This is a genomic window from Enterococcus sp. PLH-Efm8 (assembly GCF_053011625.1).
This window is the reverse complement of sequence record NZ_CP172569.1, coordinates 172,033-227,750: the sequence shown is the minus strand read 5'-3', so window position 1 is coordinate 227,750 and position 55,718 is coordinate 172,033. Positions and strand designations below refer to the sequence as shown.

Annotated in this window: 55 protein-coding genes and 20 pseudogenes (2 of these 75 only partly in view); 51 read left to right on the top strand and 24 right to left on the bottom strand. The window is 36.0% G+C overall.

The window, feature by feature from the left end:
* Positions 1–1,970: the 3' portion of an alpha-galactosidase gene (locus tag ACIFUW_RS15155; RefSeq protein ID WP_002314387.1), read on the top strand. 280 nt of this gene lie to the left of the window's left edge; only the last 1,970 of its 2,250 coding nucleotides appear in the window; the start codon falls outside the window, past its left edge; its stop codon occupies positions 1,968–1,970.
* A gap of 2 nt (positions 1,971–1,972) precedes the next feature.
* Positions 1,973–3,148: an MFS transporter gene (locus ACIFUW_RS15150; protein ID WP_002336205.1), complete on the top strand. Its 1,176-nt coding sequence runs from the start codon at positions 1,973–1,975 to the stop codon at positions 3,146–3,148.
* Between the two features lie 2 nt (positions 3,149–3,150).
* On the opposite strand, the pseudogene ACIFUW_RS15145 reads toward ACIFUW_RS15150, so the two are convergent.
* A pseudogene (locus ACIFUW_RS15145) lies at positions 3,151–4,059 on the bottom strand (IS982-like element ISEfm1 family transposase).
* Between the two features lie 233 nt (positions 4,060–4,292).
* On the opposite strand from ACIFUW_RS15145, the gene ACIFUW_RS15140 reads away from it, so the two are divergent.
* The 6 genes and pseudogenes from ACIFUW_RS15140 to ACIFUW_RS15115 form a co-directional block, all read left to right on the top strand.
* Complete coding sequence (locus ACIFUW_RS15140) at positions 4,293–4,556, top strand: type II toxin-antitoxin system Phd/YefM family antitoxin (RefSeq protein WP_002297422.1); 264 nt, start codon at positions 4,293–4,295, stop codon at positions 4,554–4,556.
* The gene (locus ACIFUW_RS15135; protein ID WP_002314366.1) at positions 4,556–4,828 is read left to right on the top strand and encodes a Txe/YoeB family addiction module toxin; all 273 of its coding nucleotides are present in this window, start codon (positions 4,556–4,558) and stop codon (positions 4,826–4,828) included. Before ACIFUW_RS15140 ends, ACIFUW_RS15135 begins: the two co-directional genes overlap by 1 nt.
* 76 nt (positions 4,829–4,904) lie before the next feature.
* Entirely contained in the window at positions 4,905–5,234 is a 330-nt protein-coding gene (locus ACIFUW_RS15130; RefSeq protein ID WP_002292678.1) for an AbrB/MazE/SpoVT family DNA-binding domain-containing protein, read from the top strand.
* A complete protein-coding gene (locus tag ACIFUW_RS15125) occupies positions 5,224–5,511 on the top strand; it encodes a type II toxin-antitoxin system RelE/ParE family toxin (RefSeq protein WP_076713767.1) in 288 nt (95 codons plus the stop codon). The genes ACIFUW_RS15130 and ACIFUW_RS15125 overlap by 11 nt, the downstream gene beginning before the upstream one ends.
* 284 nt (positions 5,512–5,795) lie before the next feature.
* Entirely contained in the window at positions 5,796–6,653 is an 858-nt protein-coding gene (locus ACIFUW_RS15120) for a ParA family protein (RefSeq protein WP_002292680.1), read from the top strand.
* Positions 6,654–6,845 (top strand): annotated as a pseudogene (locus ACIFUW_RS15115) (hypothetical protein); the annotation flags it as partial.
* A 55-nt stretch (positions 6,846–6,900) separates the two neighbouring features.
* Here the strand turns inward: ACIFUW_RS15115 and ACIFUW_RS15110 are convergent.
* Positions 6,901–7,581 carry an IS6-like element IS1216 family transposase gene (locus tag ACIFUW_RS15110; protein ID WP_002331383.1) on the bottom strand — a complete coding sequence of 227 codons (681 nt, stop codon included), beginning with the start codon at positions 7,579–7,581 and terminating at the stop codon, positions 6,901–6,903.
* 75 nt (positions 7,582–7,656) lie between these two features.
* A pseudogene (locus ACIFUW_RS15105) lies at positions 7,657–8,300 on the bottom strand (helix-turn-helix domain-containing protein); the annotation flags it as partial.
* A gap of 274 nt (positions 8,301–8,574) precedes the next feature.
* On the opposite strand from ACIFUW_RS15105, the gene ACIFUW_RS15100 reads away from it, so the two are divergent.
* Complete coding sequence (locus ACIFUW_RS15100) at positions 8,575–9,117, top strand: hypothetical protein (RefSeq protein ID WP_002298088.1); 543 nt, start codon at positions 8,575–8,577, stop codon at positions 9,115–9,117.
* Between the two features lie 155 nt (positions 9,118–9,272).
* Complete coding sequence (locus tag ACIFUW_RS15095; protein WP_010729386.1) at positions 9,273–9,722, top strand: TlpA disulfide reductase family protein; 450 nt, start codon at positions 9,273–9,275, stop codon at positions 9,720–9,722.
* 29 nt (positions 9,723–9,751) lie between these two features.
* Here ACIFUW_RS15095 and ACIFUW_RS15090 read toward each other — a convergent pair.
* A protein-coding gene (locus tag ACIFUW_RS15090; protein WP_087121905.1) for an IS3-like element ISEfa8 family transposase occupies positions 9,752–10,914 on the bottom strand; the annotation gives its coding sequence in 2 pieces (ribosomal slippage) (positions 9,752–10,638 and positions 10,638–10,914; 1,164 coding nt in all).
* Between the two features lie 69 nt (positions 10,915–10,983).
* Here ACIFUW_RS15090 and ACIFUW_RS15085 point away from each other — a divergent pair.
* The 5 genes from ACIFUW_RS15085 to ACIFUW_RS15065 all read left to right on the top strand — a co-directional run bounded on the left by ACIFUW_RS15085 (position 10,984) and on the right by ACIFUW_RS15065 (position 15,026).
* Entirely contained in the window at positions 10,984–11,145 is a 162-nt protein-coding gene (locus ACIFUW_RS15085; RefSeq protein WP_077836608.1) for a 4Fe-4S binding protein, read from the top strand.
* An 18-nt stretch (positions 11,146–11,163) separates the two neighbouring features.
* The gene (locus ACIFUW_RS15080; protein WP_002301194.1) at positions 11,164–12,441 is read left to right on the top strand and encodes an ABC transporter permease; all 1,278 of its coding nucleotides are present in this window, start codon (positions 11,164–11,166) and stop codon (positions 12,439–12,441) included.
* A gap of 9 nt (positions 12,442–12,450) precedes the next feature.
* The gene (locus ACIFUW_RS15075) at positions 12,451–13,107 is read left to right on the top strand and encodes an ABC transporter ATP-binding protein (protein ID WP_002298083.1); all 657 of its coding nucleotides are present in this window, start codon (positions 12,451–12,453) and stop codon (positions 13,105–13,107) included.
* Entirely contained in the window at positions 13,107–14,483 is a 1,377-nt protein-coding gene (locus tag ACIFUW_RS15070) for an ABC transporter permease (RefSeq protein WP_002301195.1), read from the top strand. Before ACIFUW_RS15075 ends, ACIFUW_RS15070 begins: the two co-directional genes overlap by 1 nt.
* A gap of 129 nt (positions 14,484–14,612) precedes the next feature.
* Complete coding sequence (locus tag ACIFUW_RS15065; protein ID WP_002341926.1) at positions 14,613–15,026, top strand: transposase; 414 nt, start codon at positions 14,613–14,615, stop codon at positions 15,024–15,026.
* A 24-nt stretch (positions 15,027–15,050) separates the two neighbouring features.
* Here ACIFUW_RS15065 and ACIFUW_RS15060 read toward each other — a convergent pair.
* Positions 15,051–16,391: pseudogene (locus ACIFUW_RS15060) on the bottom strand (IS1182-like element ISEfa7 family transposase); the annotation flags it as partial.
* 651 nt (positions 16,392–17,042) lie between these two features.
* Here ACIFUW_RS15060 and ACIFUW_RS15055 point away from each other — a divergent pair.
* Positions 17,043–18,014, top strand: coding sequence for a radical SAM protein (locus ACIFUW_RS15055; RefSeq protein WP_002302275.1), 972 nt, complete (start codon positions 17,043–17,045; stop codon positions 18,012–18,014).
* Here ACIFUW_RS15055 and ACIFUW_RS15050 read toward each other — a convergent pair.
* The 5 genes and pseudogenes from ACIFUW_RS15050 to ACIFUW_RS15030 all read right to left on the bottom strand — a co-directional run.
* Positions 17,994–18,080: pseudogene (locus tag ACIFUW_RS15050) on the bottom strand (peptidylprolyl isomerase); the annotation flags it as partial. The gene ACIFUW_RS15055 and the pseudogene ACIFUW_RS15050 overlap by 21 nt on opposite strands.
* A gap of 11 nt (positions 18,081–18,091) precedes the next feature.
* Entirely contained in the window at positions 18,092–18,328 is a 237-nt protein-coding gene (locus ACIFUW_RS15045; protein WP_002322470.1) for a peptidylprolyl isomerase, read from the bottom strand.
* Positions 18,297–18,428: a peptidylprolyl isomerase gene (locus ACIFUW_RS15040; protein ID WP_077828694.1), complete on the bottom strand. Its 132-nt coding sequence runs from the start codon at positions 18,426–18,428 to the stop codon at positions 18,297–18,299. Before ACIFUW_RS15040 ends, ACIFUW_RS15045 begins: the two co-directional genes overlap by 32 nt.
* A 75-nt stretch (positions 18,429–18,503) precedes the next feature.
* On the bottom strand, positions 18,504–18,887 hold the full coding sequence (locus ACIFUW_RS15035; protein WP_002330694.1) for a hypothetical protein: 384 nt from the start codon (positions 18,885–18,887) through the stop codon (positions 18,504–18,506).
* Between the two features lie 32 nt (positions 18,888–18,919).
* Complete coding sequence (locus ACIFUW_RS15030; RefSeq protein ID WP_002302270.1) at positions 18,920–19,705, bottom strand: PHP domain-containing protein; 786 nt, start codon at positions 19,703–19,705, stop codon at positions 18,920–18,922.
* Positions 19,706–19,882: 177 nt separating this feature from the next.
* On the opposite strand from ACIFUW_RS15030, the gene ACIFUW_RS15025 reads away from it, so the two are divergent.
* Genes ACIFUW_RS15025 through ACIFUW_RS15005 form a run of 5 tightly spaced genes read left to right on the top strand, consistent with a single transcriptional unit; the run spans position 19,883 to position 24,474 of the window.
* Positions 19,883–20,983 (top strand): ABC transporter substrate-binding protein, encoded by a 1,101-nt coding sequence (locus tag ACIFUW_RS15025; RefSeq protein ID WP_002302268.1) that lies wholly within the window; start codon positions 19,883–19,885, stop codon positions 20,981–20,983.
* The gene (locus tag ACIFUW_RS15020) at positions 20,973–21,797 is read left to right on the top strand and encodes an alkaline phosphatase family protein (RefSeq protein WP_002302267.1); all 825 of its coding nucleotides are present in this window, start codon (positions 20,973–20,975) and stop codon (positions 21,795–21,797) included. The genes ACIFUW_RS15025 and ACIFUW_RS15020 overlap by 11 nt, the downstream gene beginning before the upstream one ends.
* Positions 21,794–22,609 carry an ABC transporter permease gene (locus ACIFUW_RS15015; RefSeq protein ID WP_002330693.1) on the top strand — a complete coding sequence of 272 codons (816 nt, stop codon included), beginning with the start codon at positions 21,794–21,796 and terminating at the stop codon, positions 22,607–22,609. Before ACIFUW_RS15020 ends, ACIFUW_RS15015 begins: the two co-directional genes overlap by 4 nt.
* Entirely contained in the window at positions 22,606–23,436 is an 831-nt protein-coding gene (locus ACIFUW_RS15010) for an ABC transporter permease (protein WP_002313180.1), read from the top strand. The genes ACIFUW_RS15015 and ACIFUW_RS15010 overlap by 4 nt, the downstream gene beginning before the upstream one ends.
* Positions 23,437–23,442: 6 nt before the next feature.
* Entirely contained in the window at positions 23,443–24,474 is a 1,032-nt protein-coding gene (locus ACIFUW_RS15005; protein ID WP_002302261.1) for an ABC transporter ATP-binding protein, read from the top strand.
* A gap of 86 nt (positions 24,475–24,560) precedes the next feature.
* On the opposite strand, the pseudogene ACIFUW_RS15000 reads toward ACIFUW_RS15005, so the two are convergent.
* Positions 24,561–25,854 (bottom strand): annotated as a pseudogene (locus ACIFUW_RS15000) (ISL3 family transposase); the annotation flags it as partial.
* A 226-nt stretch (positions 25,855–26,080) separates the two neighbouring features.
* On the opposite strand from ACIFUW_RS15000, the gene ACIFUW_RS14995 reads away from it, so the two are divergent.
* Complete coding sequence (locus ACIFUW_RS14995) at positions 26,081–26,266, top strand: HAD hydrolase-like protein (RefSeq protein WP_016922460.1); 186 nt, start codon at positions 26,081–26,083, stop codon at positions 26,264–26,266.
* Positions 26,267–26,290: 24 nt separating this feature from the next.
* Positions 26,291–27,010, top strand: a pseudogene (locus ACIFUW_RS14990) (aminotransferase class V-fold PLP-dependent enzyme); the annotation flags it as partial.
* Here ACIFUW_RS14990 and ACIFUW_RS14985 read toward each other — a convergent pair.
* A pseudogene (locus tag ACIFUW_RS14985) lies at positions 27,008–27,528 on the bottom strand (transposase family protein); the annotation flags it as partial. The pseudogenes ACIFUW_RS14990 and ACIFUW_RS14985 overlap by 3 nt on opposite strands.
* 287 nt (positions 27,529–27,815) lie before the next feature.
* Here ACIFUW_RS14985 and ACIFUW_RS14980 point away from each other — a divergent pair.
* Together ACIFUW_RS14980 and ACIFUW_RS14975 are read left to right on the top strand one after the other, a co-directional pair.
* The gene (locus tag ACIFUW_RS14980) at positions 27,816–28,469 is read left to right on the top strand and encodes a response regulator transcription factor (protein WP_002285815.1); all 654 of its coding nucleotides are present in this window, start codon (positions 27,816–27,818) and stop codon (positions 28,467–28,469) included.
* Complete coding sequence (locus tag ACIFUW_RS14975; RefSeq protein ID WP_002300494.1) at positions 28,466–29,785, top strand: sensor histidine kinase; 1,320 nt, start codon at positions 28,466–28,468, stop codon at positions 29,783–29,785. The genes ACIFUW_RS14980 and ACIFUW_RS14975 overlap by 4 nt, the downstream gene beginning before the upstream one ends.
* A gap of 101 nt (positions 29,786–29,886) precedes the next feature.
* On the opposite strand, the gene ACIFUW_RS14970 is transcribed toward ACIFUW_RS14975, so the two are convergent.
* On the bottom strand, positions 29,887–30,567 hold the full coding sequence (locus tag ACIFUW_RS14970; RefSeq protein ID WP_001015311.1) for an IS6-like element IS1216 family transposase: 681 nt from the start codon (positions 30,565–30,567) through the stop codon (positions 29,887–29,889).
* Positions 30,568–30,677: 110 nt separating this feature from the next.
* On the opposite strand from ACIFUW_RS14970, the gene ACIFUW_RS14965 reads away from it, so the two are divergent.
* From ACIFUW_RS14965 to ACIFUW_RS14930, 8 genes and pseudogenes are all read left to right on the top strand, one after another.
* Positions 30,678–30,911, top strand: a complete 234-nt coding sequence (locus ACIFUW_RS14965) for a transposase (RefSeq protein WP_182482945.1) — start codon at positions 30,678–30,680, stop codon at positions 30,909–30,911.
* A 37-nt stretch (positions 30,912–30,948) separates the two neighbouring features.
* A complete protein-coding gene (locus ACIFUW_RS14960; RefSeq protein ID WP_001015311.1) occupies positions 30,949–31,629 on the top strand; it encodes an IS6-like element IS1216 family transposase in 681 nt (226 codons plus the stop codon).
* A 55-nt stretch (positions 31,630–31,684) separates the two neighbouring features.
* Positions 31,685–32,365: pseudogene (locus tag ACIFUW_RS14955) on the top strand (hypothetical protein); the annotation flags it as partial.
* Positions 32,366–32,408: 43 nt separating this feature from the next.
* On the top strand, positions 32,409–32,678 hold the full coding sequence (locus tag ACIFUW_RS14950) for a hypothetical protein (RefSeq protein WP_002305788.1): 270 nt from the start codon (positions 32,409–32,411) through the stop codon (positions 32,676–32,678).
* A gap of 231 nt (positions 32,679–32,909) precedes the next feature.
* Positions 32,910–33,206, top strand: a complete 297-nt coding sequence (locus tag ACIFUW_RS14945; protein WP_002296377.1) for a hypothetical protein — start codon at positions 32,910–32,912, stop codon at positions 33,204–33,206.
* A gap of 1 nt (position 33,207) precedes the next feature.
* Positions 33,208–33,630 carry a hypothetical protein gene (locus ACIFUW_RS14940; RefSeq protein ID WP_010729773.1) on the top strand — a complete coding sequence of 141 codons (423 nt, stop codon included), beginning with the start codon at positions 33,208–33,210 and terminating at the stop codon, positions 33,628–33,630.
* An 18-nt stretch (positions 33,631–33,648) separates the two neighbouring features.
* The gene (mobP2, locus tag ACIFUW_RS14935) at positions 33,649–35,241 is read left to right on the top strand and encodes a MobP2 family relaxase (protein WP_002296379.1); all 1,593 of its coding nucleotides are present in this window, start codon (positions 33,649–33,651) and stop codon (positions 35,239–35,241) included.
* A gap of 20 nt (positions 35,242–35,261) precedes the next feature.
* A pseudogene (locus ACIFUW_RS14930) lies at positions 35,262–35,591 on the top strand (hypothetical protein); the annotation flags it as partial.
* Between the two features lie 151 nt (positions 35,592–35,742).
* Here ACIFUW_RS14930 and ACIFUW_RS14925 read toward each other — a convergent pair.
* A protein-coding gene (locus ACIFUW_RS14925) for an IS3 family transposase (RefSeq protein ID WP_086968564.1) occupies positions 35,743–36,884 on the bottom strand; the annotation gives its coding sequence in 2 pieces (ribosomal slippage) (positions 35,743–36,656 and positions 36,656–36,884; 1,143 coding nt in all).
* A 247-nt stretch (positions 36,885–37,131) separates the two neighbouring features.
* Here ACIFUW_RS14925 and ACIFUW_RS14920 point away from each other — a divergent pair.
* A complete protein-coding gene (locus tag ACIFUW_RS14920) occupies positions 37,132–37,326 on the top strand; it encodes a hypothetical protein (protein WP_002322479.1) in 195 nt (64 codons plus the stop codon).
* A gap of 135 nt (positions 37,327–37,461) precedes the next feature.
* Here ACIFUW_RS14920 and ACIFUW_RS14915 read toward each other — a convergent pair whose 3' ends face one another.
* Positions 37,462–38,712, bottom strand: coding sequence for an IS110 family transposase (locus tag ACIFUW_RS14915; RefSeq protein WP_060808286.1), 1,251 nt, complete (start codon positions 38,710–38,712; stop codon positions 37,462–37,464).
* A 409-nt stretch (positions 38,713–39,121) separates the two neighbouring features.
* Between ACIFUW_RS14915 and ACIFUW_RS14910 the strand changes: the two are divergent.
* The 3 genes and pseudogenes from ACIFUW_RS14910 to ACIFUW_RS14900 all read left to right on the top strand — a co-directional run.
* A pseudogene (locus ACIFUW_RS14910) lies at positions 39,122–40,329 on the top strand (ArdC-like ssDNA-binding domain-containing protein); the annotation flags it as partial.
* A 75-nt stretch (positions 40,330–40,404) separates the two neighbouring features.
* Positions 40,405–41,085: an IS6-like element IS1216 family transposase gene (locus ACIFUW_RS14905; RefSeq protein WP_001015311.1), complete on the top strand. Its 681-nt coding sequence runs from the start codon at positions 40,405–40,407 to the stop codon at positions 41,083–41,085.
* 93 nt (positions 41,086–41,178) lie between these two features.
* A complete protein-coding gene (locus ACIFUW_RS14900) occupies positions 41,179–41,646 on the top strand; it encodes a hypothetical protein (protein WP_233143248.1) in 468 nt (155 codons plus the stop codon).
* Positions 41,647–42,205: 559 nt separating this feature from the next.
* On the opposite strand, the gene ACIFUW_RS14895 is transcribed toward ACIFUW_RS14900, so the two are convergent.
* On the bottom strand, positions 42,206–42,583 hold the full coding sequence (locus tag ACIFUW_RS14895; RefSeq protein WP_002305129.1) for a type II toxin-antitoxin system HicB family antitoxin: 378 nt from the start codon (positions 42,581–42,583) through the stop codon (positions 42,206–42,208).
* A 45-nt stretch (positions 42,584–42,628) separates the two neighbouring features.
* Positions 42,629–42,817 (bottom strand): type II toxin-antitoxin system HicA family toxin, encoded by a 189-nt coding sequence (locus ACIFUW_RS14890; RefSeq protein WP_002305130.1) that lies wholly within the window; start codon positions 42,815–42,817, stop codon positions 42,629–42,631.
* Between the two features lie 191 nt (positions 42,818–43,008).
* Between ACIFUW_RS14890 and ACIFUW_RS14885 the strand changes: the two genes are divergently transcribed.
* The 8 genes and pseudogenes from ACIFUW_RS14885 (at position 43,009) to ACIFUW_RS14850 (ending at position 48,315) form a co-directional block, all read left to right on the top strand.
* Positions 43,009–43,530 (top strand): helix-turn-helix domain-containing protein, encoded by a 522-nt coding sequence (locus ACIFUW_RS14885; RefSeq protein ID WP_002311883.1) that lies wholly within the window; start codon positions 43,009–43,011, stop codon positions 43,528–43,530.
* A 194-nt stretch (positions 43,531–43,724) separates the two neighbouring features.
* Positions 43,725–44,621, top strand: coding sequence for a helix-turn-helix domain-containing protein (locus ACIFUW_RS14880; protein WP_002305840.1), 897 nt, complete (start codon positions 43,725–43,727; stop codon positions 44,619–44,621).
* A gap of 48 nt (positions 44,622–44,669) precedes the next feature.
* A pseudogene (locus ACIFUW_RS14875) lies at positions 44,670–45,044 on the top strand (helix-turn-helix domain-containing protein); the annotation flags it as partial.
* Between the two features lie 198 nt (positions 45,045–45,242).
* Positions 45,243–45,455, top strand: a pseudogene (locus ACIFUW_RS14870) (helix-turn-helix domain-containing protein); the annotation flags it as partial.
* Between the two features lie 168 nt (positions 45,456–45,623).
* Positions 45,624–46,037 (top strand): annotated as a pseudogene (locus tag ACIFUW_RS14865) (helix-turn-helix domain-containing protein); the annotation flags it as partial.
* A 28-nt stretch (positions 46,038–46,065) separates the two neighbouring features.
* A complete protein-coding gene (locus ACIFUW_RS14860) occupies positions 46,066–46,848 on the top strand; it encodes a helix-turn-helix domain-containing protein (protein ID WP_002305134.1) in 783 nt (260 codons plus the stop codon).
* Between the two features lie 39 nt (positions 46,849–46,887).
* Positions 46,888–47,499, top strand: coding sequence for a recombinase family protein (locus ACIFUW_RS14855; RefSeq protein ID WP_002305817.1), 612 nt, complete (start codon positions 46,888–46,890; stop codon positions 47,497–47,499).
* Positions 47,500–47,634: 135 nt separating this feature from the next.
* Entirely contained in the window at positions 47,635–48,315 is a 681-nt protein-coding gene (locus ACIFUW_RS14850) for an IS6-like element IS1216 family transposase (protein ID WP_001015311.1), read from the top strand.
* A 56-nt stretch (positions 48,316–48,371) separates the two neighbouring features.
* Here the strand turns inward: ACIFUW_RS14850 and ACIFUW_RS14845 are convergent.
* From ACIFUW_RS14845 to ACIFUW_RS14830, 4 genes and pseudogenes are all read right to left on the bottom strand, one after another.
* Positions 48,372–48,617, bottom strand: a pseudogene (locus ACIFUW_RS14845) (hypothetical protein); the annotation flags it as partial.
* A gap of 15 nt (positions 48,618–48,632) precedes the next feature.
* Positions 48,633–48,884 carry a hypothetical protein gene (locus ACIFUW_RS14840; RefSeq protein WP_002287517.1) on the bottom strand — a complete coding sequence of 84 codons (252 nt, stop codon included), beginning with the start codon at positions 48,882–48,884 and terminating at the stop codon, positions 48,633–48,635.
* Positions 48,884–49,090: a hypothetical protein gene (locus tag ACIFUW_RS14835; protein WP_002324499.1), complete on the bottom strand. Its 207-nt coding sequence runs from the start codon at positions 49,088–49,090 to the stop codon at positions 48,884–48,886. Before ACIFUW_RS14835 ends, ACIFUW_RS14840 begins: the two co-directional genes overlap by 1 nt.
* Positions 49,091–49,537: 447 nt before the next feature.
* Positions 49,538–49,797, bottom strand: a pseudogene (locus ACIFUW_RS14830) (hypothetical protein).
* Between the two features lie 154 nt (positions 49,798–49,951).
* Here ACIFUW_RS14830 and ACIFUW_RS14825 point away from each other — a divergent pair.
* On the top strand, positions 49,952–50,074 hold the full coding sequence (locus ACIFUW_RS14825; protein ID WP_002295624.1) for a putative holin-like toxin: 123 nt from the start codon (positions 49,952–49,954) through the stop codon (positions 50,072–50,074).
* A 158-nt stretch (positions 50,075–50,232) separates the two neighbouring features.
* Here ACIFUW_RS14825 and ACIFUW_RS14820 read toward each other — a convergent pair whose 3' ends face one another.
* From ACIFUW_RS14820 to ACIFUW_RS14810, 3 genes and pseudogenes are all read right to left on the bottom strand, one after another.
* Positions 50,233–50,466: a hypothetical protein gene (locus tag ACIFUW_RS14820; protein ID WP_002303482.1), complete on the bottom strand. Its 234-nt coding sequence runs from the start codon at positions 50,464–50,466 to the stop codon at positions 50,233–50,235.
* A gap of 44 nt (positions 50,467–50,510) precedes the next feature.
* Positions 50,511–50,996 (bottom strand): annotated as a pseudogene (gene ssb, locus ACIFUW_RS14815) (single-stranded DNA-binding protein).
* Positions 50,997–50,998: 2 nt separating this feature from the next.
* Positions 50,999–51,733: pseudogene (locus ACIFUW_RS14810) on the bottom strand (nucleotidyl transferase AbiEii/AbiGii toxin family protein); the annotation flags it as partial.
* Between the two features lie 76 nt (positions 51,734–51,809).
* On the opposite strand from ACIFUW_RS14810, the gene ACIFUW_RS14805 reads away from it, so the two are divergent.
* The 5 genes and pseudogenes from ACIFUW_RS14805 to ACIFUW_RS14785 all read left to right on the top strand — a co-directional run.
* Positions 51,810–52,490: an IS6-like element IS1216 family transposase gene (locus ACIFUW_RS14805; protein WP_001015311.1), complete on the top strand. Its 681-nt coding sequence runs from the start codon at positions 51,810–51,812 to the stop codon at positions 52,488–52,490.
* A 50-nt stretch (positions 52,491–52,540) separates the two neighbouring features.
* Positions 52,541–53,335, top strand: a pseudogene (locus ACIFUW_RS14800) (toprim domain-containing protein); the annotation flags it as partial.
* Between the two features lie 10 nt (positions 53,336–53,345).
* A pseudogene (gene topB / locus ACIFUW_RS14795) lies at positions 53,346–55,455 on the top strand (DNA topoisomerase III).
* 15 nt (positions 55,456–55,470) lie between these two features.
* Positions 55,471–55,620 carry a hypothetical protein gene (locus ACIFUW_RS14790; RefSeq protein ID WP_002295632.1) on the top strand — a complete coding sequence of 50 codons (150 nt, stop codon included), beginning with the start codon at positions 55,471–55,473 and terminating at the stop codon, positions 55,618–55,620.
* Between the two features lie 80 nt (positions 55,621–55,700).
* Positions 55,701–55,718, top strand: the start of a protein-coding gene (locus tag ACIFUW_RS14785; RefSeq protein WP_002299811.1) for a type IV toxin-antitoxin system AbiEi family antitoxin domain-containing protein. It continues 579 nt past the right edge of the window; the window shows 18 of its 597 coding nt (coding positions 1–18); its start codon is at positions 55,701–55,703; its stop codon lies beyond the right edge, outside the window.

Genomic DNA, 55,718 nt, shown 5'->3' with positions numbered 1-55,718 from the left:
CTATTTCATTACTACAGAAAAATGGCTCTCGCTTATCAGATTTTGTCTATCAAGGGTACGAAGTGGAAGAAGGAAAACCTAAACTAGAAGGTTTACCTGCTACCTATGTTGATAATAATGATGAAAGCAAAACATTGAAAGTTTATATTTTAGATTCAGTTACAAATGTTCAAGTAGAATTATTATATACAATTTATAGAGATTATCCTGTTATTACTCGTAGCGCGCGAGTTATGAATAAAGGAAAAGATATTCAAATAATCGAGAATATTAGCAGTTTATCATTGGATTTACCCGATGCAAATTATGAATGGCAACAATTATCTGGTGCTTGGGGTAGAGAAAGAACTATTAAGTCGCGTACTTTACAACAAGGAATTCAATCAATCGAATCTACTCGAGGTATTTCAAGCCATCAGCATAACCCATTTGTTACTTTAAAAAGAAAAAATACTGATGAAAATCAAGGAGAAGCTATTGGTGCAGCACTAGTTTACTCAGGAAACTTCTTAATTCAAGCAGAAGTAGATACATGGGATGTTACTAGACTACAAGTTGGCATCAATCCATTTGGATTTAATTGGAAACTCAATCCAGGAGAAATATTTACAGCACCAGAAGCGATTCTGGTTTATTCAAGTAAGGGTTTAAATGCCATGAGTCAAACTTTTCATCAACTATTTAGAAAACGCTTAGCTCGTGGTAAGTGGCGAGAAAAAGACCGTCCTGTCTTAATTAATAATTGGGAAGCAACATATTTTGATTTTGACGAAGAAAAGTTGGTAAATATTGCTAAAAAAGCATTTGATGTTGGTATTGAATTATTTGTATTAGATGATGGCTGGTTTGGAGAAAGAGAAAACGATTGTGCAGGATTAGGAGATTGGCATGTAAATCCTAAAAGACTACCTAGAGGAATCGGCAGCCTTTCAGAAAAAATTCGTAGTTTTGGTATGAAATTTGGTTTATGGTTTGAACCTGAAATGGTGAATAAGGATAGTGAGTTATATCGCACACATCCGAATTGGATTATTTCTACACCTAATCGAAAACCTAATCATGGTAGGAACCAATATGTATTAAATTTTGGGTTAGATGAGGTTGTTGAAAATATTTTCGATCAAATGTGTAAAATCATTGATGAATCAAACTTAGATTACATTAAGTGGGATATGAATCGTCCATTGACTGATGTATTTGACAGTCACTTGTCAGCAGATCAACAAGGAGAAGTATTCCACAGATATGTACTAGGCGTATATCGCTTATATGAAAAACTTATAACAAAATATCCTAACATACTATTTGAGTCTTGTTCATCAGGTGGTGGGCGCTTTGATCCTGGAATGCTTCACTATGCACCTCAAGCTTGGGCTAGTGATGATTCAGATGCAATTGAAAGGTTAAAAATTCAATATGGAACTAGTATGCTGTATCCTCTTTCGTCTATTGGTGCTCATGTATCAATTGTTCCAAATCATCAAACAAACCGTATAACACCTATAAAAACTAGAGGAAATGTAGCTTTTTTTGGTGCATTTGGATATGAGCTTGACTTAAATGAATTAAGTGAAGGCGATTTGAGGATTGTAAAAGAACAAATTGCCTTTTATAAAAAATATAGAACCATAATTCATAATGGTACTTTTTATAGACTATTATCACCATTCGATGATGATAATCAAACCGCGTGGATGGTTGTTAGTCATGATAAGAAAACGGCTATTGTTGCTCATTATAAAACATTAAATGAGGTAAATGCTCCTTACCGCCGACTGAAATTAAAAGGGTTAGATAATGACGGACTTTATAATGTAGGACAAAATAGTTTGCGATCTGGAATGGAATTGATGAGAGCAGGACTAGTCTGTTCAGATGCATCTAGTGGACAAATAAATGATCAGAATCGACGCCCAGAAACATTTGATTTTGATTCCAAGATTTGGGTTATAACACAGGAGGAAAAGTAGAGATGAATAACCAAAAAAGCTTACTTCAAAAAGGAGCAATCTTAAGTATTTCACTAATGTTAACAAGCTCTCAAGCAATTAATGGTGTTATTCCACAAATGAAACAGTCTTTGGGGATATCACAAAGTCAAAGTGAACTTTTAGGAACTGCACCAAGTATAACTGTTATTTTGTTTATCTTATTATCTAGTTACTTTGCCAAAAGAATAGGAATGAAAAAGACAATAATTTTAGGTTTATTATTAGCTGGTATAGGAGGAATTATTCCAGTATTTACAGCTACCTTCCAAACCGTTCTTATTAGTCGAGTAATATTAGGTGCCGGTTTAGGAGTATATAATTCATTGGCTGTGACATATATCAGCTCTTTATACTCTGGCAATACTAGAGCAACGCTATTAGGTATTAGAAATTCAATGGAAGCTTTAGGTCAGACAATCCTTATTTTTCTTGCTGGAGTTTTAGTGAACATTAATTGGACGGCTTCGTTTTTAGTCTATGCAATTGCGTTTCCTGTAGCTCTCTTATTCGCGCTAAAAGTTCCTGAAATTAGAGATGAAAATAGTGACATACCTGAAAATCATGTAAAAGAAAAGATGAATCCAATGGTTTTTGCCCTAGTTCTATTTGCAATCTTACTCGTAATGAATAGTATTGCTATTTCTGTACGATTTGCATCAATTGCAACTGAAATTAAAGGGGTAAACTTTAATGCTAGTAACTATTTAGCTCTAATGCCTATCTTAGGAATACTAGCAGGATTTATGTTTGGACCAATAAATAAGTGGATAGGAAAAGGAACCCTATACTTGGGAATTATATTCTTTATAATTTCAAATTTGTTAATTGCTGTGTCAAACGGTAATATGACGTTCCTGCTAACGGGTTTATTTTTATCAAGTATAACAGGATCATGGTGCTTCCCATTTATCTTTAGTAACTTAGATAAAGTCACTACAAAGAATACAATTAATTTTGCTACTTCATTGATTTTTATTGGCTGTAATATTGGTAATTTTATAGCTCCTATTGCTATGCAATTAGCACAATTTCTAACAAGAAGTACAAATTTGACTGCTCCATTTTTTGTATTCGCAGGAATATTTATTGTGATCCTATTTGTAACATTTTTTGCGACAAATAAAAAAAATACTAGAGTAACCCGTGGTGCTAGTTAATTTTAATATCCTAAAGAATATCTCAAAGTTCCTTCAAAACGTCGTTGTGCTCGACTTAATAGAACACTGTAAGCCAGTAATATGCTTTCAAATCTACTCTCTAGCCCTTTAACAGAACGTGAGTTGAAATTTTGACAACCTAATTTTTCTAAGGAAGAAAAAACAGTCTCAACTGTTTTTCTTTGTTTTCCAAGTAAGCTGTGGTCTAGTTTTTCTGATTTATCCATGTTTTTACGTGGCGGAACGGATATAGTAATGCCCATAAGGGCAAGCTTTTCATGGATTTTATGGCTAATATATCCTTTGTCCCCTAGGATATTGGGAAGATTCGCTTCTTCCGATAAAGTCTCTAACACTTTCACGTCATGGACACCTGGATTCGTGATTGAGTAAGTAATCGGAAAGCCAGTCTTAGTAACGATCATATGAATTTTAAGACCATAAAAATAAGATTTTTTTGTTGAGTTATAGCCAACTTTGGCTATTTGATTCAATAGTTTTGCTTGTCTATTTCTAACTGGTTTACATAATGGACTAGGAAAACTATCTATAATTCCGACTAGTTCACCTTTGGTGAGCTTCTTGATGAAAAAGTATCGAATAATCTTGATAGTGTAAGCTAAGTTTGAACTTAAGCGAGTGAATCGACTCCTACTAGGAAAGTCACCATTAGGAAATAAGACGGAACAAACCGCTCTATACGTGGCTCTTTGGCTAGTATAGCCATTAATTATGCCCCATATAACACAAGCAATAATCACTGTATCGCGTTACTTCAGTTGATCAGTATTTCTTCGGTTTTTAATCTTATCTGGTACACAATTGTGGTATATGTTAGAAACAGTTCTCATAATTTCCTTGAATGTTATAAAAGTATCTGTATAATGTTCAGTATATTTTGATGAACGCATATGTAGTCCTCATTTCTTGGGAGTTTTGAGACTACTCTATGCGTTTTTTTGTTGATTTACCAACATGTTTAGACATTTTCCTCTAGGAAAAAATTAACTAGCACCACGGGTATAAAGGAAACGGATAACACTTTACAATGCTGTTTTGGTACTCCAATTTAAACAAAACAATCGAATTTACGTACTTAATTAAGTACGTTAGAATGGAGATATAAATTAGAGGGGGAGTAGATATGGCAAAAACAGTCTTAAATCCTAGCTCAGCACGGAAAAATTTTTATAAGTTGTTGAAAGATGTAAATGAGAATCATACGGAAATTGAAATCATTAGTGAGCGCAGTGAAAATAATGCGGTGCTTATTGGTTTGGATGATTGGAAAGCAATCAAAGAAACGCTATTACTTGAGCAAATAGGCACTTTGGGTGTTGTTCGTAAGCGAGAAAAAGATGATAGTGGATTTACTAATGTTGATGAAATTGATTGGGATAACTTATAATGAATAACTATTCTGTGATGATTAAAAACTCGGCTAAAGCTGATTTAAAGAAAATCAAACAGTCTAATTTGAAACCTCAATTTGAGAAGGTTATTCAGACTTTAAAGGAAGATCCCTATCTCCCTACCCAATCATTTGAGAAGTTAAAACCTACACATGAAGGTAGGTATTCTAGAAGATTGAATAGACAACACCGGGTTGTTTATAAGGTAGATGAAGATGAACACGTGGTTGAAATTTATTCAGCAAGGACGCATTACGAGTCACAGTAATTACTTGTAAATACATTATCTCGTGGTATAATGTATTTACTAAGTAATTACATACTGTTAGAAATGAGGGATTTAAATGATTACAAAAACAAGAAAACAAGGCAATTCAATCATGTTGACAGTACCTAAAGATTTTAATGTTCCTAATGGAGTCGAAGTTGAAGCAAAGTTGGTAGAGAATGGTATTCTTTATGAATTTGTTGAACCACAAAAAGAATTTTATGATTTTAGCGAAGATATTTTGTCTGATATAATTGCAGAAGGCTACGATAAAGATGAGATTCTTGTAGAATTTAAGAATAGAAAAAACAAAATGCATTCTTCCTTTAGAGATATTGCTGAAGATACACTTACTAATTCTAAAGTAATGACTAAAGAGGAGTTGGCAACAGAAATTGGCTTATGAAATCGTTCCTTCAAAACATGTCATTAAGTATTTAAAAAAGCTAAAAGAGAAGCCATTGAAAGAAAAATTTTTGAATTTAATTTATGATGAAATTGCGATTGATCCATATAAGGGTGAACAAAAAACTGGGGATTTATCAGGTATTTGGTCTAGTGGGTTTAAATATGCGGGCACAACATATAGAGTAGCTTACGAGATTATAGAAAACAAGATTATTCCAGTATTGTTATGTGGAACGCATGAAAAATTTTATGAACAGTTGAAAAAATTAATCTAGTGATTTGTTGTCGTTCTTAAGAAGGACGGCTTCTTTTTTATCGAAAATCTGATTCGTCTACATGACTAAAGTCGCGAGTATTCTCTGCTTCTCGATAAATTAAATAACGTCATTACTTTGAGGAAAGCTATAAATCAATATATTTCAGCTTTTCCTTATTTATGTACTACCTTTTCCTTATTAATTATAAGGTAGTACATATATATCTTTTTTTGGTAGTAACTAAAAATAAATATGTTATAATAGTATCAAATGAATATTGCTAAAAGAAAAGAGGTAGGAACGTGGTAGCGAAGAAATATGTAATCGGTAATTTTAAAGGTGGCGTAGGTAAAAGTACGTGCGCGCAAATGTTAGGGTTTGAATCAGCAGTTAATGAAGGAAAAAGAACCTTGATAATTGACTTGGATATGCAAGGAAATACTTCTGATGTGATGAACTTAACGCATATGAACTTCACTAACGAAGAAGGAGGCGGAGAAGGTGAACCGATTGTTTACGAAAATACTGTGACTGACGTGTTGATAAACAATCTTCCACCTAAAGAGGCTGTCTATAAAGTAATCAATAACCTCTATATACTTCCAGCAGACATGTCCTTTGAAATGTATGATGATTGGATCAAAGACCAATATAATGATTCATTATCCCAATTCAAATATATGAAAGAAAAGCTAGAACCATTATTTGATGAGTTTGACGTCATCTATTTAGATGTCCCACCTTCTATTTCTGTATATAGTAAATCCGCGATGTACATTGCGGACTGGGCAATCGTCGTCTTACAGACCCAAGTAAAATCGATGAGAAATGCGATGCAATATCTTGAGTATATGGACTTTTTTGTGAAAGAATTTGATACAAATTTATATGTTGCTGGTGTTATTCCTTTCATGTTGGAAAGCGGTGACGCAGTAGATCAGGAAATGTATAAACAAGCCCAAGAGATTTATGGGGAACATTTGATTAAAAATGTTGTACTCAAAAATGCGCGCTTAAAACGATACGACGGATCAGGTATTACGATGGAGAAGACAAAGAAAGGTCTCTTAAAACAATGGGATCGCAAAAGCCACGAATTATTTATCAGTATTTTGAAAGAATTGGAAGAACACGAGAATTGGTATGCGGAGGTGGAGTAATTGGCTGACATCAAAGGACTTGATATTTTTGGGAACAATAAAGGACTCGCCAAAATAAAAAAAGAAGCAGAAGCAAAGAAAAAGCAGCAAGCAATTACACCATCTGAAAATAAGCAATTAGAAGTGCACCAAGTTCAAGAAATAAAAACTTCCTCCAATGTTGAAAGACAGAGTAGAGGAAGAACAAAAAAAGGGTTCTGTTGCAAAGTTTTAAATAAAGAATAAAATCCCTTACGGTATCTATGATTTAAGCTGGGATTCCCAATAATACCTTGATTTCAGTACAGACCGAAAACCCGAAGAGAGTGCCTTCTTTTCGGGTTTTCTTATATAATCCTCGAATGGCTTCCATGCCTTTAATCGTGGTAGAGGCAGTGCGTAAACTTCGATAGAATTTATTGCGTCTCTTTACTGGACGATGGTCTTGTTCAATCAAATTATTCAGGTATTTAATGGTACGATGTTCTGTCCCTTGATAAAAGCCGTATTCTTTTAGTTTCTTAAAGGCACTTGTAATAGAGGGGGCTTTATCTGTGACTACAACCTTCGGTTCATCAAACTGCTTCACTAACCGCTTAAGAAAAGCATAGGCTGCTTGTGTGTCCCGTTTTTTACGTAACCAAATATCCAAGGTTAAACCATCTGCATCGATGGCTCGATACAAATAATGCCATTTTCCTTTAATTTTGATGTACGTTTCATCCATTTTCCATGAATAAAAGGATTTTTTATTTTTCTTTTTCCAAATTTGATAGAGTAGTTTGCCATATTCTTGCACCCAACGATAAATCGTCGTATGAGAAACGTTAATGCCACGATCATATAAGATTTCTTGAACTTCACGATAGCTAAGGTTATAACGAAGATAGTAGCCCACGGCTACAATAATCACATCCTGCTGAAATTGCTTTCCTTTAAAATGACTCATCGTCATTCCTCCTGCTATCTTTTTCTATTATTCTACCTTATCTGATAGTAGATTTAAAACTTTGCAACAGAACCCTTCCAATGGCTGTTCTTGTGTAAAGGTCCGATCTAATACATTCGCTGTTTTCGCTTCATTACAAGCTGTTCGTTGCCCTTTAAAATGAGCGATCGTATAGGTAGATGTCAATCCGCGGCGTTTCATGATTCGACCGATCCGGCGCCGACTGAATTGAAGCCCACACTTTGCTAAACACTTCTTCAATTTTCGGGTACCGTAAGCCTTTCGGTTTCGAATAAACTCTTCCTGAACGATCTCTTCTAAGTCGGACTCATTTTCGATCGGTTTCGCTTGATAATAGTAGGTTTGACGAGAAATATTTAGAATTTTGCACATCGCTGATATGGAATATTTATGCTTGTTGGCATCAATTACTTGTCTTTTCGTCCGAATATCAGCGCCGCTTGCTTTAAAATATCATTCTCCATTTCGAGTTGCTTATTTTTCTTTCTTAGTGCGATCAATTCTGCTTGTTCTGGTGTTAAGTTGTCTCTTTCTTTGAATGAGCCCGTTGATTGTGCTTGCTTCATCCATTTATCGAAAGAAGAAGGCGTAAGCTCATACTCTCGAATAATTTCTGCGCGAGGCTTACCAGCGAGATAGAGATCGACGATTTGTTGTTTGAATTCTTTTGAATAGGTTCTTCGTTGACGTCTTGACATGAAAAATCCTCCAGTGTGTTTTTTATTATTCTACACACCTTATTTTTTCTGTCTAGTCTAGTGTAGCCGATTCAAATTGATGAAGCAGATCCCAAAGGGCTGCTTCATCAATTTTTTCGTAAGTGTCCGTACACTTACTGTGCTTGCTCATATATTAATCGATCATATACTAATCGTGTAAGAACAACTTTAAGCATAATACTTATATTGTTATACCATAGTTTGGAAAAATAAAAAATTATATTTCATCAACGTTTCATAAAAGGTGTGTAGAATGTTATTGAAAGTAGCTATAAAATGCTATTGTGTAAAAAATAAAGGAGGAATAATTTATGAAAAAATAGTACCAAGAGGAGCATGCCTATTACTTGCATTATGTTTGAGCTTAAGCGCAGTTGGGTGTCAAAAAAGTAATGAAAACAATAAAATAAAAGAAGGACAATCCATAAGTTCTGAAGAGGAAGGCATGTCAATTAATGCAAATGGCAAAAATGAAACTTTTAAGCCATCAGATTATACATTGGAGGCAAAGAAAGAATATGTTTATGAATATTTAGGGCTTAAATTTAAACTCTCAGACAAATTTAGAAATTATATAGCTGATAAAAAGATAGCGATGTTAGATGATCAAAGTCCTATAGATAAAGAACTAAAGTATGCTATTTTGACATTTGAGAAAATGACAGAAGAACAAAAGAATGCAGTTATAGAAAAGATGGGCGATGGATATAAAAATTGGCAAAATGAGCTTGAAAGAATTGGGACTATTGGTATATTTGAAAAAAATACATCAGAAGAAAAAAATCTAAAATTATAAAATGTGATACTCATACTAAAATAGGAGTTTCAAGTGATGGAAAATACGATTGCTATTTAAGCACAAATAGCGGAGCTGAAAGTAATCTTCTGGATGAATTAAAAAGAACTGAGATTCAAATTATAGATAAAAAAGAACGTCCTAAAAATGGTTTTGTGCTATCAGAAAAAACTGATTTAGAAAATACAGAAGCATTTAACAAAGAATCGGTTAAAGATTTACGTAAACTACCAACAAAGGACATAAATGGCAAGGATTTTACAAGTAAAGATTTTGAGAAGTATGATCTTACTATGGTAAATGTATTTGCAACTTGGTGTACAGCTTGTGTAAAGGAAATTCCTGATTTGGTTGAGGTTCAGAATGAAATGAAAAGCAAGGGTGTAAATATCGTTGGAGTTGTTACAGATCCTGTTGATGATAACGGTGAAAACAAGGAAGCAATTGAAAAGTCAAAGTTAATACATGAAAAGACAAAGGCTTCATATCCTTTCTTAATGCCAGATGGAATGGCAACACTTTTTTTGACAAAAATTATAAGGTGTTGTGAATGCTGCGGTGTTATGGCTACGATTGCCCTTGACAATGAGCATCCTCGGATCTGATTTTCTCCGGCAGAAGCACAATCATTCAATTACGCTGCCTCTCCAGAGGTATCAGATCCGCGCTCATTATCAAGGATTCGCTTCGCCAATCTCTGTTGTCGAATTTGGATCGGTGTTTCATACGCCAACGTGCCATGTAAGCGTAGATAGTTCCACCAATGCACATAATCAAACAATTCTAGACGTAGCTGTGCCAGTGTCTCAAATTGGTATTGATGCACGAATTCTACTTTGACAGATTTATAGGTTGATTCCACAACGGCATTATCATACGGACAACCCTTCCTACTCAATGAACGAGTAATTCCAAAACCATTCAGAATCTCATGAATGGTTTGGTTATCAAATTCCTTTCCCCGGTCTGTATGAAAAAGCTTGACGTCTGTTAAAGAATACGGTATCCGTCCAAAGGCTTCTTTTACCAATGAGGCATCTTTCTTCTCACCACAGGAATAACCAATAATTTCTCGATTAAACAAATCAAGTATTAAGCAGATATAATGCCACTTTTTCCCCACGCGAACATAAGTAAGATCCGTAACGATGGCTTCCAATGGCTGTTCTTGTGTAAAGGTCCGATCTAATACATTCGCTGTTTTCGCTTCATTACAAGCTGTTCGTTGCCCTTTAAAATGAGCGATCGTATAGGTAGATGTCAATCCGCGGCGTTTCATGATTCGACCGATTCGGCGCCGACTGAGTTGAAGCCCACGCTTTGCTAAACACTTCTTCAATTTTCGGGTACCGTAAGCCTTTCGGTTTCGAATAAACTCTTCCTGAACGATCTCTTCTAAGTCGGACTCATTTTCGATCGGTTTCGCTTGATAATAGTAGGTTTGACGAGAAATATTTAGAATTTTGCACATCGCTGATATGGAATATTTATGCTTGTTGGCATCAATTACTTGTCTTTTCGTCCGAATATCAGCGCCGCTTGCTTTAAAATATCATTCTCCATTTCGAGTTGCTTATTTTTCTTTCTTAGTGCGATCAATTCTGCTTGTTCTGGTGTTAAGTTGTCTCTTTCTTTGAATGAGCCCGTTGATTGTGCTTGCTTCATCCATTTATCGAAAGAAGAAGGCGTAAGCTCATACTCTCGAATAATTTCTGCGCGAGGCTTACCAGCGAGATAGAGATCGACGATTTGTTGTTTGAATTCTTTTGAATAGGTTCTTCGTTGACGTCTTGGCATGAAAAATCCTCCAGTGTGTTTTTTATTATTCTACACACCTTATTTTTTCTGTCTAGTCTAGTGTAGCCGATTCAGGATAAGGATAAGTGTATTAATTGTGGAAAATGTAAAAAAGTTTGCCAAATGAATAAAGATTCAGTTGAGAATTGCAATCATCTGGAGTGTATCAGATGTGGACGATGTAAAAATGCTTGTCCAGTGGATGCAATTAGTTATGGAGTAAGAAAATAGAGAGGAGTAGTTAGGAAAGTGATAAAAAATGCTATAGCATATATTACAAGAAAGAAAAATAGAACTTTAATAATTTTTATCATATTAACTATAGTTCTTTCTTGCTTGTATTCTTGTTTAACAATAATGAAATCAAGCAATGAAATAGAAAAGGCTTTATATGAAAGTTCTAATTCTTCAATATCAATAACAAAAAAAGATGGTAAATATTTTAATGTTAATCAATTTAAAGATATTGAAAAATTAAAAGAAATTGAAGAAAAAATAATTCAATATGATGGATTAGCAAAACTAAAAGATGCTAAAGTAGTTAGCGGAGAACAAAGAATAAATAGAGAAGATTTATCTGACGAATTTAAGAATGTTGTTTCACTCGAAGCTACAAATAATACTAAAAGAAATATTTTATTTAGTAGTGGAGTATTTACAATTAAAGAAGGTAAAAATATAGAAGAAAATGATAAGAATTCAATTATTGTTCATGAAGAATTTGCTAAACAAAACAATCTAAAATTAGGTGATGAAGTTGATCTTGAATTACTAGATATTGAAAAAAGTGGAAAAATAAAAAGTCATAAATTTAAAATTATAGGGATCTTTTCTGGTAAAAAACAGGAAACATATACAGGATTATCTTCTGATTTTAGTGAAAATATGGTGTTTGTAGATTATTCAACAAGCCAAGAGATATTAAATAATTCAGAAAATAATGAAATTGCAAATAAAATTTTAATGTATTCTGGTAGTGCAGAATCTACAGACTTAGCCTTAAACAAATTGAAAGAGCTTAAAATTGATGAGTCAAAGTATTTTGTTGAAAAAGATTCTAATGCGTTTGAAGAGTCTTTAGAGTCAGTGAGTGGAATAAAATATATAATAAAAGTAATGACTTATTCTATTATGTTAGGTGGGATGGTTGTTCTTTCATTAATCTTGATTCTATGGTTAAGGGAAAGAATTTATGAAATAGGTATATTCTTATCTATTGGAACATCTAAGATACAAATTATAATGCAATTTATATTCGAGTTAATATTCATATCGATACCAAGTATAATATCTTCCTTATTTTTAGGAAATGTATTACTAAAAGTAATTGTAGATGGATTCATTAACTCAGAGGATTCAATGATTTCCGGTGGAAGTTTAATAAATAATAGTAGTTTTATGTCAAATATAACAACACTTGGACAAAGTTATTTAATATTAATAAGTATTATTGTTTTATCAGTTGTATTTGCTTCTTCATTAATGTTAATCAAGAAGCCTAAAGAAATCTTATCAAAAATAAGTTAGGAGAAAATAATGGATATATTAGAAATAAAGAATGTAGCATATAGTTATGCAAATTCTAAAGAAAAAGTTTTGTCAGGAGTAAATCAAAAATTTGAACTTGGGAAGTTTTATGCGATAGTAGGAAAGTCAGGAACAGGAAAATCTACACTTCTTTCCTTACTTGCTGGACTTGATAAACCTCAAACAGGAAAAATATTGTTTAAGAATGAAGATATACAAAATAAAGGATATAGTAATCATAGAAAAAATAATATATCTTTAGTATTTCAAAACTATAATTTAATAGATTATTTATCACCAATTGAAAATATTAGATTAGTAAATAAATCAGCAGATGAAAGTATCTTGTTTGAACTAGGTTTAGATAAAAAACAAATAAAAAGAAATGTTATGAAATTATCTGGTGGACAGCAACAAAGAGTAGCTATTGCTAGAGCATTGGTATCAGATGCTCCAATAATACTAGCTGATGAGCCTACTGGTAATCTAGACAGTGTTACTGCTGGAGAAATAATTAATATATTAAAGACATTAGCTAAAGATAGAAATAAATGTGTAATAGTTGTAACACATAGTAAGGAAGTAGCAGATTCTGCGGATATCATTTTAGAACTAAGTGGTAAAAAGTTGAAAAAAGTAAATAAAATGAATTTGGAGGTTGAATAATGATAAAAAATGCATTTGCTTATGTAACTAGAAAAAGTTTAAAATCATTAATTATCATATTAGTTATTTTATCTATGTCAACTTTAAGTCTCATTAGTTTATCTATTAAAGATGCTACGGACAGAGCTTCAAAAGAAACATTTGCTAATATAACAAATAGTTTTTCTATGGAGATAAATAGACAAGTAAATCCAGGAACACCTAGAGGTGGGGGAAATGTAAAAGGTGAAGATATTAAAAAGATATCTCAAACAGATAGTATAGACTCCTATGTAAAAAGAATAAACAGTGTTGCAGATTTAGTTGATTATGATATTATTGAAACTCAAGAGACTCTTGCGAATCAATCACCTGAAAGAGCAAAGAATTTTAAAAGAACAGTTATGTTAACTGGGGTTAACGACTCAACAAAAGAAACAAAATTTGTATCAGAAGCATATAAATTAGTAGAAGGAAAGCATTTAGAAAATGAAGATAAAAATAAAATCTTAATGCATAAAGATTTAGCTGAAAAAAATAACCTTAAAGTTGGAGATAAGATAAAAATAAAATCTAATTTATTTGATGCTGATAATGAGAAAGGTGCAGATGAAACAGTAGAAGTAGAAATTAAAGGTCTATTCGATGGGCATAATAGCGGTGTAGTAAGTGCAGCACAAGAACTATACGAAAATACATTAATCACTGATATTCATACAGCTGCTAAAGTTTATGGTAATACCGAAGATACAGCTGTATACCAAGATGCAACATTCTTTGTAAAAGGTGATAAGAATCTTGATAGTGTAATAAAAGATCTTGGGAAATTAGATATAAATTGGAGAGAATATAATTTGATTAAAAGTTCATCAAATTACCCTGCATTACAACAATCTATATCAGGTATTTACTCAATTTCAAATAAATTATTTTTTGGCTCATTAATATTTGCAGGAGTTGTAGTTTCATTATTATTATTCTTATGGATGAATGCTAGAAAGAAAGAAATAGCAGTATTACTATCATTAGGTATATCAAAATTAGAAATTTTTGGTCAATTCCTAATTGAGATGGTATTTATATCAATCCCCGCATTCGTTGGTTCCTATTTCTTAGCTCAATATACAGCTGACAAGCTTGGGAATAATATATTGAATAAGGTTACTGGTGATATAGCTAAACAAATAGCTAAACAATCTGCATCTAGCCAATTAGGTGGTGGGGCAGAAGCTGAAGGATTTAACAAGACATTATCAAGTTTAGATATCAATGTATTACCTAAATTCATGATTTATGTAGTTATATTTATGAGTTTAGTACTTCTTGTATCATTGATTATTTCTTCATTCAATATATTAAGAAGGAATCCAAAAGAATTATTAATTGACAATAATTAAAATTTTCGGTGCTTTTTAGCACCAAAAATGAGAGTGTAATATAAACCGTGTAAGTAACCATCAATCCTAGGCGGGTGGTTGCTTCACGGTTTTTATTTTTCTAAAATAAGATCAAGAGGTGATTACACGATGGCTAGAAAGAAAAGAAATCCTGATGCTGAGAAGTTAGCTGAATCCATTTTGAATACTTATCAACCCGAATCTGTAGAGGATATGCAAGATGTTTTAAAAGATGTGTTTGGTCCCTTATTTGAAAAAATGCTTCAAGGAGAATTGAATAACCATTTAGGGTATGACGCCCATTCTAAAGAGCCAAAGAAACATGACAATCGACGAAACGGTTATGGCAATAAGACGCTTAAAACGAGCTTTGGTAAAGTAAACATTGATGTTCCCAGAGACCGGGAGGCTTCTTTTGAACCTGAGTTGATTCCTAATAGAAAACGAGATGTCTCCGACATCGCAGACTGTAGACAAAAGCTGTTCCAAACTCGTAACTCGAGCTTGGAACAGCTTTTTATCTACTTCGTTTCGAATTTTTGAACAAAAAAATAAAGGCTCCTTGCCTTTCCATAGCCAGGTGGCTAATTTCTTTAAATTCATTGCAGCAAACACTAGCATCGTATGCGTCGCGACTTTTTCCAAGCCTCGATACTTGGTCCAACGCATCCCATGCTTTTCTTTTGCATCCGCAAATATTCGTTCAATCGTTTGTTTCCGTTTTTTGTAAATTGATTTATTCAGATCTGTTAGGCGAAGATGTTCCACTTCATCCATCAGATCTCCCCAAACATGTCTCGTGATGACTCGTTGATGATTTTTACTTATGGTACATTGGTTTAGCAGAGGACAGTTCACACATTCTTTTGGATTGGATTTGTATTCTCGGTACCCTTCTCGAGTAACCGTTGAAAAAGCGAGCATTTGATCTTGCGGACAAATATAACAATCAAAATACTCGTCATAGAGAAACTCATTTTTTGATAATAGCTCCTTTTTCCCTTTGGGCCTTGAATAAGGCAAACAAGGTCGAAGGTTCAAATGAGTCAAAAAGTGAACAAACTTAGGTGTCTTATACCCAGCATCAGCGACAACACAATTGATTTCAGGAAAAAGTCTCTTCGATTGTTTGACGAGCTGAAAGGCGACTTGACTGTCATGAATATTTCTAGGAGTGATGATTGTGCTAAGAATAAATCCATTGTCGTCGCATGAAGTATGGACAGAATAAGCAAATTGTTTTTCTCGTTCGCCTTTGACGTAGTAGCCGCTTTCCGGATCAGCTTTACTTATTTTTCTTTCTTTCAGCTTCACTTCCTTTTCTAAGTCCAAAGTAAAAGGGCGTTTTCCAGCCTCTATTCGTTGACGATTGATCTCATCTTCTAATTCATCCTGATAGGCTTTCGCTTCATCATGGGTCATTTCTTTCGTAAACTTATGTTTATTGGCGTTAGCTTTGATGTGGGTAGAATCCAGATACAAATTATCCTCTGTTACAAAACCTGCTTTAACTGCTTGTTCTAAAATATAGGCAAAAATATCCTCAAACACCGTCGTTTCTCTAAATCGGCGAACATAATTCTTTCCAAAAGTTGAGAAAGGGGGGATTTTCTCCTCGAAGGAGTAGCCTAAAAACCAGCGGTAAGCGACATTGGTATCGACTTCCTTAATGGTTTGTCGCATGGAACGGATACCGAATAAATACTGAATAAACACCAATTTGATCAGAATCACTGGATCGATACTTGGGCGACCTAAATCGGAGTAAGTGGCTTCGACGATTGGATAAATAAATTCAAAATCAAGCGCGGCATCAATCTTTCGAACGAGATGATCTTGAGGAACTAGATCATCAATCGTAAGCATCGCAAATTGATTTCTACCATTCGTATTGTTTTTAGACATCATAGCTATCACTCCTTGCATTCGTTTTCATAAATCTATTATAAAAGAAAAGACTGTAGACATCATCCATAAAATGGACTTTGTCTACAGTCTGGATAACGTGATTTTTTGCTGTAATGACAAGGTTTTAGCTGTTTCAGATACCATGTATCCAAAAATAGTTTATTGAGAAAATAGGAGAGTATTTGATACTAACTAGTAGGAAAAAATGAGATAAAAAGTAAATGGAATCATTTAAGGTAATCTGAAATAAAAAATATACAGCCCTGTGGTACTTTACCTACAAGGCTGTATATATTTTTTACTCTCAGCGTTTTTGACTCCGTGTCTGACTCCGTTTTATTGATTTTGAATGTTATTCAATGACCATTTAACAGGTCAAATTTGATGTTTTTGATTCCGTATGACGCCGTTTGATATCTAGTGATATAGTGATTTGAGTCTACATCGAATAAGGGAATAAACCAATAAAAAATGATTTAGAATATTAAAATAACAAAAAAGAGGACTACCTGTATTAGTCCTCTTTTTTGACCAGATTTTGACCAGTCTATTTTACATCCTAGTATATTTATATGAGCTAATTTTATGATTAAATGGTAAGTTTTTCCTTGTGTGTTTTAGTTTAAACTAGTGTGTAATTCAAAAATCTATATGGAAGGAACAGTATTAAGAATAGAACAGGGTTCTCTACATGATGGTGCTGGTTTACGGACCGTTGTTTATTTAAAGGGCTGCCCATTACGCTGTGCCTGGTGTTCGATTCCCGAATCACAAAGCAAGCAGATTGAAAAAGGATTTGGCCAGACCATGACCGCTGAAGAGGTAATGGATGAGATTGAGAAGGATGCTGTTTTTTACTTTCACTCGGATGGCGGAGTGACCATTAGCGGAGGCGAGGCACTGGTTCAGGCGGATTTTGCTAAAGAAATTTTGCAAAAATCGAAATACATTGGAATCAATACCGTACTGGAAACCAGCTTTTGTGGTGCTTATAATGAAATCCAAAAGGTAGCTCCCTATGTGGATACATTGTTTGTGGATGTAAAAATGTTTACCAGCAAGCTCCACAAACAATGGACCGGCTTAGATAACCAACAAATTTTGAAGAATATTCGTCGCTTTTTAATTGAGTATCCTAACTGCGAAGTGCGAATTCGAGTTCCTGTGGTTCCAGGTATCAATATGAACCTGACCGAGCTGCTGACGATTGCTTGTTTTGTGGCAGATCTTGATCGGTTCGTACCGTTAGAATTACTACCGTACCACTGCTATGGTATGCACGGTTACCAAGCATTGGGACTGGAGTATCCGTTGGCAGACACGCCAGCGCCTTCACCTAAAGAAATGTTTGCATTGGCAGATCAACTGGCTCGCACGGTTCCTCATTTGCTGGTCACAGCTTTAACCAAAACATTTATTTATTTATTGAATCCAAGCTTTATCTTATGGATAAATGAAAGACACTCACTAGCTGCAGCCAGCTCAAGAATAGAGCTTTTGCTGAAGTCAGTGAGTGTCTTTTTACGATGTTTTTTCGAAGTTAATTTGTCGAATGAACACTGGCTCAATCGGTACATCTTCACTGTTTGTCGGCTGAGCTGCGATCGCTGCTACGATTTCTAACCCTTGGTATACCTGTCCAAAAACAGTATAACGACCATCCAGCTCCGGTAGTCCTCCAAGCTCCAAGTATGCTTGCTTTACATTAGCAGGTCAGCCTGCGCCTTTGTGTTTTGCACAATAAAAAACTGGTTGCCGTTGGTGTGGGGGCCGTGGTCCCCTAAGGCCAAGGCGCCATTAAAATGATAAAGTCCGCGATGCACTTCATCAGCGAAAAAGCCCTCATAGCTGGAAACAGCTTCATCACCAGAACCATCCAAAGCGCCACCTTGAATAACAAATTCCTTAATGACACGAGCCGAAAGGTGTGTTGTCATAAACGCCTTGCTCAGCTAGGGAGCGCCAGTTGGCTACAGCCAGGGGAGCTTGGTCAGGAAATAAGCGGAGACGAATTTCACCAGCATCGGTGACCAGCACACAAACTTCTTCCTGCTGCGGTTTTTCTAATTGAAAGAGAGGAAGGTTTGCAACTGAAACGCCTTGATCCTGCCATCAAATATCGAAAATCCGCCACTCGACCTTCGCCTGATCACCAAGGCGAGCCATTCCCAATAAAACGGTATAGGCGGTTTCATCCGCTTGAAAGGTCAATTGCAGCTGTCCTCGTAAATCGTTGTAGTCATCTGGGGCGGCTACTTGATAAAAAAGATGAAACTGCGCATGCAAATATTCCAAAGGCTGATCTTTAAAGGCTGCAAAATAAGCCTGAACTTTTTCCCGCTGCAAGCTGTCAGCCACCAAAAAATTTTCCAGTTGTTGTTTTGGAACGGCTGCTAACAAGGATCGGCAAACCGCCTCAATTTTCAACGCATCCCAATGTCGCGCAATTAAATAATGGATGGGTGCCTCTTGATTGTAGTCCCACAGGTTGCTCATTTTTTTCACCACTTTCTTCTATTATATAGGAATCACAAAATCGGCAGCGGCGTCAGGCGGCGTTCTTTTCCTTGAATGACTAGCAACTTTTCTACCTGACAGTCTGCCAACAGCTGACTCATTTTTTTAAAGCCCAGCTGATAATCTTCGGCAACATGAGCATCCGAGCCTAAGGTAAAGAGCTTTCCGCCGACACTTTGATACAAAGGAACGGCATAACGGTAAAGGTCTTCGTTGCCGTATTTCAAGAAGCTCTTGGCATTTAACTCCATCGCCAATTCTCGTTCAACAACCTTTTTGAAAATCGTTAGCAGCTGAGCCTCAAAATGCTCCGCGAATTCTTCCGCTGTGAAGGTGAAGCGGCGTAATCCATAATCAAAGTGAGTCAAAATATCTCCTTCTGGAAAATCCGTCAAGACCTGCAACATCTGATCAAAATATTCCTTGGTAGTTTGAATGGGATCTTTGGTTAAAACCACATCGTCCATATAATCAAAGCGGCCATTTTGATGAATACTTACCAGCTTTAAATCATAAGGATGCTGAGCGAGGTAATCCACGATCCGCTCTTCTTGTCCTGGAACAACGCCAATCTCGATACCTCGCAGAAATTTGGTGGAATAGGTTTCTTTTAAAGAGTCCAGTTTGTTTATATAGGCTGGATAATCCGGAATGTCATCTTTTCCGGTAGATGGATTGTTTAAATCAAAGTGATCCGTAGAAACGAAAAACTCCGGCTGATAGGCTAAATAGTTTTCAAATTTTTCCTCTGAATCAAAGGAAAAATACGTGTGGAGATGCTGATCATAATACTGCATAGGGAGCCTCCTTTTTTCTACTATCATACCGCAAAAGCTTTAGAAGGTTAACGGGAATTCGTCGAAATTTACAAACCATATACAACCTTTACATTGTTCATGAAACCTTTTCAAGAAACTGATTCTCTCATTACAAAGCTTTGTTAGAATGGAATTATCGAAAGGGGAGAAGAATGAATGAAAATGAATGAAAAAATTCGTAACATGACTATCGGTTTATTTTGTGCAGCAACAGTAAGTATCCTGCTGACAGGCTGCGGCTCAGGTGAAGCAACGAAGCAATCGGCTGCGGCAGACGACTCTTTAGATACGATTATAGAAAAAGCCAAGGAAGAAGGAGAGATTGCCAGCTTGGGAATGCCGGATACTTGGGCAAATTGGGTAGGCACTTGGAACGACCTTGAAAAAGAATACGGCTTAAGTCACGTGGATACGGATATGTCCAGTGCAGAAGAATTGGCTAAGTTTGAATCAGAAGGAAAAAATGGAACCGCCGATATTGGTGATGTCGGTATCAGCTTCGGTCCGTTGGCTGAAAGCAAAGAGTTAACCTTACCTTATAAGACCAACTATTGGGAGGAAATTCCGGATTGGGCAAAGGATGATGATGGGGATTGGTTGTTAAGCTATACGGGAACCATTTCCTTTATCACCGATAAAGAGAATGTGAAGCAAGCACCGACTAGCTGGAAGGAGCTGCAAGAGGGTGACTATCAAGTTAGCGTGGGGGATGTGACGATTGCCAACCAAGCACAATTTGCTGTATTGGCTGCGGCGATTGCCAACGGAGGTGACGAAAAGGATATTCAGCCAGGTCTGAATTACTACAAAAAAATGGCAGAAAAAGGCCGTTTGTCCACCGTTGATGCCAGCGTAGCAAATCTTGAAAAAGGTGAAATCGATGTGGCAGTTGTTTGGGACTTCAATGGACTAAATTATCGTGACCAAATTGACTCCGAGCGTTTTGAGGTAACTGTGCCAACAGACGGCTCCATCATTAGCGGGTATACAACCTTAATCAATAAAAATGCCCCTCATCCCAATGCGGCAAAGCTAGCACGGGAATATATTTTATCTGATGAAGGGCAAATCAATTTGGCAAAGGGCTATGCGCGACCTATTCGCAAGGTAGAGCTGCCTAAAGAAGTAGCTGAAAAATTACTGCCGGAGGATGCTTATGAAGCGGCGGTGCCAGTTGAAGACAATGAAGCTTGGAACAAGACCTCTGTAGAGCTTCCAGAGCTTTGGCAGGCGGAGGTACTGACCTATGCAAAGTAGACTTGACAAACTGATTGTAGTTATACTAGACGGCTGTCGCTACGACACAGCCGTCGCCCAGCTTGGGTTCATGAATCATTTAGTTGAGCACCAGCAAGCAAGCTTATTGAAGGTAAAAAGTGAGCTGCCCAGCAATTCACGTCCGTTATACGAAGTACTGATGACCGGCGTTCCAGCCTATGAAAATGGCATCTATAGTAATTACCATGCTCAGCGATCCAAAGAGTGGTCGCTGTTTGAATTAGTTAAGGAAGCTGGCGGAAAAACAGGAGCCGCCGCTTACCACTGGTACAGCGAGTTGTACAATCAAGCCCCCTATAATCGTTTGGTTGATCGCATCCAGCATCAGGAGGAGCGACTGATTCAGCATGGCATCTTTTATAGTGAGGACACTTACCCTGATTCGCATTTATTTGCGGATGCCCATTATTTAGTGAATCAGTATCAGCCAGACTTTTTGGTCGTACATTCGATGAATATTGATGATGTCGGTCACAAATTTACCGCCGATTCTCATGAATATGCAGCAGCGGTTAATCAGGCGGACAGATTATTGGCTATTTACCTTCCTGAATGGCTGCAAAAAGGTTATCAAGTCGTGGTGACTGCGGATCACGGGATGGATGCGCACGGACTGCATGGCGGCAGCTTGGCTGCACATCGTGAAGTTCCTTTTTATTTGATTTCAAATAAACGCCAAAAGCTGAAGGAACAAACTGTACCACAGCTGCTGGCGGCTCCATTGTTTTGCTGGTTATTAGGAATTGCACCGTCAGAGAAAATGCAGGACATTCAAGAATTGATGAGGGGATGAAAGAGATGAAAAAACGCTTGGTTCTGGTTCCTGCCTCCTTTATCTTCTGTGCATTTTTACTGCTGCCGCTGCTTTTTATGGTTCTGTGCAGCTTGCACAGTGATTTAACTAACCAGTGGACATTGGCCAATTACAGTGATATTTTCAGCAACAAATATTACACACAGGCCTTTGTTAACAGCGTACTGATTGCTGTCAGCTCCAGTGTGATTGGGTTAATCGGGACGTTTATTTTATGTTTATGCTTAATGAATCTATCGACTAAATTGCAGGAGAAAATCACCTTTGTTTCCAATTTGGCAGCTAATTTTGCTGGGATTCCGCTGGCATTCTCTTTTATTATTTTGTTGGGGAATGTAGGTGTGCTGAAAATGATTTTGCCATTTCTAGCGGACTTCAATTTGTATTCTTGGTGGGGATTGACCATCACGTATACCTATTTCCAAATTCCGTTAGGGGTCTTGTTTTTGTATCCCAGCATGAAGGAAGTGAAAAAGGAATGGCTGGAGTCCGCACAATTGCTGGGCGCTTCATCAGCGTATGCTTGGTTCAAGGTGGCTTTGCCTTTTTTGCGACCATCGATTGCCAGCACCTTTGTCATCTTATTTGCTAATGGCATGGGGACCTATGAAACAGCGTATGCCCTGACCAGCAGTAATGTAAATCTTTTAACGATTCGAATTGCGGCTTTAGTGTCGGGAGATGTGTTCGCCAAGCCTAATTTAGGCAGTGCGTTGGCAGTCGCTTTAGGTGTCCTGCTGGTAACGGCAATGTTGATTATTCAAAAGAAAGGCAAGGTGGTGCAGACGTGAAAAAGTTAATAAAACCGATTTTGTTCTGCTTTGTCCTGTATTACTTGCTGCCGATTATTGGAACGATTTTGTATGCCAGCTCCACTAAATGGTCAAAATCGCTTTTACCTAGTGATTTTACCTTGCAATGGTTCCAACAGCTGCTGACGGACAGGGAATTTATTGCTGCGGTGGGTCGCTCACTTTTATTAGCAGGTGTGGTCTTGGTGACGATTCTGTTGTTGATGATTCCCACCATTATTTGGATTCATTTGTATTTCCCTCGTTTGAATCGTTGGCTGGAAAAGCTGCTCCTGCTGCCGTATGCTTTACCAGGAGTGATTTTGGTAACGGCTTTGCTTCGAACGTATGCTGAAACTGGTATCCCAATGTTTGTAGTGTTGGTAGGTGCATTGTTTATTACGGCGTTGCCGATTGTCTATCTTAGTCTTAACAACCAGATGCGCTTAATTAATCTGAAGGAATTAGTGGATGCAGCAGAAACCTTGGGCGCCCCGATGTCTACGATTATTATCCAGGTGCTGTTTCCAAACATCCGTATCGGTGTGACCCTAGTTTCTCTGATGATTTTTTCTTCGGTTTTTGGGGAGTACATGCTGACGAACCTGTTGATTGGCGGTCGATTTCAGACGGTACGCATCTATATGCTGCGGCGGATGAACGAAAACGGCCATTTGGCTAGCGCTGTGATGGTTTTGTATTTGCTGTTTATGGTGGGAATTGCTTTAACTACCTTTATGCTGACTTATCGACAAAAGCAACAGCTGTCCCTTAAGCAGACGAGGGAAGAGAAGCAGTCGAAAAAGAAGCCCTTAAAGGAGTTGTGACGGAAAATGTTTTTAGAAATACATGATCTCAATCTGTTTTTTGATGAAAAACAGATTTTAGCTATTGATGAAATTCAGATTGAAAAGGGTGAGCTGGTTACTTTACTAGGTCCCAGCGGGTGCGGAAAGTCTACGTTGCTGCGCTGTATCACGGGATTGGAACAACCAAAGAGCGGTGAGATTGTGCTGGACAATGAGAATATTGCCGATAAGCCTACGAAGGATCGCAATATCGGCTTTGTTTTTCAACAGTATGCATTGTTTCCAACTATGACTGTTTTTGAAAATGTAGCCTTTGGTTTGAAGGTAAAGAAGCTGAGTCCTGAGGTGATTCAGGAAAAGGTTTTTGAGATGCTATCATTGGTGGATATGACGGAGCAGGCAGATAAAAATGTCCAGTTTCTTTCTGGCGGTCAACGACAACGGGTGGCACTGGCTCGCTCATTGGTCACTGAACCGAAAGTCCTGCTGCTGGATGAGCCATTAAGTGCTTTGGATGCCCGAATTAGAAAACAGCTGCAGCGGGATTTGCGCGCTATCCAGCAATCGCTAGGGATGACGATGATTTTTGTGACTCATGACCAAGAAGAGGCGATGCGAATCAGTGATCGGATTTTTGTGATGGAAGCTGGGCGGGTGGCTCAGGTTTCCACCTCGAAGGAATTGTATCAGAATCCTCAGAGCCGATTTGTTGCGGAATTTATCGGCAACTATAATCGTTTCGAATGGTATGAGCTGAATCAGTATACCCACGAGTTTTCCGCTAAGGGCAATCGCTGCATTTATTATTTAAGACCGGAGCTGATTCAATTTGAACCGGTTCCTCAGGGGGTTAAGATTCCGGTTCTATGGAAGGAATCATTTATTTTAGGCAACATTCAACGGTATGTTTTTCAAACGCTGGAGGGCAAAGAAATTTTAGTGGATCGGTTGAACGATCGGGAAGAGAAAATTAGCGATGCCTTATACATTCAGCTGAAAGATATTCTAGCAATCCCTGTGGAAATTGATACTCAGCATTTTGCACAACAAAGCTAGTGTATAGTCGGCAAACATTTCTGGCTCTTTGTCAAATAGGACTGATAGAGTGATATAAGAACATCTAAGGTAGAATTGATTTTCTGCTTTAGATGTTTTTTTATGTTTAATAAGTGATCAGATGATTGATTAAGAAAATTCTGGTTCTCATCCTAACCCGTAAGCTATTCGTTTCAATGCTTTGATGTGGGTATGCAGATTTTCTATTTTGCCATTTGAGTAAGGCAACTCTAAGGCTAAACGAATGCCGGATTCATAGTTTATAAACGCTTTTTTTATATGATGCAGTTCTCTTGGAACCGACTTGGGCATTGTTTTTACAAGCTGAAAGAAGATGTCCGCTTCTTTGTCATAAAAAGCTTGAAGAATTTCTTGATAGTAAGCATAAGCTATTCGTAGTTCATCAGAAGTAGAAAGTAGACGTTCTACGACTTCACTTTCGGTTAAATAGGCCCAACCAAAATTACGCCATTTTGTCCATTTATCATAAACAAGCGTGTCCTGTCGTTTGATCAGAAGTCGAGATAAAGCCTTCACTTGTCGATAGTGTTTGGCTTGTATTGGATCGTTTCGGTCGAAGCTTTTCATGACTCATAGTCAAATATCCTTAAAACTGCGAATGAGGTGCTTGACGATGTGAAAGCGATCCACAACGAGTTTGGCATGAGGAAAGCACTCTTTTATCAGCAAAGCATAAGAGGCGTTCATATCTGTTACGAGTATTTTTACGTTTAAACGTGCACGTCGTTCAAATTGCATAAAATAAGAAATGAGATCTTTCTTCTTACGTGAAGGAAGAATATCCAGTAATTTCCCAGTATCGCCATCCATACAAGAAAAAGAATAGGGACCGACTTGATTTTTCAATGAACGAAATTCATCTACCAATGAACAGCGAGGCAACCAATTTATTTTCACGTTTGTCATGGGGAGCAGAGAAGCGAGTGTTCGCGAAACGGTTGACCAAGAAACGCCGCAATGTTTAGAAATCGTCGTCATTGCTTGTTTTTCAGTCAATTCCTCCAATATTTTATAATGTACTTGTTTGGCGATAAAACAGTTTTTTTCAACAATGTAGGTATTCGCCGTAAAATAGGTGTGACAGCCACGACAGAGGTACCGTTGCTTTGCCAAAGCAAGATAAGTCCGTTGATTCGCACACTTATTGAGAAGGACCAGCGATTTTTTCTTTCCGTTCTTAACGATCAGCCCATGTTGATTCACCTGTTTACACTGAGGACAGGGCTGAATCGTTTTAATGAGCGTGGCAGAAACAACGATACTGTTGATTGAATGTATTTTTTTCTTCTCGACATGAGTGATTTGAATGTTTCCATCTTTGATTCCTAGTAATAGTTTGATAAGATGAAGATCAGGCATACAGAACGCTCCTTTGATTGTGTTGTGGTGATTCAATTCTAACGGAGCTTCTGTATGTTTTGTTTTTTTATGCTCAAAAGGACTGATAGAATGATTTACTATCAGTCCTAGAAATTATAGCGCCACATTTCTTTCACCTTTGACTTTTCAGACGGCAGTTTTTATGCTGATACTGTAGAGAGAGCAGGACACAGCTTTTGCTTGTTTTGGGTAAGGGGGAAAGAAGATGACCAAAGCACTTATTTTTGATTTTGATGGGACGATGATTGACAGTGAATGGATGTTTTACGAGAGTATTCATCACTATTTACTGAAGCCTATTTACTGGAGCAGTTCGGCTATAAAATTCCTTTTGCAGACTATCAACAAGGTGTTGGGACGGCAGCAGAACTGTCCTTTTATGAAGGGATAAGTCAAGCGGTTGGGAGACCAGTGGATGCTGAACATTTTGAGCAGCGGATCAGCAGCACTGGAAAATCGGAGTAGTCTCAATTCTGAACTGCGGGAGCTAGACTATTTTTTTGAAGCACATCCGATGATTAAGGAAAAAATTGATTCCTTTGTGACGATCGATGATCTTCAGGTCGGCAAACCAGATCCAGAAGGTTATTTGTTGTGCTTGAAACGGCTGAGGGTTGAACAGGCTGTTGTAGTTGAGGATAGTCCAGTCGGTGCCCAAGCAGCACCGCATATGACAGTTGATGTACAAGCGTTGGATGCAGATTTTTTCGCCTTTAGCGGGCATAAAATGTGCGGGCCGACAGGAATCGGTGTATTATATGGCAAACGTCAATTGTTAGAACAAATGGAGCCAGTCGAATTCGGCGGTGAAATGATAGATTTTGTCAATCTTTACGATAGTTCATGGAAAGAGCTGCCATGGAAATTTGAAGCTGGTACTCCGAACATTGCAGGAGCAATCGATTACTTGAATGAGATTGGTATGGAGAATATTCATCGTTATGAGCAAGAACTGGTTGCCTACGTTTTACCTAAATTACAAGCGATCGGCGGTATCACCATTTACGGACCGCAAGATCCTGAACATCATACTGGCGTGGTTGCTTTTAATTTGGATGGCATCCATCCCCGTGATGTGGCGACTGCTCTGGATATGGAAGGTGTCGCTGTACGTTCAGGACACCATTGTGCACAACGGTTCATCGACGATTTCTGTTTGACTAATTGGTCGTTTAAACAGTCGATGATAATGCCGTTTGAGCGGCTCCAATGTCGTGGAATCTTTGAGTAAGAGTTTCCAATATCGCTTGAGCCGACGGTACTTCTTCTGATTTTCAGATTACGTGATTGATTTTCGTACAGTTCTATGAGAATCGCCTGCTTCAGTTCCTTTGTTAGTTGATGATGTTCATCAACTAAGTCCGTTTTCGCAGAAAAGGTCTGCCCACAATCATAGCATAGAAAACGGGTACGTTTTAATTCTAAAATAGTCAACTTTTCTTTGACTTTCAACATCTGAGTACGTGTCGTATAGGAACCGTTGCGGATAATACGAATCGATCCACAGTGTTCACAATGGGAAGGTGAGTCATCCAATCTCCCTTTAATAAACTGCGCTTGAACGCCTTTATATTCTTTTTCAATCAGCCATTCTTCATCAAAAAATAAATGTTTATCTGTTAATCCGAGTAATTTTCTAGTATGATTATCCATAGAGCGACTCCTTTGGTAGGGTGATGTTTTGGTCGACTAAATTTTACCAAAAGTGAGTCTCTTTTTGAGTTGAAACGAAGAAAAAGTGTTAGTAGAAAATCGCCTTCGATTTTCCAACAACACAAAATATTATAGAAGCCTTTTTTCTAAAGGATTTCAAGGTGTCTGTTTGCATTTATTAAAAAAAAGAAAAAGTATTGGCAACAGAAGGCGTCACCAACACTAGATATTATAGAGCCATAATATGCTGTATAATATCTAGTGTATAGGCTTAAGTGGAGGTATATATGAAAATATTAACTGTTGAAGATGATAATATGATAAGAGAGGGAATAAGTGAATATCTTTCAGAATTTGGATATACTGTTATTCAAGCTAAAGATGGAAGAGAAGCCTTGTCAAAATTTAATAGCGATATAAATTTGGTTATCTTAGACATTCAGATACCTTTTATAAATGGTTTAGAAGTGTTGAAAGAAATTAGAAAGAAAAGCAATTTACCAATTCTAATCTTGACTGCATTTAGTGATGAAGAATATAAAATTGATGCATTTACTAATTTAGTAGACGGATATGTAGAAAAGCCATTTTCATTGCCGGTCTTAAAAGCTAGAATAGATTCTTTAATTAAGAAGAATTATGGACATTTAGAGAAGTTTGAATATAAGGATCTATCGGTTAATTTTAATAGCTATACAGCTAAAATAAATGGTGAAGAAATAGATGTAAATGCAAAAGAACTAGAAGTATTAAAATGTTTATTGGATAATAATGGACAAGTGTTAACAAGAATGCAAATTATTGATTATGTATGGAAAGATAGCGAAGAAACTCCTTATGATCGAGTAATAGATGTATATATAAAAGAACTTAGAAAAAAATTACAATTAGACTGTATAACTACTATAAGAAATGTAGGATATAAATTGGAGAGAAAATGAAAAAATTAAAGATATTTCCAAAAATGTTCATACAAATATTTTCTGTTCTTGGAATAATAATTATATTAGTTCATTCATTAATTTTTTTTATCTTTCCTAAAACATATTTGGAGACGAGAAAAGAAAAGATTCATAATATGGCAAATGAAATTTCTAGTAATATGAATGGAAAAGAAATAAAATATATAGAACAAACTTTGGAGTTTTATTCCAAGAGTAGTGAAATAAAAGTATTCATAAAAGAAAAAAATAATAAGAATGAAATACAAATCAAAGATAATATAAATGTTAATTTAGAAAGTGATAGTAATTCTTTGATAATTGAAGAAAGAGAAATAAAGCTTAATGATGGTAAAAAAACAAATCTACAATTTGTTTCTACAGCTGATATGCAAAAAGATGCGAAAGATTTAAGCCTTAAATTTTTACCATATTCTTTATTAATATCAATTTTATTTTCTGCTATTATTTCTTTAATTTATGCAAAATCAATAAAAAATAATATACAAGAAATAAAAATTGTTACTGATAAAATGATGAAACTTGATAAAAAAATGAGTTTAAAAGTTAGCTCTAATGATGAAGTTGGAGAATTAAAACAACAAATTAATGATTTGTATTCTACTTTATTAAGAACAATTGACGATTTGGAATTTAAAAATAAAGAAATTTTAAAATTAGAAAAGTTAAAATATGACTTTTTTAAAGGTGCATCCCATGAACTTAAAACCCCTCTTGCTAGTCTTAAAATAATACTGGAAAACATGAAATACAATATTGGAAAATATAAAGAAAGAGATATTTATATTAATGAATGTATTGAAATCGTTGATAGTTTAACAAAAAATATTTCTCAAATATTATCAGTTCATTCTATAGAAAATTTGAATAATGATGAAGAATATTTGAAAATAAATGATACATTAGAAGACATATTAAAAAAGTATGAAATATTAGCAAATCAAAAGAAAATAACTGTCAATAATTATATATTAGACGAGAATGTTTATATAGGAAAAACAGCTTTAAAGATTATTCTATCTAATTTGATTAGTAATGCGGTAAAATATACTGATGTAAATGGGGTAATTAATATTGGGATAGTTAATGATTGGTTATATATAGAGAATTCATACGGTAACAATAAAATTTCGAATATGGATAAAATATTTGATGTTAAATTTGATTTAAATAAGGAAAATAGTAATGGATTAGGTTTATATATTGTAAGTAATATTCTGAATAATTACAATATAGAATATAAAGTATTGCAGGATGAAGAATTTTTTATCTTTAAAATAAAAATATTTTCTTAATTAAGATATAATTTTGCAATAGTTATTGAAAAATAGAGACTTATTATGGTTCTGTTGCAAAGTTTTAAATAAAGAATAAAATCCCTTACGGTATCTATGATTTAAGCTGGGATTCCCAATAATACCTTGATTTCAGTACAGACCGAAAACCCGAAGAGAGTGCCTTCTTTTCGGGTTTTCTTATATAATCCTCGAATGGCTTCCATGCCTTTAATCGTGGTAGAGGCAGTGCGTAAACTTCGATAGAATTTATTGCGTCTCTTTACTGGACGATGGTCTTGTTCAATCAAATTATTCAGGTATTTAATGGTACGATGTTCTGTCCCTTGATAAAAGCCGTATTCTTTTAGTTTCTTAAAGGCACTTGTAATAGAGGGGGCTTTATCTGTGACTACAACCTTCGGTTCATCAAACTGCTTCACTAACCGCTTAAGAAAAGCATAGGCTGCTTGTGTGTCCCGTTTTTTACGTAACCAAATATCCAAGGTTAAACCATCTGCATCGATGGCTCGATACAAATAATGCCATTTTCCTTTAATTTTGATGTACGTTTCATCCATTTTCCATGAATAAAAGGATTTTTTATTTTTCTTTTTCCAAATTTGATAGAGTAGTTTGCCATATTCTTGCACCCAACGATAAATCGTCGTATGAGAAACGTTAATGCCACGATCATATAAGATTTCTTGAACTTCACGATAGCTAAGGTTATAACGAAGATAGTAGCCCACGGCTACAATAATCACATCCTGCTGAAATTGCTTTCCTTTAAAATGATTCATCGTTATTCCTCCTGCTATCTTTTTCTATTATTCTATCTTATTTGATAGTAGATTTAAAACTTTGCAACAGAACCGTAGAATCTAACTACTAAGAAAAGGACGTGTCCACGATGGCAAAAGCCAAGAAAAAATTTGATGAAGACTTTAAGAAGATGATCTTAGATTTAAACCAGTCTGGCCAATCGGTCGAAGAACTGGCAGCGCAATATGGTATCGCTACACAAACGATTTATCGTTGGAAGAAGCTTCATACAAAGAATGTAGCAACCGGCATGACTGAGGCAGAAATCCTAGCGATGAAAAAGGAGGTTCTGTTGCAAAGTTTTAAATCTACTATCAAATAAGGTAGAATAATAGAAAAAGATAGCAGGAGGAATGACGATGAATCATTTTAAAGGAAAGCAATTTCAGCAGGATGTGATTATTGTAGCCGTGGGCTACTATCTTCGTTATAACCTTAGCTATCGTGAAGTTCAAGAAATCTTATATGATCGTGGCATTAACGTTTCTCATACGACGATTTATCGTTGGGTGCAAGAATATGGCAAACTACTCTATCAAATTTGGAAAAAGAAAAATAAAAAATCCTTTTATTCATGGAAAATGGATGAAACGTACATCAAAATTAAAGGAAAATGGCATTATTTGTATCGAGCCATCGATGCAGATGGTTTAACCTTGGATATTTGGTTACGTAAAAAACGGGACACACAAGCAGCCTATGCTTTTCTTAAGCGGTTAGTGAAGCAGTTTGATGAACCGAAGGTTGTAGTCACAGATAAAGCCCCCTCTATTACAAGTGCCTTTAAGAAACTAAAAGAATACGGCTTTTATCAAGGGACAGAACATCGTACCATTAAATACCTGAATAATTTGATTGAACAAGACCATCGTCCAGTAAAGAGACGCAATAAATTCTATCGAAGTTTACGCACTGCCTCTACCACGATTAAAGGCATGGAAGCCATTCGAGGATTATATAAGAAAACCCGAAAAGAAGGCACTCTCTTCGGGTTTTCGGTCTGTACTGAAATCAAGGTATTATTGGGAATCCCAGCTTAAATCATAGATACCGTAAGGGATTTTATTCTTTATTTAAAACTTTGCAACAGAACCGGTGGTGGTCTATGGGGTGGCCTATTACTTGTTAAGTGAGCCAAAACAGATCGCGGCGTCAAATATTTTCACGGCAGTAATGACATTAATGTGTGTCATGTGCTTTTCTATTTTTAGTTACTTACTCGTCCAATTTATCAGGCAAAATTTAACAATGAGTAAACTTTTCAAAAGTTTATTGGACTTACTTATCTTAGGCAGTATGTTAACGACTCTAACAGATCGGTTCGAACAATCTGAAAAAACGGTAGAGGGGATAAAGAACTTCTTAACGACGATTGATCAATTTATAAATGGATATATGTATTTGTTTGAAGTAGGCTTTATTCTCACTTTGTTTGGTTGTGTATTTATAAAACTCATTAAAAGATCAATCGAAAAAGAAATGGTTATTGATCTAATTCCGACGCTGAGCGGCTATGAGTATTACGTTGATTTTGGAAAGTATGAGGAGTTGATCCATACGGATATCGTTCACACGAGTATCCATGAAGTAACCGTTAAGGGCATCAGATCTACTTTAAAAGATGGACAGGAGACGAAAACAATCGACCGAAGAAAAGAGGTCTACAATTTTTATAAAGTTGAAGCAAGTCTACGATATGGCATTGGGAAATTGAGGTTAGATGGGAGTAATATTCAACAAAACAAACCATATGTTTTAGGAAAAGTGGTGATTTAGAACTTCCTATGAAAGATGAATAAATAAGGAGAATCTTTTGAAAATGATTCTTCTTTACAGAATTGTGCTTATAGTTGGCACGGAGTTAAAAATCTTAAAGAAGGAGCAGTTATTCAAAGTGAAAGAACATCATAATCAGTTACTATGTATTAAAACGGGTACGATGAACATTCAATACCGAACAGAATATTTAGAATTAACGAATCAAACTGATTTTTTGTCGATTCGAGAGCAACATAAGCAAGAAAAATTAATGGCTACTTATAGCCAATTGATTGATGAGTGGGAACAATTCAAGGAATCTAAAACATAAAATTCCATTTAAACACCTTATTTTTTAAAGAGCATAAGGAAACGTGACCCCACTTTTAAAAAAAGTGGTTGGATAGGCTGTGCCTATCACGTTTCTGAAAAAAATAAATGACCCCAAAATACCAATATATAGGATAGTACAAGGATAGCAAAGGATAGTAAAAGGATAGAGGTAGGATAGCGAAAAGGATAGGATCCTTTTCACTATCCTATATTATATTGGAGGATATTTATGAATGTTAAAATTAGAGATTTAGATCCAAAATTCATTTCTGAAATTGATCGAAGATGCGTTGAACTAAGTAATCGTACAGGAAATAAATGGAGTCGTAATGATTATTTAAAGCTACTCGTTGAAAATGATTTTGATCGTCCTTTGATGGAATACAAACAAGAAAAGTTTGACCAGTTATTAGAAAAGTTTTCAGAAATTCAAAGTTATAACACAAAGATATTAGAAGAATATGTTAGCCAAAATAATCGTATTATAGAAATCTTGATTGAGCAAAATAGAGGAAGTGAACTTTGATATGGCAAAGGTTATAGACAAACACATTTACTTTCACCAAACACATATCGATGTATTGGATGAAACTATTTCTACTCATGCAGAGGTTAAAAACTATAGTGAAGCTGTTCGCTTTTTATGTATGAACTATGATCCAGAAGTGGAGAAAAAAGTAAATTCCAATCAAGCAAAGTTGAATGGAATGAGTAAAGAAATTTCTATTTTAACCGAAATGGTTTCAGAATTTGCGGATCTTCATTTGAAAGATACAGGAATATTAATTGGTAAAAATTCAACTGTTTATCAAGAAGCAAAAGAACGAGTGGAAGGAAAAATTAAATCCAATCAAACAAAAAAATATTCCCCTCAGTTGAAGAAACCTGTGAATGAATCTGTTCATGCCAGAGTAGATCCATTTGATCCAACGAAGATTCTAAAAAGATAAAAATGAAGGAGGATAATAATGACTCAATCGCCTTCAGTTATTCTCACTTGTCAATTTACTTTGCCGAATAAAAAGTCATTTTCTACTTATATTGACTATATTACAAGGGAACAGGCTCTTGAAGAAAAGGAACGACGTACGCCCGAAGAAGAACAGGAACTTCAACGAATCAAGAATGCTTTAGAGGAGTTTTATATTCCTGAAGGAGAAACTTTTTCGGAGAGTAAGACGGGTAAAGAATTCAGTGAAACGTCGAATGAAGCTCAATCGTTGATGGAACATGGAATCAATTTTGACAAGTTAGAGGAACAAGATTTTACCAATTATCTTTCTTATATGACACGTCACTATGCGTTAGAACAAAAGAAAGAACTGACGCAAAGTGAACAAAAAGAATACCAACGCTTGAACCAAGCAATGAAAAAATATCAAACAGAACCCCATAAAAAAGCTTCAGGAAATCTTCCTGGAGTTTTTTCTATAGCTTCAGACGAAGTGAAAGGAAGTGATCTGAAGGAGATTAAGCAAATCTTCCAAAGAGGACAACAAAAAGGCTCAATCATTTATCAAGATGTTGTTTCTCATGATAATTCGTATCTTGAAAAAATAGGATTGTACGATCCCAAAACAGATACTTTAGATGAAGAAGGGTTAAAAGCAGCTGGAAGAAAAATGATGGAGACATTATTCGAGAAAGAACAATTGAATGAAACAGGTTACTGGATGGCAACGATTCACCGTAACACTAAACATATCCATATTCATTTTGCAGTTGTTGAAAAAGAAAATACGCGTAAACCTTACACGGAGGTTGAAAATGGTGTGAGTTATATCGTACCGAAAGGTAAGAGAAGACAAGCAACATTAGACGCAATGAAGACCAATTATGTACATGAGTTAGAACGTTTTTCTTATGAAAAGGATCGAATGATTGGTATGGAGAAACGAAATTTATTGACGCGGAAAAGTGATTTGCGTAACACCTTAACAAAAGTGGTAAAAGAGCCAGCGCGTTACGATCGACACGCGATGAACTTATTAAATGAAGTATATAAAACCCTACCTGACAAACGTTCGGAATGGAATTACGGGGATGAAAAACGAACCAAACTTTCACCATACACAAGAGAGAAACTCGATGAGTTAACCAAATATGTTTTAACAAAAGAACCTGAATATCAAGAATATATACAGATTTCAAAAGCATTGAAAGAAGAAGCAAAAAGTCTTTATGGGGAAAGCAAGAGAGAATCAAAGGATGCAGAGAAAAATGCTCTCTTTGATTTAAAAAAGCGCACAGGAAATGCCATCCTAACAGAGCTGAAGAGACAGGATAGTCAAATAAAACCATTAATAGAAAGTGTTGATCAGATGCAATCTATTTACAATGAACGATCCTTTCGAACGCTTAAACAATTGCCAACGAATGAATACAAATATAGTTACGAAGAATTCATGAAGCGCAGGAAACAATTCCAACAAAGAGTTGTCACGCAGCGGAGTTTGCGTCAATTAAATCGAACGATTAATGCCCATGAAGAAAAATACCACGCAAGTAAAGCATACGAAGAGCAACAACGAAGAATTCAAATGGAACAAGAAAGACAGTAAAGACAGTAGGAGGAATAGCAATGAAACAATATTTAGATCAATGGAAAGTTATAGAAGGATCATTAAGAGAAGAACGAATCGAACAACTTCCTGATTGTTTAGAAAAAGAGCATTTGTTCCAGATAAGAGAAATGTTGAGAAACGAACAGTTTGATCCAAATCAATTTTTAGTCGTTGAGTACCCAGCTACTGGTGTGTATTGTTGTAATCATGTGAATGGTGAAAAATATTTTATCATTCAAGAATATGAGGGCAAGTTAGCACCTTATTATACTACTTGGGAAATGAATGAAGAGGGAATCAATAACTTTCCATGTAAAAGCATTGGATTTGAGTCAATACCTCGGACACGATTTGTGAGAATTTTTTCGAGATTCCAGCGGGTGAGTATCTCATCGTTTCGACCAGCGGTCAAACCAAAACCGTTTGACCGCTGATCGAAGCGATGAAGTTGAAACCCTGTGGAAATCTCGCCAAAAAAATGTAAGTGGTAGCTAGGAACTAAGCTTGCAATGCCAACTCCTCCATCTGATTTGGTGTTAAATAGTTGATACTACTATGGATTCGCTTGCGATTGTAAAATCCTTCAATGTATTGAAATAACGCTAAATAAGCAGCTTCAAAGTTTTCATACGCTTTTGATGGATAGACTTCTTCTTTTTTGAGTGAGGCGTGAAACGATTCGATACCGGCATTATCGTAGGGACAGCCCTTACGACTGAAGGAGTGCCGAATGTTCAATTCATTCAGCTTTGCCTCATAGGCTTCGCTAGTGTACTGAGAACCCAAATCTGAGTGGATGATCAAGTTCTCGGAGGGTGTTTGGTTTAAGAGCGCATTGTCAAGGGTTTCGATAACCAATTCTTTCGTCATCTGCTTGCCAAACTTCCAACCGATGACTTTCTTTGTGTGGAGGTCTTGAATAGTGGAGAGGTAGGTCCAGCCATCTTTTAGGGTATGAATATAGGTAATATCTGTCACCCATTTTTGATTGATCGACGTAGTGGTAAAATCTTGGTTTAACAGGTTTTTACGTCCTTCACTTTTAACTTTCGCTTGTTTGCCAGGCTTGTACTTCTTGAGGGTGACTGAACGCAAGCCTAATTTTCTCATCAGTATTTGTACTTTCTTTAAGGACAAGGTCTCGCCACGGCCAACAAGAATCTTATGAATTTTAGGCGCACCATAGATACCCTTGTTTTCAAAGTAGATTCCTGAAATCAAGCGGTTTAAGCGTTTGTTTTCTGATTGGCGCTTGGAAGGTTTCTTTTTCTTCCAGTCATAGTAGCTGGATTTCGGTGCTTCCAAAACGGTACACATTTGTTTTACGTCATGATCATGAACATTTGATTGAATAAATTCGAAGACATCACTCATTTTTACTTTTGAGCGAATATGGTTAAAGCCTTTTTTAGGATAGTGTTTTCCTCCTGCATGCGGGCCATTTCCTTTTTCATCGCTAGGATTTCTGCCTCAGTCATGCCGGTTGCTACATTCTTTGTATGAAGCTTCTTCCAACGATAAATCGTTTGTGTAGCGATACCATATTGCGCTGCCAGTTCTTCGACCGATTGGCCAGACTGGTTTAAATCTAAGATCATCTTCTTAAAGTCTTCATCAAATTTTTTCTTGGCTTTTGCCATCGTGGACACGTCCTTTTCTTAGTAGTTAGATTCTACCAAATCGTGTCCATGAAATCATCCTAACATCACATTGAAGAGTCCATTTCACTCACAGAGTGTTAGTTGTTAAGTGAATAAAAGAAGTAAAAGAGTCCTGAACGTGATTGTCCAGGACTCTTTTTTTCAATGAATTGTTTTCCGCCAACTCATTGAGTGGTGCGATTTGCGACTACATTATATCAAAAGAAAGAGAAGGGAGGAAGCAGAAATGGTTCATTCAACGATTGGAGTTGTTGTTGAAAAAAGCAGAGACAATCTCGTTTTTGTGACAGAAATTCAAACAGGCAGATCTTTTGTCGTCACAGACAAAGCGGCAAAAGCTTATCAAAGTAGCGATATTTTAACGTTAAATCTGACTACGAAGACGTTCGTCGATGCGACAGAAGATTATCCATTTGTTTAGTCTAATGGTGATAAGTCAAGATGAAATTTAAGATTTTCTTTATTGAGTAATATGTTTTGAAGCGCACGAAACTAGACCCGATCAAAATCAAATTTTTTTCGGGTTGATTCAAGGATTTGCGTCAATAACGGATTGTTATTTCTCTATCACATTCCTTGGTGGCGTATAGAGTTGGTGTTTACGTAGTAGCGTATCCACCAGACGCGTAAATTTTCTTGCGGTTAGGACGAGTGCACGTTTGTGTTGATGCTTTGGAACCTCCTTATATTTACTTTGATAAAAAGCTTTGTATTCAGGAAGATAATTTTTTACAGAGTTGGCAGCTTCAACTAAGTAGTATCTAAAATATCGATTTCCTTGTTTTGTCAGAGGTGTATTTTGCGACTGATAGTTTCCAGATTGGTTCACTTTCCAACTTAATCCAGCGTATTTTGCCAATTTTGTCTGATCTTCAAATCTTTCGATTTGACCAATTTCAGCGATTAAACCGGCAGCATAGACTTTACCAACGCCTGGAATACTGGTTAAGCATTGATATTCTGGAATGACAACAATTACTTGTTCGATGGCTTTATCTAATTCTTTGATATTTTTTTCAAGTGCTCGTATTTCTCGTACGAGAACACTTAAAACAACATTAATTGATTCTTGTGCAAGAGCACCTAGGCGGTAACTCATGGTAATTGCACGTTGAATTGCTTTAGCGATTTTTTCTGGTTGCTTGAAACGGCCTTTTCCTTTTTCTTGAAGTAAATCACAGAAAGCTTCTAAAGGAAGCTCAGCAAGTTCATCCAATGTGAAATCTTCCGTCATGAGTGAAATGAGGGTTGCACTAAAAAGACTCGTCGATTCGTCTCGCATTTCTCGAGCAAGCGTATTACATTTGTACGTTAGATTTTCAAGAAAATGTTGCTTTGTACGAATCAATTGCTTAATAAGTTGATAGCGAGTACGTGTTAAACGCTGTAAGGCCATGTATTTCTCTTCTTTGATAGGGGAAGTTGTGAATCGTTGAATACGCAAGAAATCAGCGATTCTTAATGCATCGTTTCGATCAGTTTTATTCTCATCAAACATGCGACTAAATTGTTTCACCCGAAAAGGATTTTCAATCGTTACAAGTGTGTTGAGCTTCTTTAGTTTCTCATCTTCATGAAAAAACATGGAAGGATGGAAGCTGTACATGGACGTTGACTCCATGCCAATCACAATTTGATCAAAGTGGTAGCTGTCATTGAATTCAAGAATTGTTTCTCGTATGAATGAAGCACCTTCGATGTCATTGGCAACAGAGATTTCAGATAAGATAGACAATTGATTGTCGTCTGTTAAAAAACAAACATCTAGTTTTTCAGAGCTAACGTCAATACCGACAAATAATTTCATGGAAGAAGGACCTCCTTTCGATATAAATTTTGGAAAATGCTTCGATACTGTGGGATTTCCCAGAAACTCACTGTATAGCCACAACCTCGCCTAATAGAATACGGTGATAAAAGAGCTAGAAGCTGCCTTCCAAACTACTATTTGAAAGTCTAGTCCATTATCGAAACAGCTAATGAGTTGGTAGTGATAACAGTGGTTCGGGTAACAGACTAAACAGGGTAGACAAACGCTACAGGAGGAAATAGCAAATTCCCGTTGGATCCTTTCCATACATCCATTGTACTCTGAGAAATCACACAATATCGAAACAAATTCCGTTAGGAATGTGTTATTCAATAAATTTTATAATCTAGAAACATTTTGAATAAAAACTATTAGACAAATGATATTTTACGAGGAGGAAACGGTCATGGCAGAAGAAAAAGAACCACTAGACAATAGTCGTTTGGGAAAATCCAAAAGAAAATTAGTACGATTGCAAAATGAATTAAACGAACAAATTGAAAAGATGTTTGAACACCAGAGAAAGACCAACGGTCAACCAATGAACGATAAGAGAAATGGGCATTCTTGGTTTAGGCAACAAGAGCGAATCGAAAATAAAGTGCATAGTCTGAGAGAAGAGATCAAGCAACAAGAAAAACAAGTAGAAAAACTTGAAAGACAAGAAGAGATAAAGGAAATGGGCTATAACAAGTACGGCGGACTGGATATGACGATCGAGAATATTCCAAGAATCAAAGAAGAAATCGAACGCTTTGAAAAAGGTGAATCGACTTTTTCAGCCGCTACGATCCGAAAATACCAACGGAAATTGGAAACATTAGAACAGCTGAAAGAAAGATCGGAAAAAGGAAAAGAAAACCTTCTTCCTGAAGTACAAGCAATCATTGACAGCGGACGAGTGACGCAATGGAAAAAAATCCGACCATTTATTTTCTGAAAGGCTATCGAAAAGTCGCTTTAGAACTGAATGAAAACGGGGAATTTGAGGAATCTAAAAAATACCAAGCCACGTCGGAAGAGGAAAAAGCAGCTGTTCGTGAATTACTTGAAGAGGCTGTACCAACTGATTTTTTGAAGGAGAAAGAAAACGATCATTTTTATCGAGTAGAATTCAACGAAAATGATCCAGAAAAAGGATTGAAAAGTTATGGTGGGGAGATCGTAACATTCGAATTGATCGATCAACTCAAAACGTTGGATAACCAATACGCCGCAGAAGCAGGTTATTATAAATTCTATTTTGAAGAAGTGAAGAACGGAGAAGTAGTCGATCAGATCCGAATGGATCTAGGGGATGGCGTCAACAGTAATCAACCCATCTATTTAGAGTTAGCAAAATTGTGCGAACAAGTACCTGAGAAGGAACAAAAACAATCGGTCAAAAATGAACCTGTTTCGAAAGAACAAATGCAGTCGAAAGAAACAAAAACAAAACAAAAGGGCTATCAAAAACGAACGGCAGAAGAGATTAAACAAGAAGTTAAATCCCTTTCGCAACAGGCACTGGATGCGGTGAAAAAGCATACTCATTCTCCTGAAGACGTCAAAGAACTTTTGAACTTTATGTCTCGTTTTCCAGAACGATCCTTTAGAAATCAATTATTGATTGAGGGGTTCTGTTGCAAAGTTTTAAATCTACTATCAAATAAGGTAGAATAATAGAAAAAGATAGCAGGAGGAATGACGATGAATCATTTTAAAGGAAAGCAATTTCAGCAGGATGTGATTATTGTAGCCGTGGGCTACTATCTTCGTTATAACCTTAGCTATCGTGAAGTTCAAGAAATCTTATATGATCGTGGCATTAACGTTTCTCATACGACGATTTATCGTTGGGTGCAAGAATATGGCAAACTACTCTATCAAATTTGGAAAAAGAAAAATAAAAAATCCTTTTATTCATGGAAAATGGATGAAACGTACATCAAAATTAAAGGAAAATGGCATTATTTGTATCGAGCCATCGATGCAGATGGTTTAACCTTGGATATTTGGTTACGTAAAAAACGGGACACACAAGCAGCCTATGCTTTTCTTAAGCGGTTAGTGAAGCAGTTTGATGAACCGAAGGTTGTAGTCACAGATAAAGCCCCCTCTATTACAAGTGCCTTTAAGAAACTAAAAGAATACGGCTTTTATCAAGGGACAGAACATCGTACCATTAAATACCTGAATAATTTGATTGAACAAGACCATCGTCCAGTAAAGAGACGCAATAAATTCTATCGAAGTTTACGCACTGCCTCTACCACGATTAAAGGCATGGAAGCCATTCGAGGATTATATAAGAAAACCCGAAAAGAAGGCACTCTCTTCGGGTTTTCGGTCTGTACTGAAATCAAGGTATTATTGGGAATCCCAGCTTAAATCATAGATACCGTAAGGGATTTTATTCTTTATTTAAAACTTTGCAACAGAACCAACCAGAGTAATCTAATCTTTGAGGGGAAAAATTTATTTTTGAATTTAACAATTTCTTTTGAAAAAGATTATCATAAGCTAGATTTCAAAGAAGGAGCTGAATTAACCATAAAGTTTACTGATTTGTGTAGCGGTAAATGTTTAGTTAACAATCAATCTGTGATTGATTTTGGTGACAGCAAATATATAAGTAACTTCAAAAATAAAATTAAAGCAATGAAATCAAGGGAGCAAAGCCGAGGAGTTTTTTCTAAAGGCGGTCATGGTCGAAAAAGAAAATTAGATCAAGATAGATGGGAAGCCATAAAGAAAAGAGAAAGCAATTTTGTTAAAACCTATAATAATCAATGTTCGGCAAAAATTATTCAAACAGCTATCCGCAATAAGACGCAAATAATCTGTATTTCTGAACCAGATAAAAATTATGGGGAATGGGCTTATTATCAGTTGAAAGAACAAATAATAAATAAAGGGAAAAGATATGGAATAGAAGTTAAAAGTGAGTAGAATAAGAAATCGTTGATTTGGCAACGAAATAGTGAGGGGACACTCACTCACTGAAGGGTTAGCTCTGTCAAGTTGTGTAACCAGACGGAAGGACGAATATTGTTGAGGTTTTAGAACCATGTAAAACAACACAGTTCTCAAATGTTACGGATAAACCGTTTGCGGGAAATCAGGTTTTAAAACCATGTAAAACAACACAGTTCTCAAATAAGGCTTTATTGAATTGATCAGTAGTTTCTGTTTTAGAGTTATATAAAACGACATGGCTCTTAAATAGGAGCTAACGAAGAAAAAGAAGGTACTCCGTTTTGGAGTTAAGTAGAAATAAAAAAATAGAATCGTTGATTTGGCAACGAGTTGAAAAATACGCAAAACTATGGTCACCAAGGGATAACCCTGAAACTGATGATCGCTATATCTTACTAGTAGTTAAACAGTCTAAATAGTACTCATTTATTGTATTGATTCTAAGGGAACCTGCAATAAATGAGTACTATTTTACTTTTAATTCCGCTATCTATGTCATTAGGCAACTAAATTGTTATTAATATATTTACGTTTACTCGTATATTTTTAGTAACGCATCTGTCAAAACTTTAGAAAAATTTATTTTATCTTTTTCCCCTCTAGCTACTAACCATTCTGGGACTGTGACGTTTTTGCGTACGGTCTTTTTTTGGATAAATGGAGAAGGATCACTTTGAATAAGAGAAACAATTTTGTTATTGCCCAAATTATTTAGTTGATGAATATCTGTTGGAGAAGGAACTGAAATATCTTCATCAATATAGTAAGCTAGAATCCCATCAAGAAATTCTTTAGCATTGGACATAGCTTCTTCAAAATTATCTCCTTGTGTTGCTCCAGCAAAATCAGGAAAAACTACTGAGTAGCCATTTTCTTCAGCAGAAAAAATTACAGGGTAACTTTTTTTCATTTCCACCACTCCTTTCGAGTTAATCCAATGAACTAAAGGACTGGGCTATTTCAGCCCTAAGTCCTTTAGTAACTTCTGCTCTGTCCCTTTTTTTAAATCCTGATTACTATGAACAGGAATAGGAACGGGTGGGAATCCTTCTTTGGCTACAATATGATGGCTGCCAGTTATCCTCACCACTTTCCAACCATTTTTCTTGGCTAGTTTGAGCATTTTTTTACCGGTAAGTGGCATTCGCGACTACCTCCTTACAAATATTATTATACGCATTATGCGTATAAAGGTCAAGAGTTTTTACATTAAAAGTAGAATGTAAGTGTCACAATAGGGTATACCCTATTGTATCATATGGTAAAGTACAGTATAATAAGGTTTGGAGGTGTAACACTAGGGTGTAACACAATGTGAAATTTGGAGGTCATTTTTTGAACAAGAAACAGGATCAAGAATATTATATAGAAAAATTGGAGAAAGAGAACTTAGAACTCAAAGAGCGAATAAGATACTATGAAACCAAATTCTGTAAAAGAGGTGATTGTATGAAACCAAATCCTGTTGAAACAGGTAAAAGAATTAAATCAATTCGTTCTAATTTTGGAATGACTATGGAACAATTTGCAGATTTAATTGGAAATGCTCAAAAAGGAAATATTAATAATTGGGAACGAGGATTCTCCCTTCCCAACAAAGAAAGATTAATTAAAATTGCTGAATTAAGTAACAAAACTATCGACTGGATTAAATGGGGAACTTTAGAAGAATATATAACTTCATACCTTATCGGTATAGGATATGAGCTATATATTAAAGACTTTCCAGAGATACCTCACAAAGTCTTTAAAGACATTCAAGAAAAATATAGTGATACGTTTTCGTTAGATAAAGACTATGAATTATTGGATTCTATAATAAAAAATATATTTACAAAATATTACTCAAACGGTTGAATTGATAGATGGACTCAAAGAAGAAAATTCAAAGTTAAAAGAGAAGATAAAATACTATGAATGTTTATTTGATGGTATAGAGAGTCTGCTGAACTCACGAAAAAATCCCTAGTTTTTATGAATGACCGTTTTGTAAATCTGATTGAAATAGATTTATATGATTTCGGTATATGATATACATTAGGAGGTGTCGAATGGAAATAAATCTTTTTGAGGCTGGTAATCGAATAAAGCAAATACGAGAAAAACATGGATATACTATGGCAGACTTAGGTAAACTGGTTGATGCCAATAGTCCTAGCACAATTAACAATTGGGAAAAGGGAAATAACTTACCTAATAGAAAGCGTCTTGAAAAAATTGCACTATTAGGTGGTACTTCTGTTGAATGGATAAAGTATGGAGATTTTTCCGATTATGTTTATCGCTTGACACAAAATATAGAGGAAAAAATTCTTAAAGAGTACGGAGAGACTACACTGAACAACTACCGTGAAGCTCTTCTAGATGAACTTACGATTGAAAAAATCACATACGAAGAAGATACAAAGATATTAGCAGCTGCCGAAAAAATCAATACACAAAATATTTTTCAGGAGGTGAAGTACATGTATTCTCCTGATGAAGATTATCGAAATATAGAAGTCAAACCAGATTTAGGACTGACTGATGACAACAAAAATATTAAAATGATTGGACAACGTATAAGGAAAATAAGAAAAAAAGAGAATATTACATTAGAAGAATTCGGCAAACTATTCTCTCCTACAGCTGATAAAGCTGTTATAAGCAACTGGGAAAATGGTAAAAACCTTCCTAACTCAGAAAGAATTAAAAAGATTGCAGAAATTGGCGGAGTTTCTGAACTTTATCTTATGACGGGTGTCGATTCAAGCGTAGCAGAATCAATGTATTTTCTATCTGAAGTAGCATTGGATGCTTTGGAACGTCTGTCAATTGAGGAAGTCAATAGAATAATTGAAAGCTTCGCCGGTTATCTTAATGTGATTTCAAAAATTGATGATCCAGATAAGCGAGAAATATCTCTCAATGCTATTTGTCAACTATCACTTCTCGATAAAATGGGTTGATTCACAAAAAATATTGAAAGATTACTTTACTCACGAGGAGGCTTAGCTATGAAACCTAATCTATCGTTAACTAGTGAACGTATTAGAAAAATTATCGAATCCAAAGGTCTGACATTAGAACGATTCGGTGATTTAATTGGCGACACACCAATAAGTTCTGTTAATAATTGGCTTAGAGGCGTGTCTTTACCCAATAAAAATAGGCTTTTAACAATTGCAAATATTGGAAACACTAGTGTAGACTGGATTAAATGGGGAACTTTGGAAGAATACATAGCTTCATACCTTATAGATTCAGGTTATGAGCTATATATTAAAGACTTTCCAGAGATACCTTACAAAGTCTTTAAAGACATTCAAGAAAAATATAGTGATACGTTTTCACTAGATAAAGACTATGAGTTATTGAATCCTATAATAAAATTTACTATAGGGGGCGTTACTTTGAATAGAATAAAATTTTATATTGATTCCAGTAAAAAGACCATTAAACAAATTAGTACAGAAACTGGTATTAACTATACAACTCTTACGAACTATTACCGTGGTGAGCGAAATCCTAGAAATACTGAAACATGGAATATCCTTGCTGATTATTTCCATGTTCCTGTAAGTTATTTGATGGGATTAGACGAAACAAATGTTGAACTCAAAAACCTTAATATTGGAAACAACATCAAAAATATTAGAAAAAGTAAAAATATGACACAAACTGATTTTGCTGAGTTAATGGGTCTATCACGATCATATATAGGGGATTTAGAAAACAACAGGAGTAATCCCAGTATAAAAACACTGGAAGCTATTGCAAGAGCATTGGACGTTCCGATAGTAGCATTAATCAACGATTCTTCTACTGATAATATAGTAGAGCCGTATGAAAGTTTGACAGCCGAAAATATCCTTCTTAAACAAGAAAATGAGGAATTAAAATATGAGGTAGAAAGCTTACGAAAAAGATTGTATGAAATCCAACAAGTAGTAAATCAAGGAGCTGAAAAAATGATTCCCAATCTAAAAGACGTAAGTAAAAGAATCAAATATATCAGAAAAAAATTAGGTATGACTATGGAGCAATTTGGTTCTCATTTAAGCAACTCACCTAAAAGTACAATTGCTACTTGGGAAAGTGGTAGAAATATACCTTCTCAGAAAAAGTTACAGCTGATTGCTATAGTAGGAGAAACCACCACTGACTGGATTAAATGGGGAACTTTAGAAGAGTATATAACTTCATACCTTATCGGTATAGGATATGAGCTATATATTAAAGACTTTCCAGAGATACCTCACAAAGTCTTTAAAGACATTCAAGAAAAATATAGTGATACGTTTTCGTTAGATAAAGACTATGAATTATTGGATTCTATAATAAAAAATATATTTACAAAATATTACTCAAAAGAATTTGAAGTAACCCAAATTCCATAAGAGAGGTGATTGTATGAAGCCAAATCCTTCAGAAGCAGGAAAACGAATCAAACAATTACGCCTTTCATGTGGTTTTACTATGGAAGAACTTGGAAGGAAAATAGATAATTCACCACGTGCGACCATATCCAACTGGGAACGTGGGACCAATTTACCAAATCCACAAAAGCTGAAATTATTATCAACTATCACTAATTCAACAATTGACTGGATTAAATGGGGAACTTTAGAAGAATATATAACTTCATACCTTATCGATATAGGGTATGAGCTATATATTAAGGACTTTCCAGAAATACCTCACAAAGTCTTTAAAGACATTCAAGAAAGATATAGTAATACGTTTTCGCTAAATAAAGACTATGAGTTATTGAATCCTATAATAAAAAATATATTTACAAAATATTACTCAAAAGATTTTGAAGATTATCGAGACATAGAAGTTAAACCAGACCCTAAAAAGGTAGGGAGAAAAATTCGTTCTATTAGAAAAAAATTAGGACTTACTATGCAGGAATTTGGGTACGAGGTTTCTAATTCTCCTAGAAGCACTGTGTCAACATGGGAACATGGTGGTAACTTACCGAACAAAGCCAAACTAAAAAAAATTGCAGACATTGCGAATTGTAGTGTAGAAGATTTGCTTTTTGATGAAGGCTTTATTTCTGAAAAATCCCAAGTTAAATTGATAAATGAACTCAAAGAAGAAAATTCAAAGCTAAAAGAAAAAATAAAATACTATGAATGTTTATTTGATGGTATAGAGAGTCTGCTGAACTCACGAAAAAATTCCTAGTTAATTAAACTAGAGTAAAATTATTTGTAGGTGTTAAATATGTTAGTTGGCTATGCACGAGTCAGTTCAGATGATCAAAATTTGGAAAGACAGCTTGAAGAATTTAGAAAAATTGGTGTCGAAAAAGTATTTGCTGAGAAAAAATCTGGACGTAACACAGTAGAACGGCCAGAGTTCAATAAAATGTTGTCATTTGTCAGAGAAGGGGATACGCTTGTTTTTGAGTCGCTTGAACGCTTAGGAAGAAATTCTGATGAAATACTAGAAACAGTATCTTTTATAGATAAAAATGGTATGGGCTTAATGGTTTTGAATTTACCAATTTTAGATACAAAATTTGGTGATCCAAACTTAGAAAAACTTGTTAGAAGCTTAGTAATTAACATTTTTTCTTGGACGGCTCAAAATGAGAGGGAGGAAATTAAGAGAAAACAAAAACAAGGAATAGCAATTGCGAAGAAGAAAGGAGTCTATAAAGGAAAACCCTACGAATATTCTTCTACTGCAAAGAATCCACAAAAGAGGTTTATCTATAATGAAATAGTAAGAATGCTTGGAGAAGGTGTTCCGATTAAGCGAATTGCAGAAAAAACAGGAACAAATAGAAATTTAGTCTATAGAATAAAGAAAAGAATAAGTGAATCTGATTGATTTTAAGTTCTTTGAGAAATCAATGTTACGAGAGAAGGATTCTAAGCCTGTTTCAAACTTTGGTTCTGTTGCAAAGTTTTAAATCTACTATCAAATAAGGTAGAATAATAGAAAAAGATAGCAGGAGGAATGACGATGAATCATTTTAAAGGAAAGCAATTTCAGCAGGATGTGATTATTGTAGCCGTGGGCTACTATCTTCGTTATAACCTTAGCTATCGTGAAGTTCAAGAAATCTTATATGATCGTGGCATTAACGTTTCTCATACGACGATTTATCGTTGGGTGCAAGAATATGGCAAACTACTCTATCAAATTTGGAAAAAGAAAAATAAAAAATCCTTTTATTCATGGAAAATGGATGAAACGTACATCAAAATTAAAGGAAAATGGCATTATTTGTATCGAGCCATCGATGCAGATGGTTTAACCTTGGATATTTGGTTACGTAAAAAACGGGACACACAAGCAGCCTATGCTTTTCTTAAGCGGTTAGTGAAGCAGTTTGATGAACCGAAGGTTGTAGTCACAGATAAAGCCCCCTCTATTACAAGTGCCTTTAAGAAACTAAAAGAATACGGCTTTTATCAAGGGACAGAACATCGTACCATTAAATACCTGAATAATTTGATTGAACAAGACCATCGTCCAGTAAAGAGACGCAATAAATTCTATCGAAGTTTACGCACTGCCTCTACCACGATTAAAGGCATGGAAGCCATTCGAGGATTATATAAGAAAACCCGAAAAGAAGGCACTCTCTTCGGGTTTTCGGTCTGTACTGAAATCAAGGTATTATTGGGAATCCCAGCTTAAATCATAGATACCGTAAGGGATTTTATTCTTTATTTAAAACTTTGCAACAGAACCCATAGTAAGGCTTGGAAAAACCATTGTCCATTTTGCTTTTTCAGTTCTTCAAGCGTTCGATAGTAGGTCGCAATGAGATTCATTTCGACACCCGATTCAATCATTTCTTCCACAGCTACCGACAATCTTTCCTTATAATGTTTTTTTGGAACACGTGTCTCATTGTATAGGAATGTCATATCCTCCATTTTTTGTGCCATTTTATCCAAAGGTAATTTGACAAATTCGTCATAGTAATTTTGAGCCATATTTTTTTCTCCTTTTTAGTTCTCTAATTTGGTTAACCAATATTCGTTTTCATAAGTTTCCATGTTTTCTTGATAATGCAGTTCATATCCTGCAATCTTCACTAGGTCTTCAAATAGCATAGTCGGTGCATCCTCTACTAAAGGGGTTTCTATCGTCCAGTACCGCGGAATAAGTAAAGCTTCTGCTACTTTTTCAGAAATGACTTCTTTGTCCACCAAAATTTGAACGACTTCTTTTACAGTCAATAATTTGTGTTGTGTTTTCATCAGCGTTTCTTTCCTTTCTCATCAATCAAAATATAATCGCCATAAGACAAGGTATATTTTTTCCCGCATGTTGGACATTGATACAAACAATAGCTTTTGATACATTTCGCTCTTTCTCCACAATCGCATTCGACAGTATATGGTGCATGATAGTTTGGGAATAATTCGCTGAAGGGAACACCCCAATAATCAAATTTCTTTCGCATGATTGATTCTGCCTCCTCTTAGGAAAGGTTTTACTTCCTTTCGTTAGTTCTTTCTTTATTGATTTGTTGGCCAGAATGAATCAACTAAAAGCGACAAGGACAAGGGCGTGCAGCGTGCCATTTACCCTTGTCCTTGTCGCTTTTTGGTGATAAAAGGCAACTTGTTGCCGGTCTGGCAAATCAATAAAGAGATAGCGAACAGGAACGAACCTTTTGGTGAGAGGAAGTTTTTTCTATTTTGTCTTGCTTTGCAAGACCCCTTATCTTAGTGAACGTGCAACGTTCACTTCCTTTCTTCTCGAACGGCGGTGGCGGTTGGAGTGAGAGAGAGGTTTTTCAATTGAGAAGGCGCTTGCGCCTTCCTAAAAAGGCCTTTTCATTTTTCTTGTTTCTATGTAAAACAAAAAGAGCTGCAATCCTCATTTAGGACTGCAGCTCTTCTTTTATTTATATGCCCATTAATCTCGTAAAATGATCAGGGTTTCTAATTTGCATTGATTCAATGACTAGTTGATTTCGTTTATTGAAGTGACCTGTCACTGAAATAGTATACTTGCCTTCTTCCAAAATCAGCAATTTATCCGCTATTTCTATATTGGCCACTACACAATTGATTGGTTCATGACTCGTGCGTAATGTAAATCGCACAAGCAATGGCTGTGTCTTGATCACCCTAATTTATCGAGTAAACCAATATATTGTTCCATCACGATCACCTCGCTAAAATTATAGCAAAAACAGCTAAAATTGAGAATTTTTATTCGATTTTAGATATGCTATAATAGTCAAGACAGTAAAGTTTGAAGACGGTGGCGACTTCTGGAAAGGTGGTGGTGCTTATGAATGTAAGTGCTAAAATCTATGAAAGGAGTAAGCCTTTTGTCCGCATATGAGACAATTCAAACCATTCTTGGTTTTGGTATGTTTACCATTGCTTTGATTAGTTTGATTGTAAATATGCTTAAAAATGACAAAAAGAAATAACCGTCTACTTTAGCAGGTCAGCGGTTATTTCCAAATAACTAATATTCTGCCACCGTTCTTTAATCGGTGCTGTTAATGAGGGGTTGTTAGCGCAACTCCTCTTTTTCATGTTCATTATAGCAATATTTCGCAAGAAGTTCAACGATTTCCCGTTAACTCTACATATAAAGCGGTAGAATAGCCGTAAGTATAACAGCTGTCGCTGCTACTGTGACTTTAGTCAATCGCCAAAAGGAATTATCCTTTCCTGCTCTTTTTAAAAGATAAGAACAGACAAGATACACGAATACAAGAAATAGTGATCCTTTCGCAATTCTATTTACCAAAGGATTTTCAGTGACGCCCAAAGAAATCCCGTCTATAAATGCAATTACGGGTATCAATAGATCCATCGTCAGACTAATTTTTTTGCCATGCTTACTCCTTCTTTCTCAAACTAAAACGGTAGATCATCATCGCTAATATCGATTGATTGTCCACCAAATGGATTCTGTGAAGCGTTCAATCCATTGTTGTTAGGCGTCGCTGTATTCCGTTGTTCAAAGGTGGCGGTGCTTGGACTGGTGGACGATTGATCAGCGTGCGCACGGCTCTCTGTCGCTGCTTTACTTTCTAATAGTTGAAAGTTATCTGCTACAACTTCAGTCACATATACACGTTGTCCTTGCTGGTTGTCGTAAGTCCGCGTTTGAATCCGCCCAACTACACCAATCAAGCTACCTTTTTTAGCTAATGTCGCCATTGTTTCTGCTGGTTTGCGCCAAATCACGCAGTTAATAAAATCGGCTTCTCAATTGCCGTTTTGATTCGTGAAATTTCGGTTGACGGCTAGGGTAAAAGTCGCTACTGCAGTACCACTTGCGGTATAACGTAAATCAGGATCTTTGGTTAAGCGTCCTACTAATGTCACATTATTAATCATCTTTATCTCTCCATTTCTCTATTCATCTGTTGGTGTCTTTGATAAGCTAGTTTTCGCTCTTTTTCTTCGACGTGAATCACTTTTTCCATCAAATTACTAATCGAATCCATTGTCTCATCGTACGTGATCGACGCAGCATAAGGATTGCTTTTTTGATATTTCTTCCAGGTATCTTTTAGCTCGTGACTATTTTTCAGTACATCCATATCCTTTTCATAGTATATCTTTAACGGATCAGTTTTTCCTCGACGTGTAAATGTATTTCTCACACTATCTTTCAAGGTCTTCTCATCGATCTTCTCCATTTTAGGAATAGTATAGAGATCATAAAAATCTTTTCCTCTCGAATTATCTGTTAAAAAATCAAAGGTTGCACTTAATTTTTCAGCAATAATTTGTTCTGTAGGATAGGATTCCAAAGGAATCGTTCGATCCTCAAACATCAATTTATGACTGTGAGTGATCGTTGCAGGATAGATCGAGTCACCTGTAGTCACATCTACCTTAAAATCTGGCCGCATGTTTTCCAAATGTGCCAGCACACGTAAGCTAAATCCTGGATAGTAATCGGCTTCTCTCGTTTCTTTCATTCCTTGAATCTCAAATTGAATGCCTTCTTTCGTCGGCGTTGAAAAAATTTCGTTTAGAACCGTTGTTAATGTTTCTTTGGTTACTTTCATTTCCCGTAAAGTCGTATCAATATCTTTGGTTGTGCGATTTTCAATGCCATACTTTGAGCGGTTCTGTTGCAAAGTTTTAAATCTACTATCAAATAAGGTAGAATAATAGAAAAAGATAGCAGGAGGAATGACGATGAATCATTTTAAAGGAAAGCAATTTCAGCAGGATGTGATTATTGTAGCCGTGGGCTACTATCTTCGTTATAACCTTAGCTATCGTGAAGTTCAAGAAATCTTATATGATCGTGGCATTAACGTTTCTCATACGACGATTTATCGTTGGGTGCAAGAATATGGCAAACTACTCTATCAAATTTGGAAAAAGAAAAATAAAAAATCCTTTTATTCATGGAAAATGGATGAAACGTACATCAAAATTAAAGGAAAATGGCATTATTTGTATCGAGCCATCGATGCAGATGGTTTAACCTTGGATATTTGGTTACGTAAAAAACGGGACACACAAGCAGCCTATGCTTTTCTTAAGCGGTTAGTGAAGCAGTTTGATGAACCGAAGGTTGTAGTCACAGATAAAGCCCCCTCTATTACAAGTGCCTTTAAGAAACTAAAAGAATACGGCTTTTATCAAGGGACAGAACATCGTACCATTAAATACCTGAATAATTTGATTGAACAAGACCATCGTCCAGTAAAGAGACGCAATAAATTCTATCGAAGTTTACGCACTGCCTCTACCACGATTAAAGGCATGGAAGCCATTCGAGGATTATATAAGAAAACCCGAAAAGAAGGCACTCTCTTCGGGTTTTCGGTCTGTACTGAAATCAAGGTATTATTGGGAATCCCAGCTTAAATCATAGATACCGTAAGGGATTTTATTCTTTATTTAAAACTTTGCAACAGAACCTAAAATTCTTTGAAAGTAGTATTGATCTGTTAAGTTACGCTGCATTGAATCGGGAGAAACTACAAGATTCCTGGTTAGTTTCGATGGACGGGTTAAAACATCATGTAATCAGTCATTACGTTGAAGAGTCGATTTCTGAATTAAGACGAAAACAAACATTTCCTCAATCGATTGAAATATGTGTGGACAATGATCGTGCAGGACATATTTTTTATGAAAAAGAACAGATGAAGGGAATCGTTGATCCTTTTACCAATAAGAAAATCCGTTGTGAGCGAGGAATTCCAAATGATTGGCAAGTACCTAAAGAATACAAAGCTACTTATGAAGCAGTCGCAAAAGAAATGAGTGTTGAACCTGAAGCAATTATGGCCATACACAAAACTGAAACTAATTTACAGCTGACAAATCAATTGGTGTCTGCTCATGATGTTCAATCTACGTTTGGAAAGATGTTGGCGAAGGGCGAACCAGTAGAAACAATTGATTTGAAAGAAGCATGTACCACGGTCGCGAAGGAACTGAAAGTATGTGAACGCGCAGATGGAACATACAACTTTGATCGTTTTTATAGTAGAAAAGCCAACATAAAAGACGTTAATGCAGGAATCCTTCTTTCCTATAAAGCAGAACAATACTACAAAGGCTATAAAAAGCATGAACATGAATTTGTACCTGAAGTGAAAAAGGATTGGAATGATCAATTGAAGCATGAGATCCAGCAACAAGAAATCAGAAAGCAAAAACGTGCGATGTTGTTTCAACAAGGCAGACAACAAGAAAGGGAGTGAAGTCGTCACTATGAAAACCGTCATTTTAGCAGAAAAACCGTCACAAGCGAAGGCTTATGCCGATAGCTTTTCTAAAGCTACCCGAAAAGATGGGTATTTTGAGATCCAAGATCGATTGTTTACAGGAGAAACTGTGATCACGTATGGTTTTGGTCATTTAGTCGAGTTAGATTCGCCCGATATGTACGATGAAAAATGGAAACAATGGGCATTAGAACATTTGCCTATTTTCCCCAATCAATACCACTATCATGTTCCTAAAGATAAGAAAAAGCAGTTTAGTGTCGTCAAACGACAGCTGCAGTCAGCTGATACGATTGTGATCGCGACTGATAGCGATCGTGAAGGGGAGCTGATTGCCTGGTCAATCATTCAACAAGCAGGCGCCAATCAAGGAAAAACCTTTAAAAGACTTTGGATCAACTCCTTAGAAAAAGAAGCCATTTATCAGGGATTCCAACAGTTACGAGACGCAGAAGAGACCTATCCAAAATTTGAAGAAGTACAAGCACGTCAGATCGCCGATTGGTTAATTGGGATGAACGGTAGCCCACTGTATAGTTTACTCTTGCAGCAAAAAGGCATACCAGGAAGTTTTTCTTTAGGTAGAGTCCAAACCCCAACACTCTATATGATTTATCAATTGCAGGAAAAGATTAGAAACTTCCAAAAAGAACCATATTTTGAAGGAAAAGCCCAAGTAATCGCTCAAAATGGCGCATTTGATGCGAAGCTTGATCCAAATGAAACCCAAGCGACACAAGAAGCATTTGAAGCCTATTTAAAAGAAAAAGGTGTTCAATTAGGAAAACAGCCAGGTACGATCCTTCAAGTCGAAACAGAGAAAAAAAGTGCGGCTAGCCCACGTCTTTTTTCTTTATCGAGCCTTCAGTCTAAAATGAATCAACTCATGAAAGCTAGTGCCAAAGATACTTTGGAAGCCATGCAAGGGTTGTATGAAGGAAAATATCTAAGCTATCCGCGAACGGATACCCCTTATATTACGGAAGGGGAATATGCGTATCTGTTGGATCACTTAGACGAATACAAGCATTTTTTAAAAGCCGAAGCGATTCCGACTCCTATTCATACACCGAATAGTCGGTATGTGAATAATAAGAAAGTCCAGGAACATTACGCGATCATTCCTACAAAAACGGTTATGACAGCAGCGGCTTTTGAACAACTAAGTCCACTGCAGCAGGCTATTTATGAACAAGTGTTAAAAACAACGGTGGCCATGTTTGCGGAAAAGTATACCTATGAAGAAACAACGATCTTGACGCAAGTTCAGCAGCTTCAGTTAAAGGCAATCGAAAAGGTGCCGCTAGATCTAGGTTGGAAGAAGTTATTTGGAAAAGAGAGCGACGGAAAAGAGAAGGAAGAAGAGCCGCTACTTCCTAAAGTGACAAAAGGAGAAATGGTGACGGTGGATCTACAAGTTCTTGAAAAAGAAACCAAGCCACCACAACCTTATACCGAAGGTACGTTGATCACTGCAATGAAAACAGCTGGGAAAACCGTGGATAGTGAAGAAGCGCAATCCATATTGAAAGAAGTGGAAGGAATCGGTACAGAAGCGACACGGGCGAATATTATTGAAACCTTGAAACAAAAGGAATATATCAAGGTAGAGAAAAATAAGCTCGTGGTGACGAATAAAGGGATTTTGCTTTGCCAAGCCGTGGAAAAAGAGCCGCTGCTTACGAGCGCCGAAATGACCGCCAAATGGGAAAGCTACTTGTTAAAGATCGGTGAACGAAAAGGAACACAAACCACTTTTCTAGCCAATATCCAAAAATTTGTCTCTCACTTATTGGAAGTCGTACCAGGGCAAATCCAATCCACTGATTTTGGATCGACGTTACAAGAAGTGAAAGCAGCCAGTGAAAAGCAAGAAGCCGCGCGTCATTTAGGAATTTGTCCAAAATGCCAGGAACAAGAAGTCTTACTCTATCAAAAGGTGGCAGCTTGTACGTCTGAAGCCTGTGATTTTAAAAGGTCAGAAGGGTTCATTTGAAGCAACGATTGTTTTAAAAGAAGACTTCACTACAGGCTTTGAATTTTCTGAAAAGAAAAAAACGAACTTCAAGAAAAGAACACGCCGCACTGCAAAATAATGGAGGGTTAATCTTATGCGTAATACCACACACAAACAACAAGAAATCGAAAATCAAAAAGCCAAAATTCGTTCAGAACAGGAAAAAATGCGTGCCAGCAAACGAAGACTGCAGCAATTGAAGAACCAGCAGAGGATTCAAAAAGAAATCGAATTAGATCGATAAAATCTTCCTAACTATTGTATACGTATAAACTTATGTTATACTGTTTTTATAAGTTTATACGTATACAAAGGAGGGAGAAAATGACAAAAGCAATGGTA

What these genes read in the sequence shown, in the direction of transcription:
- ACIFUW_RS15140 (WP_002297422.1), top strand. Translation starts at nt 4,293, where the DNA reads ATGGCAAAAACAGTCTTAAATCCTAGCTCAGCACGGAAAAATTTTTAT.
- mobP2 (WP_002296379.1), top strand. Translation starts at nt 33,649, where the DNA reads ATGACTCAATCGCCTTCAGTTATTCTCACTTGTCAATTTACTTTGCCG.
- ACIFUW_RS15075 (WP_002298083.1), top strand. Translation starts at nt 12,451, where the DNA reads ATGGATATATTAGAAATAAAGAATGTAGCATATAGTTATGCAAATTCT.
- ACIFUW_RS15130 (WP_002292678.1), top strand. Translation starts at nt 4,905, where the DNA reads ATGATTACAAAAACAAGAAAACAAGGCAATTCAATCATGTTGACAGTA.
- ACIFUW_RS15005 (WP_002302261.1), top strand. Translation starts at nt 23,443, where the DNA reads ATGTTTTTAGAAATACATGATCTCAATCTGTTTTTTGATGAAAAACAG.
- ACIFUW_RS14960 (WP_001015311.1), top strand. Translation starts at nt 30,949, where the DNA reads ATGAATCATTTTAAAGGAAAGCAATTTCAGCAGGATGTGATTATTGTA.
- ACIFUW_RS14920 (WP_002322479.1), top strand. Translation starts at nt 37,132, where the DNA reads ATGGTTCATTCAACGATTGGAGTTGTTGTTGAAAAAAGCAGAGACAAT.
- ACIFUW_RS14790 (WP_002295632.1), top strand. Translation starts at nt 55,471, where the DNA reads ATGCGTAATACCACACACAAACAACAAGAAATCGAAAATCAAAAAGCC.
- ACIFUW_RS15020 (WP_002302267.1), top strand. Translation starts at nt 20,973, where the DNA reads ATGCAAAGTAGACTTGACAAACTGATTGTAGTTATACTAGACGGCTGT.
- ACIFUW_RS15070 (WP_002301195.1), top strand. Translation starts at nt 13,107, where the DNA reads ATGATAAAAAATGCATTTGCTTATGTAACTAGAAAAAGTTTAAAATCA.
- ACIFUW_RS15110 (WP_002331383.1), bottom strand. Translation starts at nt 7,581, where the DNA reads ATGAGTCATTTTAAAGGAAAGCAATTTCAGCAGGATGTGATTATTGTA.
- ACIFUW_RS15045 (WP_002322470.1), bottom strand. Translation starts at nt 18,328, where the DNA reads ATGACAACACACCTTTCGGCTCGTGTCATTAAGGAATTTGTTATTCAA.
- ACIFUW_RS14860 (WP_002305134.1), top strand. Translation starts at nt 46,066, where the DNA reads ATGAAGCCAAATCCTTCAGAAGCAGGAAAACGAATCAAACAATTACGC.
- ACIFUW_RS15030 (WP_002302270.1), bottom strand. Translation starts at nt 19,705, where the DNA reads ATGCAGTATTATGATCAGCATCTCCACACGTATTTTTCCTTTGATTCA.
- ACIFUW_RS14895 (WP_002305129.1), bottom strand. Translation starts at nt 42,583, where the DNA reads ATGAAAAAAAGTTACCCTGTAATTTTTTCTGCTGAAGAAAATGGCTAC.
- ACIFUW_RS14855 (WP_002305817.1), top strand. Translation starts at nt 46,888, where the DNA reads ATGTTAGTTGGCTATGCACGAGTCAGTTCAGATGATCAAAATTTGGAA.
- ACIFUW_RS14970 (WP_001015311.1), bottom strand. Translation starts at nt 30,567, where the DNA reads ATGAATCATTTTAAAGGAAAGCAATTTCAGCAGGATGTGATTATTGTA.
- ACIFUW_RS15025 (WP_002302268.1), top strand. Translation starts at nt 19,883, where the DNA reads ATGAAAATGAATGAAAAAATTCGTAACATGACTATCGGTTTATTTTGT.
- ACIFUW_RS14840 (WP_002287517.1), bottom strand. Translation starts at nt 48,884, where the DNA reads ATGAAAACACAACACAAATTATTGACTGTAAAAGAAGTCGTTCAAATT.
- ACIFUW_RS14980 (WP_002285815.1), top strand. Translation starts at nt 27,816, where the DNA reads ATGAAAATATTAACTGTTGAAGATGATAATATGATAAGAGAGGGAATA.
- ACIFUW_RS14965 (WP_182482945.1), top strand. Translation starts at nt 30,678, where the DNA reads ATGGCAAAAGCCAAGAAAAAATTTGATGAAGACTTTAAGAAGATGATC.
- ACIFUW_RS14950 (WP_002305788.1), top strand. Translation starts at nt 32,409, where the DNA reads ATGATTCTTCTTTACAGAATTGTGCTTATAGTTGGCACGGAGTTAAAA.
- ACIFUW_RS14905 (WP_001015311.1), top strand. Translation starts at nt 40,405, where the DNA reads ATGAATCATTTTAAAGGAAAGCAATTTCAGCAGGATGTGATTATTGTA.
- ACIFUW_RS14995 (WP_016922460.1), top strand. Translation starts at nt 26,081, where the DNA reads ATGACCAAAGCACTTATTTTTGATTTTGATGGGACGATGATTGACAGT.
- ACIFUW_RS15150 (WP_002336205.1), top strand. Translation starts at nt 1,973, where the DNA reads ATGAATAACCAAAAAAGCTTACTTCAAAAAGGAGCAATCTTAAGTATT.
- ACIFUW_RS14975 (WP_002300494.1), top strand. Translation starts at nt 28,466, where the DNA reads ATGAAAAAATTAAAGATATTTCCAAAAATGTTCATACAAATATTTTCT.
- ACIFUW_RS15015 (WP_002330693.1), top strand. Translation starts at nt 21,794, where the DNA reads ATGAAAGAGATGAAAAAACGCTTGGTTCTGGTTCCTGCCTCCTTTATC.
- ACIFUW_RS14915 (WP_060808286.1), bottom strand. Translation starts at nt 38,712, where the DNA reads ATGAAATTATTTGTCGGTATTGACGTTAGCTCTGAAAAACTAGATGTT.
- ACIFUW_RS14940 (WP_010729773.1), top strand. Translation starts at nt 33,208, where the DNA reads ATGGCAAAGGTTATAGACAAACACATTTACTTTCACCAAACACATATC.
- ACIFUW_RS14805 (WP_001015311.1), top strand. Translation starts at nt 51,810, where the DNA reads ATGAATCATTTTAAAGGAAAGCAATTTCAGCAGGATGTGATTATTGTA.
- ACIFUW_RS15055 (WP_002302275.1), top strand. Translation starts at nt 17,043, where the DNA reads ATGGAAGGAACAGTATTAAGAATAGAACAGGGTTCTCTACATGATGGT.
- ACIFUW_RS14850 (WP_001015311.1), top strand. Translation starts at nt 47,635, where the DNA reads ATGAATCATTTTAAAGGAAAGCAATTTCAGCAGGATGTGATTATTGTA.
- ACIFUW_RS14945 (WP_002296377.1), top strand. Translation starts at nt 32,910, where the DNA reads ATGAATGTTAAAATTAGAGATTTAGATCCAAAATTCATTTCTGAAATT.
- ACIFUW_RS15065 (WP_002341926.1), top strand. Translation starts at nt 14,613, where the DNA reads ATGGCTAGAAAGAAAAGAAATCCTGATGCTGAGAAGTTAGCTGAATCC.
- ACIFUW_RS15100 (WP_002298088.1), top strand. Translation starts at nt 8,575, where the DNA reads ATGTTATTGAAAGTAGCTATAAAATGCTATTGTGTAAAAAATAAAGGA.
- ACIFUW_RS14820 (WP_002303482.1), bottom strand. Translation starts at nt 50,466, where the DNA reads ATGGATCTATTGATACCCGTAATTGCATTTATAGACGGGATTTCTTTG.
- ACIFUW_RS14880 (WP_002305840.1), top strand. Translation starts at nt 43,725, where the DNA reads ATGGAAATAAATCTTTTTGAGGCTGGTAATCGAATAAAGCAAATACGA.
- ACIFUW_RS15135 (WP_002314366.1), top strand. Translation starts at nt 4,556, where the DNA reads ATGAATAACTATTCTGTGATGATTAAAAACTCGGCTAAAGCTGATTTA.
- ACIFUW_RS15035 (WP_002330694.1), bottom strand. Translation starts at nt 18,887, where the DNA reads ATGAGCAACCTGTGGGACTACAATCAAGAGGCACCCATCCATTATTTA.
- ACIFUW_RS14835 (WP_002324499.1), bottom strand. Translation starts at nt 49,090, where the DNA reads ATGCGAAAGAAATTTGATTATTGGGGTGTTCCCTTCAGCGAATTATTC.
- ACIFUW_RS14825 (WP_002295624.1), top strand. Translation starts at nt 49,952, where the DNA reads ATGAAAGGAGTAAGCCTTTTGTCCGCATATGAGACAATTCAAACCATT.
- ACIFUW_RS14890 (WP_002305130.1), bottom strand. Translation starts at nt 42,817, where the DNA reads ATGCCACTTACCGGTAAAAAAATGCTCAAACTAGCCAAGAAAAATGGT.